Source organism: Paraburkholderia sp. CNPSo 3076, from assembly GCF_026343935.1.
GTDB classification, from domain to species: Bacteria; Pseudomonadota; Gammaproteobacteria; order Burkholderiales; family Burkholderiaceae; genus Paraburkholderia; species Paraburkholderia nodosa.
This window is the reverse complement of record NZ_JAPMAL010000020.1, coordinates 57672-115342: the sequence shown is the minus strand read 5'-3', so window position 1 is coordinate 115342 and position 57671 is coordinate 57672. Positions and strand designations below refer to the sequence as shown.

Genomic DNA, 57671 nt, shown 5'->3' with positions numbered 1-57671 from the left:
GGTGCGAACGGCACGGCGCGGCCTTCCGCGGCGTCGACCTCGGCCTGCGCTTCGTGCTGCACGGTGGGAATCGTGCTGGGTTCGCCCACCACTTCCATGCGCATGGCCGGGGCCTCGACGAAGGTGTCGAGCGGCAGCACGGAGAGGATCGCGCGCACGGCGCGGGGCGCATCCGCGCCGTCGATGCGCAGGAGCTTGCCGAGCACCGTGGCGCGCGCAACGGAGTCGGCGGGAAAGTTGGCGTCGCAAACGACGAGTTCGTCGCCGTGACCCATCGCGCGCAGCGCTTGCAGGACATCGGCGTTCAGAAGCGGGTCGAGATTCTTCAGCATGTTTTGTCTCCTTAGTACTTGGCGCTTTCTTGTGCGAAACGCTCAGTCGCCGTACGGTATCCAGATGTTCTTCACCTGCACGGCATGGCGCAGGAACGGCAATCCTGCGCTCGTCCGGTCAAACCAGTCAACCTCGCGGCCATGATCGACGAAGGTCCGCTTCAGATTGCCAACCGACTCGCGCTCAACGAGGGACGAATCGGCCGCCGTGCCGAAGCACCAGAGCGCATCCACGTCGTCGTGCTTCGCGAGAGCCGGCAGCAGTGCGGCGCGCTCGCCGGTCAGGATGTTGAGCGCGCCCGCAGGCACATCCGAGGTTTCCACGACCTGATAGAAGTCCGTTGCCGCCAGCGGGCAAACCTCGCTCGCCAGCGCCACCACGCGATTGCCCATCGCAAGCGCCGGTGCGATCAGCGAAACGAAGCCGAGCAGCGGCGCTTCGTCGGGGCAAGCGATGCCGACCACGCCCAGCGCCTCATGCATGGCGAGCGCGACACCACGCAACGGCGGTGTATGCACCGCGCCATCGAACTTGTCGGCCCACGCCGCATAGCTGAAAAGCCGGTCGATCGCCATCTCCACTTCACGCCTGGCCGCGCGCGCGTCGTGCCCCGCGCGACGCGTGAGCTGCTGCGCGAATTCTTCGGCGCGCGCGCTCAGGTTTTCCGCGAGGTAGTACAGCACCTGGGCGCGAGCGTGCGTGCTCATCTGCGTCCACTTGCCCGCGCCGCGCGCGGCGGCAACGGCATCGCGCACGTCCTTGCGGCTGCCCGCGCCCACTTCGCCCACCCATTCGCCGTTCGGCGCGTAGATCGCGTGCGAATAGCCGCTATCGGGCCGCACCTGTTTGCCGCCGATAAAAAGCTTCGCAGTGCGATCGAGACCGGTGCCCGCGTGCGCAAAGTCTGGTGCGGGCGGGCGCGCCTCGCGTTGCGCGCGCATCGGCAGCTTGCTCCATGCGGCCGGCTTCAGATATTCGAACACGCCTTCGCGGCCGCCCTCACGCCCGAAGCCCGATTCACGGTAGCCGCCAAAGCCCACGCTCGCGTCGAAGAGGTTCGTCGCGTTGATCCACACCACGCCGCATTGCAGGCGCGGCGCGATATCGAGTGCGCGCCCGATGGTCTCGCTCCATACGCTCGCGGCGAGGCCATAGCGCGAATTGTTGGCGAGCGCCACGGCCTCTTCCGGGGTGCGAAAGCTCATGGCCACGAGCACTGGCCCGAAGACTTCTTCCTGCGCGAGCGTCGAGGCGGGCCCGATGCCCGTGACGAGCGTCGGCGGATAGAAGCAGCCACCCGCTGGCAGCTCGACTTCGCGCGGCTGCCACACGTTGCAGCCTTCGCGCCGCCCGGCTTCCACGAGCAACTCGATGCGTTCGAGCTGCACGGGATCGACGATCGCGCCAATGTCGATGCCCTTGTCGAGCGAGGTCCCGACGCGCAGTGTCGCCATGCGGCGCTTGAGCTTCTCGAGAAAGCGCGCTTCGACGCCCTCCTGCACCAGCAGCCGGGAACCGGCGCAGCATACCTGGCCCTGGTTGAACCAGATGGCGTCCACCACGCCTTCCACGGCGCCGTCGAGGTCGGCGTCGTCGAAAACGATGAACGGCGACTTGCCGCCCAGTTCGAGCGTGAGCGACTTGCCCGTGCCGGCCGTGGCAGTGCGGATGAGGCGGCCCACTTCGGTCGAGCCGGTGAAGGCGATCTTGTCGACGCCGGGATGCTCGACGAGCGCCGCGCCCGTGCTGCCGTCGCCCGTCACGACGTTGAGCACGCCCTTGGGCAGGCCGGCGCGATGCGCCAGTTCGGCGAACAGCAGCGCGGTGAGCGGCGTGTATTCGGCGGGCTTGAGCACCACACAATTGCCGAGTGCGATGGCGGGCGCCACTTTCCACGCGAGCATCAGCAGCGGGAAATTCCACGGCACGATCTGACCGATCACGCCAAGCGGCGACCAGCCTTCCAGCTCGCTCTCCTGAAGCTGCGCCCAGCCTGCATGATGGAGGAAATGGCGCGCCACGAGCGGCACGTCGATATCGCGCGCCTCGCGAATCGGCTTGCCGTTGTCGAGCGCTTCGAGCACGGCGAAGAGGCGGCTGTGGCGCTGCACCATGCGCGAAAGCGCGTAGAGATGCCGCGCGCGCGCCGCGCCGCCCATGGCGTACCACTCGGGCTGCGCCGCGCGCGCCGCCGCGACGGCCGCCGCCACATCCGCCGCAGCGCCTTGCGCCACGGCGGCGAGCGCCTCGCCCGTGGCGGGCGCACGCACTTCGAAACGCGCACCATCGGCACTTTCGCGCCACGCGCCGTCAATGAAATGCCCAAACGTGGCCTCGTGCTGCGCGAGCCACGCGCGCACGGGCTGATCGTCCTCGGGGGCGGGACCGTAATCCATCGTTCGGAAATACTCGGCTACGCTCATCGGTATGGTCTGCTCAGGCTACGGGGTGGCGGTGGAAGGCGGAATAGCGGCCGCTCACGTGGTGTTCGAGCTGGCGCTCGATGTCGGCGAGCAGGCTCGAAGCGCCGAAGCGGAACAGCTCGGGCTCGAGCCAGGGCCGCCCCAGCTCTTCCTTCATGAGGATCTGGTACGCGAGCGCGGTTTTGGCGTTCGATACGCCGCCCGCCGGCTTGAAGCCCACCAGCGCGCCAGTGCGCTCGCGGTATTCCCGGATCATGCGCACCATCACGAGCGAAACGTCGAGCGTGGCGTTGGTCCCTTCCTTGCCCGTGGACGTCTTGATGAAGTCCGCGCCCGCCATCATGCAGACCATCGACGCTCTGGCGATATTCGACAGCACGCGAATGTCGCCCGTGGCGAGAATCGCCTTCAGATGCGCCTCGCCGCAGGCCGCGCGAAACTCGCGCACTTCGTCGTAGAGCGCGCGCCAGTTGCCGGTGAGCACGTGCTCGCGCGTGACGACGATGTCGATTTCTTCGGCGCCATCCTTAACGGAGGCCTCGATTTCCTTGAGCTTGAGCGCGTGCGGATTCAAGCCAGCCGGAAAACCGGTAGAGACGGCCGCGACGGGAATGCCGCTGCCCGCCAGCGCGTCCACGGCGGCCGCGACAAAGCGGTGGTACACGCACACCGCGCCCGTCGTGATGGCCTCGGGCGCGAAGCCGAGCGCCGCGAGCAGGTCGGCGCGCACGGGGTGGCGCGCCTTCGTGCACAGGCGCCGCACGCGGCCTTCGGTGTCGTCGCCGTTGAGCGTGGTGAGATCGATGCAGGTGATGGCCTTCAGGAGCCACGCGGCCTGCGCGTCCTTCTTGACCGCGCGGCGCGTGCCGAGCGTGGCTGTGCGCCGCTCGACGGCGGACTGGTTGACGCGCAAGGCGTCGAGCCACGCCGCGTCGAACGCCACGCCGGCGTTGCGCGCAACATGCGCAGCATGCTGGGCGGGCGCGCCGCGCAGCACGACGAGCGAGTTCGTTGAGGCTTCTGACATAGGCTGGGGGGCGAATTTGTGCAATGCACATCAAACCGTGGTGGTTTATTCGCACTCATCCTATACCGATGAAATGATCGTGACAATACTCGTTACAATCCTATCTATCGGGCGTGGGATGTGGGAACGCCGGCCCGCGCGTTCAGCTTTCGCCCGAGACCTTCGTTTGCGCGCACCCGCGCCACATCCAGACAGCGGTTTAGAACGGCAACCGATACCGTACGAAATCGTCGGCTTTCGCGAATTCGTCGTAGCGCTTGCGCGCGGAGTTGTCCGCGCGCGTGTGGCAGTAAAGGACCGCCGCGGACATTCAGGACGCTGCCGCTTCTCTCAAGCTGACAAGCGACGCGCGCTGCTGGCCTTGCGCGTCGAAGTTCTCTTTCGAGAGCCACTGCTCGAACGCGGCTTTCACGAGCGGCCAGTCCCGGTCGATGATCGCGAACCACGCGGTGTCGCGGTTGCGGCCCTTGTACACAATCGCCTGGCGGAAAATGCCCTCGAACTGGAAGCCCAGACGCAGCGCCGTCTTGCGCGAAGGCGCGTTGAGGCTGTCGCATTTCCATTCGTAGCGCCGGTAGCCGAGGTCGTCGAACACGTAGCGCATCAGCAGGTACTGCGCCTCGGTGGAAAGCGGCGTTTGCTTCAGCCGCGGCGAAAACGTCACGCTGCCCACTTCGATCACGCCGTGCACCGGCTCGATGCGCATGAGCGCGAACGTGCCCACGGCCTTCCCGCTCGCGCGGTCGATCACGGCGTAATGGAACGGGTCGCTCGATGCCGCGGCTTTCGCGAGGTACTCGCGAAACGCGGCAAAGTCGGTGAACGGCTCGGCGAACAGGTAGGTCCAGTCGCGACCGTCGGCCGCCGTGGCGTAGGCTTCGAAGAGATCGGCAGCGTGGCGGTCGGGGTCGATCGGCTCGATGCGGCAGAACTGGCCCTCGATCGTCACGCGCGCAGGCCGCTCGCGCGGCTGCCAGCCGGTGACCGGGTCGCCAATGGGCTGCTGGAATTCGTTCAGTCTTGCTGACATGCGTGACAAGCTCCTCTTGCGCGGGACGTAGCCAATATCCGCGTTAAGTTACCGCATGTCGTGGTTCTGTGGAAAGGTCCACGAACGGCGGGGCGCGTGGAACCACGCAGCGCGCCGCATCGCATCGTGCACGCCGATTGTTCAGTTTTCCTCTGCTTTTCGATTCCCGCGCCTGGGCCCTGCTGTTCACCGACGCCCGCCCGCAAGCCGCACCGCATCGGGATGCCGCCGCAACCGCAGCATCGCGACACAGCCGAGCGCCGGCCCCACGGCCAGCATGCCGAAGCCGCCCCGCCAACCCACCCACGCCACCGCGTACGGCACGAGATGAATGCTCACGAGCGTGAGCAGAAAACCCGCGCAGGTCTGCGCGGTCAGCAGCGTGCCGACCGAATCCGGGTCGGCCAGTTCGGCCACGCTCGCTGAAAACTGCGCGGAATCGGCGATCACCGAGACGCCCCACACGAGCGCGACAGCACCCATCACGACGAGCGGCGCGTGAGCCAGCCAGCCCATCAGCGCGGCACACGTTGCGCTCGTCGCCATCGCGCCGACCGTGACGGCCGTGCGCCCCATGCGGTCCGCCAGCACGCCGCCGAGCCACGCGCCCGCCGCCCCGATCGCGATCACGCTGAAAGTCATCCATTCCGCGCGCGTGCGGGCGTTGGCCATGCCGCGCGCGACGAACGTCTGCTGCAGGAACAGCGCGAGCCACGCCCACATGGCGTAAAGCTCCCACATGTGGCCCAGATAGCCGAGATTGGCGAGCCGCAAGGCGGGCCGCCGCCACGCCTGCGTGACCTTTGCAAAGTCGATGCGCGTGGCGCGCCGGATATTCGGCCCGATGCCCGCAAAGCCGATCAGCAACGCGGCGCACGCCGCGCATGTCGCGGCAACGCCATAGATCGTGCGCCAGCCGAGCCCGCCCGTGGCCGCCAGCAGATGCGGGCTCGCCGAGCCGAGCGTGAGCGCGCCCACGAGCAGGCCGACGAGCAGACCGAGATCGCCCTGCGCCCAGGTGGCCGCGAGCCGCATGCCGACCGGATACACGCCCGCCATGCACATGCCGGTGATGAACCGCAGCGCGACAACTGCGCCGCCGACCGGCGGCAGGTACGCGAGCGATGCAGTGGCCACAGCCGCCACGAGCGCGGAACCCGCGAGCAGCCAGCGCAGATCGTAGCGGTCGGGCAGCGAAAGCAACGCGGACGTGATAGTGCCGGCCACAAAGCCGCACTGCACGGCGCTCGTGAGCAAGGCTTCGTCGAAGGCGGCAATGGCGTGCGCCTGCTTGATGAGGGTCACCACGGTGCTCGACGAAAACCAGACGCCCATCGCCGCCACCTGCGCGAGGAGCAGCAACGCGAGCGAGGCGGCCTTGCCGCGTTGCGCCGTGCCGAGCCCTGGCGGCCCCGTTTCGTCCGACGAACGGGAACCGGCAGCGCCTCGAGAAGGCGTACGCGCCACGCTCAGGCCGCCGCCGCTGCCGCGTGCGCCTGCGCGAGCACGCGATGAAACGCGCGGCCGAACCAGATCAGCCCGTCGCGCCCGCCCACCATGCGCGCCGCCTTGATCTCACAGAAGAACACCGTGTGCGTGCCGACTTCGGTCGTGCGCGCGATATGGCAATCGAACGAACTCACCGCGCCGCGCAGCGCGGGCGCGCCCGTTTCGAGCCGATACCACTCGGCAAGCGCGAAACGTTCAGCCATATCGATGTCTTTCGTGGCGAAGCGCGTGGCCACCTCGCGCTGGTCGGCCGCCAGCACGTTCACGCAGAGCCTCCCGTTCGCGCGCAGGATCGCGTTGTTGCGGCTCGTGCGATTGATGCAGACGAGCAGCGTGGGCGGCTCGTCCGTCACGCCGCACACGGCGGACGCCGTGCAGCCGGCGCGCCCGGCGTCGCCATCGGTGGTGACGATGTTCACGGCGGCGCCAAGACCGGACATGGCGTCGCGAAAGAGGGATTTGTCTACCATATTCTTGCCCGCTTGCCGCGGTCTCCTCGTAGCGGGAATTCAGTGCCTGATTTTCATGCCTCGCTCACGCCTCGTTCACGCGCGCGCCGCGATACTGCGCTGCCGCGTGCGAGGCCGGCAGGCGCGCGGCGCCGAAGAGCTTTTCGCGCAGGGTGCCCTCACGATACGCGCTTTTATACGCGCCACGTGTTTGCAGCTCGGGCACCAGCAGTTCGACCACGTCGTCGAAGCATTCCGGCACCACCGTGCGCGAGAGATTGAAGCCATCCACACCCGCCGTTTCGCTCCACTCGATCAACGTTTGCGCGATGCGCTCAGCCGACCCCACCCACGGCGCCTGGCGGCTGCCAAGCACCATTTGCTCGAGCAGCTTGCGGCGCGTCCATTGCGGCCCGGCGCTGCGCGCCATGGCTTCGACGTTGGACACGATCGCCTGGCTCTTGCCCGTCTCGATGGGCTCGTCGAGGTCGTAACGCGCGAAGTCGATGCCAAGCGACGCCGCCGCGTGCGCGAGCGCCGCTTCCGAACTCACGTAGCGCCGGTACTCGTCGAACTTCTCGCGCGCTTCGTTGTCCGTGCGTCCGACGATCAGCGTTGCGCCCAGAAACACCTTCACGTCGTCGGCCGCGCGCCCGAGCCGCACGGCCTGCGCCCGAATGTCCCCGACGATCTCCTTCACGCCTTCCATCTTCTGACCATTGATGAACACGCACTCGGCGTGCGTCGCGGCAAAACGCCTGCCGCGCGCGGACGAGCCCGCCTGGTACAGCACCGGCGTGCGCTGCGGCGACGGCGCGCACAGATGCATCGCATCGACCTTGTATTGCGGCCCATGATGATGAATCCTCCGCACGCGCGCGGGGTCGGCGTAGATGCCGCCGGCGCGGTCGTTGATAACCGCGTCGTCGTCCCAGCTCCCTTCCCAGAGCTTGTACACGAGCGCCATGTATTCGTCGGCCAGATCGTAGCGGTCGTCGTGAGCGTTCTGGCCGTCCATGCCGATGGCGCGGGCCGCGCTGTCGAGATAGCCCGTCACGATGTTCCAGCCGATGCGCCCGCCCGTGAGATGGTCGAGCGTGGACATGCGCCGCGCGAACAGAAACGGCTGCTCATAGGTGAGATTGGCCGTCACGCCGAAGCCCAGATGCTGCGTCACCGCGGCCATGGCGGGAATGACGAGCGCGGGGTCGTTCACGGGCACCTGCACTGCGCCGCGCAGCGCGGCGTCGGCATTGCCGCCGTAGACGTCATACACGCCGACGACATCCGCGAAAAAAATGCCGTCGAAGAGGCCCCGTTCGAGCTTCTTCGCGTAGTCGGTCCAGTACTGGAGTTCCGTATAGCGGCTCGACTGGTCGCGCGGATGCGTCCACAAGCCTTGCTGAATGTGGCCCACGCAGTTCATGTCGAAAGCGTTGAGACGGATTTCACGTGGCATGTCGGCTCCTTTTCGGCGCGCTCGATGCCATCTACTATAGTAGACGAACGGATACTAATGAAACCTGGGATTGATCCGGTATTGCCGCGAAGGGCTCAGGCGAACGTCTCTTGCGGGGTTCACTGAATGTGATGCCACCCATCACGGATCGTCATTTGTCCCGGACGACCGGCTGGCGTATGTTTGCCGAAACGAAGCACCGCAGTTGGCGCGTGCCGGGTTCCGATCCGTGCAGCGCGGGCAGCGTGGTCCCGTTATTTCCTGGCGATGCGATATTGGCAGATGAGCCGGCCTTCGCGTAAGCAGTGCTCGCTGACCGGGCGGCCAGTCGCCTCCGAAAAATACGCTGCGAGCGCTCGAGTGGCCCGAACACACCGAAGCCGACTCCGCTCGACGCCTATCTGGGAAGCCATGCGGTGGCAAAGGCATTCCTCACCGCCCACAAGCCGTTCCCGCGCAGCTATGGGTCACTGCCCTACTTCGGGGTTCTACCTGCAGTCGGAAATCCGCCAGCGCGTATCGCGTGCGCCCGCGCGGTTCCGTCTCGTTCTGCAGATCGCTCAATCCGGCGACAAGCTCGACGATCCGTCTGTAGCGTGGTCGAGCGCGCATCGCACCGTGGAACTGGGCACGATCTCGATCACGAAAGCGGCGGCGGACAATGAGGCGGCCCAACGTAGTCTGCTGTTCCTTCCCAACGCTTTGCCGCCCGGCATTGAAGTGGAAGATCCGATGATCAATGCGCGTTCCGCCGCCTACCCGGTTTCGTCCGCACGCCTCCAGCAATAATTGCGAATGTCGAAGCGTACTACTCAACTACGATTCATTTCGCGATCCTGAATAGATAGGTTCGTCAAGATGAATATCACACTGGTTCCCGGCAATACGCTCATCACCGCGACACCGGAAGAAGGGCGGCAACTCGCCATCAAGATGGCGCGGCTAGTCATCAAGACAACCCAGCCGGATGAGGCTATCCGGGAAAAACTGCGTGACGTGTATGCGAACGACGCGAGCATGCTGCTTCAGGTCGGGCACATCGTGGCGGCTGAGTTCGCCACGATTGCCGCAGCCAATCACTACTGGCGCGAATAACCAGTTTCAACTCGAATCCCGGCACTCCAGGTCTGACCGCCTGGCGGAGTGCCACCCTGACGCTGTCCCACTCAAGGAGAAGTTCACATGCCAATGCTCAAATTCGACATCATCGAGGGCCGCACCGACGAACAGGTGCGTGCGCTCCTCGACGCCGCCCATGAGGCCATGGTGCAGGCCTTCGATGTACCCGCGACCGATCGCTACCAGAGCGTCTCGCAGCATCGTCCTGGCGAGCTGGTGGTGGACGACACTGGACTCGGGTACACGCGATCGAAAGACGTCATCTTGCTGACGGCGGTAAGCCGCAAGCGCACCGAGCCGCAAAAGGTCGAGTTCTATCGCCTGCTCGTCGAAAACCTGCAAACCCAATGCGGCATTTCGCCGGACGACGTCATCGTGTCGATCGTCGAGAATGACGATGCGGACTGGTCCTTTGGCCGCGGGCGCGCGCAGTTCATCACCCGGGAACTGACATAACGTCGTGAAGTCGGTGCGACCCTGGGTCGTAGCGGGTCGTTCGTCGTAAGCACTGGCCACCGCCGGAAGGCGGGGCCGCGTAAAACTGCGGCAACAGTCGCGCTGCATGACACGGGCTAGCGTGGATAGCCGTGTCATCCGCCCTGCGCTGCCCGCTGGCGAAGCCAGGTCTCGCAGCAGCGAGAAGCCGTTCAAAATCTCCGCGCCAAAGCGATACGCCGCAAGCAGGCCCGTATAATCGACTCACCCCTGCCCAGCCCGCCAATCTTCCAGGCATGAATCGACCGCTCACCGACCCCACCTCCGCCATTTCCACGCGCGTGCGCATCGAGCGCGAATCGCGCGGCTGGTCGCTCGCGGACATGGCCGAGCGCTCGGGCGTTTCCAGGGCGATGATCAGCAAGATCGAACGCGGCGAAGCGAGCCCCACCGCTACCGTGCTCGGCCGGCTCTCGGGCGCCTTTGGCCTGCAGCTCTCCATGCTGCTCGCGCTCGCCGAGCAAACCGGCGAGCGTTTGAGCCGCGCCGCCGATCAGCAGATCTGGCAAGACCCCGAAACCGGCTACACGCGCCGGGCCGTCTCGCCGCGCAACGGCGGCATGCTCGACCTGGTGGAGATCGCGTTGCCGGGCGGGATTCGCGTTGCGTATCCGGCGTCGGCGTTCACGTTCCAGCATCAGCAGATCTGGGTGCGCAGCGGCACACTGGTATTCGAGGAAGGCGAGCAGGTTCACACGCTCGAAGCCGGCGACTGCCTGCAGCTCGGGCCGCCCGCCGACTGCGCGTTCTTCAATCCGGGCAAGGACCCGTGCGTGTACATCGTGGCGCTCGTGCGCCGCTGAATGCGAGTACGCGCCGCCCCGTCGACGCTCCTTCATCGTCGAACCGGCTATGGCACAGGCGGTTTGCGCACATGGCGCGCGCTCGCCCAATGCGAGTAGCCGAATGTGAGCATTTGCTTATATTCTGAAGTCCTCAGGCGGCAATGGCACAGGGCCTTCGCCACACCATGAGAGACCGACGATGCATGACGTGATTCAAGCCATGAAGCTGAGGTTGGGCGCTCAGCCCTCCACCCGCGCCTTCACGATCTTCCCTCGTTGCAGCACGTATTCGATCCGCTCGCCCTCACCGGCCACCACGCCGATGTCGGCAAGCGGATTGCCATCGAGCACGACCACGTCGGCAAGCGCACCCGCCGCGATCACGCCCAACTCGCCCTTCATGTTCACAATCTCTGCGGCCACGGTCGTTGCCGAGCGCAGCGCCTCCAGATTGCCGAGCACTTCCGCGCGAATGCGGAACTCGCCGGTCTGGAACGCGTGCATCTCCCCGAGCAGGTCGGACCCGAACCCCATCTGCACCCCGGCTTTCGCATAGATCTCCAGCGATTCCCGCCCCTTCTGCTGCACGGAAGCCACCTTCGCCACCGAATCCGGCGGCAGCCCGAACTGCGCACCGTGCGTGGCCAGCGCATCGTAGGTCACGAGCGTCGGCACGACGAAAGCGCCGAACTCGCGCATCACCTGAGCCGCGGCATCGTCCACCAGATTGCCGTGCTCGATCGTGCGCACGCCACAGCGCACCGCGCGCGCGATCGCGCGGCCCGTATAGGCGTGCGCCATCACATAGGTGTTCGCCGCTTCGGCCTCCGCCACAATCGCGCGAATTTCATCTTCGGAATACTGCGTATTGTTGATGGGGTCCGTAGGCGAGGCCACACCGCCCGACGCCATGATCTTGATCTGCGTAGCGCCCTTCTGGATCTCCTCGCGCACAGCGAGGCGCACTGCATCCACACCATCCACCACACGCGCGATCGCCCCCGTACGGAAGCAGCACGAGCACGGTTCGAGCAAGTCGCCGCGTGGACGAAAATCGCCATGACCACCCGTTTGCGAGAGCGCCTTGCCCGAGGGGAAAATGCGCGGCCCGCGCACGAGGCCCGTTTCCACGGCCTGCATCAGGCTCCAGTCGGCGCCGCCCGCGTCGCGCACGCTGGTGAAGCCGCGCGAGAGCATGGCGTCGAGAATCGGCAGGGAGCGGATGGCCGCGAGGATATTGGGCTGCGTGGCGTTGGCGCCGAGGTTCGCATTCGAGGCCAGCACGTGCACGTGGCAGTCGATAAAGCCCGGCATGACGGTCTTACCGCGCACGTTGACCACGTTCGCGTTCGGCAGGTCGATGGGGCGATCGGTCACCTCCACGATGCGCTCGTCTTCAATCACGACGTGATGATGTTCGAGCAGCACGCCGCGTTCGAGGTCGAGTACGTTGCCGCCTTTGAGAACCGTGATGGTCATTGTCTGGATTCCTTATAGAGTCGTTCAGTTCGCGCGCCGCGTGTCCTTCACGAAGAAGGTGCCGACCAGGCTGATCGCGGCCGCGACGATCACATAGAGCGCGGGCGCCATGTTGCTGCCGGTACGCGCGATGAGCCACGTTATCAGGAACGGCGCGAAGCCGCCGAAGATCGTGACCGCGAAGTTGTAGGCCACCGAAAGGCCGGTCGAGAGCACCCTGGTCGGGAACAGCTCCGAGAAGGCGGCGAGAATCGGTCCCGTGTAGGCGGCGATCAGCACGCCGAACACGGCCTGAAACACGATGAGCGAGGCGAAGCCCGGAGCACGGTTGATCCACGCGAACATGGGCCAGGCCAGCACGAGAATCAGGAACGCGGCGCCGCTCAGGAACACGCGCCGGCCCCACGCATCCGCCAGCTTGCCCACGATCGGCGAGCCGCACATGATCATCAGGCCGCCCACCATGCCCGCGGAAAAGCCCGTCGATTGCGGCAGATGCAGCGTGCGCACCGAATAGGTCGGCATGTAGAACAGCAGCACGTAAGTGCAGACCGTCCAGAGAATGACCATCGAGAAGCTCGCGAAGGTCTCGCGCGGGTAGCGCTCGAACACTTCCTTGAGGGGCGAATTGTCTTTGGCTTGCGCTTCCACGGCGCTGAATGCCGGCGTTTCGTCGATATGGCTGCGGATGTAGTAGCCCACGGGGCCCACGAGAATGCCGATCAGAAACGGCAGCCGCCAGCCCCAGCTATGCAGCGCTTGCGCATCGAGCGACGCAGTGACGAACGTGCCCGTGGCTGCGCCCAGCAGCACCGCGAAGCCGATGCTCGACTGGATCCAGCTCGAATAGTAGGCGCGCTTGCCCGGCGGCGCGTACTCGGTGAGGAACGCGGTGGCCCCGCCCATCTCGCCGCCCGCCGAGAAGCCCTGCAGCAGGCGCGCGAGCACGATCAGCAACGGCGCGGCAAGGCCCGCTTGCTCGTAGGTGGGCGCGAGCCCGATGAGCGCGGTGCCGAAGGCCATCAGCAGGATGGTGAGCGAGAGCGCTGCCTTGCGGCCCACCTTGTCGGCGTAAATGCCGAGCACGATGCCGCCCACGGGCCGCATGAAAAAGCCCACGCCGAAGGTCGCCACCGTGAGCAGCAAGGAGGTCAGTTCGTTGCCGGTCGGAAAGAACAGCTTCGCGATGATCACGGCGAAGAAGCTGTACACCGTGAAGTCGAACCATTCGAGGCCGTTGCCCAATACCGTCGCAATGATCGCGCGGCGGCGCTGCTGCGCGGTCGTCGCGACAGCTTCATGCGCGACGCGAGGTGAAAGCGTTCCTTGCATGGTCTCTTCCTTGTCAGATTAATCGTCGCTGCGCGCCAACGACTACGCGCCCGGAGATGCCTTACATGCTCCTCATGCTAATGACAGCCCGATTAATTTCTGAAACGAAAGATTCGCATGCATGGATGCGCTGAGCGCATGCGAGGCGCCCAAGCGCCGCTTAGTCCGTCACGCCGCCGTCTGCCTCTCCGCCTGCTCGAAAAGCCAGCGCGTGAACAACCGCGCCGCCTGGTTCTGCGCGCGGTCGTTGGGCGAGATCACGTAGTAGCCGCCGCCATGGCTCGCCGAGCTTTCGCCCACGCGCACGAGCAATCCGTCTTCGATGCATGCGTCGATCATGTAGCGCCAGCCGAGCGCCACGCCCTGGCCGAGTATGGCGAGCTGCACGAGCTGCGGATAGTGGTTGATTGTGATGCCCCGCGGGGTCTTCGGCATCGTCACGCCGTTCAGGTCGAACCATTCGGGCCACGACATCCACTGGCGCTGGCCGTCTTCGAGGAGCAGCAGCGTTTCGCGCGCCAGATCGGCAGGCGCGAGCGCGCGACCCGCGAGATAGCCGGGCGAGCACACGGGAAACACCTCTTCGTTGAAGAGGCGGCGCGCGGTGAAATGCGCGGGCGCCTGCTGGCGCACGTAATACACGCCGACGTCGAACTCCGCGGGCGACATCGTGGCGAGCCCGTCACGCACGATCAGGCGCAGGTTGATGTTGGGATACGCCTCGCGGAACTCCGGCAGGCGCGGCGTGAGCCAGAGCACCGCCACGCCCGACGAGCACGCAATGGTCAGTTCGAGTTCGCCGTAGTGCTTCATTACGTCGAAGGTGGCTTCGGCACATTGTGTGAGAAGCCGTTGCACCTGCCCCGCATATTGTTCGCCCGCTATCGTGAGGCGCAGCGAGCGGTGCTCGCGCACGAACAGCGAGCGGCCGAGAAACTCTTCGAGTTGCTGGATCTGGCGGCTGATCGCGCTTTGCGTGAGGTGCAGTTCGGCGGCCGCGCGCGTGAAGCTGCCGTGACGCATGGCGGCTTCGAACGCGACGAGACAGGGCAGCGGAGGCAGAGGCGTGATGCGCATGGAATGACTCGGGCGGGTCGGGGCAGGGAGATGTTGCCATACATCCCACGGCGGCAGCCTTGAACAAAAACTGCGCGTGCACCAGGTTGCGCGTGCCTGCTGCGAAAAAAACTTACTATTGCGTTGAATCTCTGCGCAACCAAGGGGGCGAAGATGAGTTCTGCCGGGAGTGCGGCAAGCGGTGCGGGCGCAGTGCAGTGGCACGCCATGCCCGCCGCCGAGATCGAGCGCCAGCTCAACGTGAATCCATCGCAAGGGCTCGATGTGGCGGACGCCGCGCAGCGCCTCGGCACCCATGGGCCGAACGTACTGCCCCAGGGCAAGAAAAGCGGCCCCTTCGTGCGGTTCCTTGCCCAGTTCAACAACGTGCTCATCTACGTGCTGCTCGCGGCGGGCTTCATCAAGCTGATGCTGAGCCTGTGGCTCGACGCCTCGATCATCTTCGCGGTGGTCATCCTCAACTCGCTGCTGGGCTTCCTGCAGGAAGGGCGCGCCGAGAAAGCGCTCGACTCGATTCGCAACATGCTCTCCGCGGAAGCGCGCGTGCTGCGCGCCGGCGAGGTACGCCTCGTCCCCGCCGACGAGGTCGTGCCCGGCGACATCGTGCTGCTGGAGTCGGGCGACAAGATCCCCGCGGACATCCGTCTCGTGGAGGCGCGGAACCTGCGCACGGAAGAGGCGGCGCTCACGGGCGAATCCGTGCCTGCGGAGAAGAACACCGGTGCGGTGCCGGCGCAAGCCACCGTGGGCGACCGCGAGAATATGGCCTTTTCCGGCACGATGGTCCTCTCGGGCCGCGCAACCGGCATCGTCGTGGCGACAGGCAGCCAGACAGAGCTTGGCCGCATCAACCAGATGCTGGCCGAGGTCAGCGCGCTGGAAACGCCGCTGCTACGCCAGATCAAGAAGTTTGGATACGTCATCACGATCGCCATCGGCATCATCAGCGTGCTGCTGTTCGCATGGGGCCACTGGCTCGGCCACATGACCTTCATCCAGTTGTTCCAGGCCGTGGTGGGCATCGCGGTCTCGGTGATCCCGGAAGGCCTGCCGGCGCTCATCACCATCACGCTCGCCATTGGCGTGCAGCGCATGGCGAAGCGCAACGCCATCATCCGCCGCCTGCCCGCGGTCGAGACGCTGGGTTCCGTCTCGCGCATCTGCTCGGACAAGACCGGCACGCTCACGCTCATGGAGATGATGGTGACCTCGGTCGTGACGGCGGATGCGCCCTATGAAGTGACCGGCGACGGCTACGCCCCCGTAGGCGACGTCCGCGCGGGCGGCAAGGCGCTCGGCGCCGCCCCGCCGGAAGTGCTCACGCTCATGGGCCGCGTATCCATCCTCTGCAACGACGCCGGCCTCTTCGAAGAAGACGGCAAATGGAAGGTAGAAGGCGACCCGACCGAGGGCGCGCTCTACCCGTTCGCCGGCAAGCTCGGCATGGACCGCGGCGCGGAAGCCGCCGCCGCGCCGCGCATCGACGGCATTCCCTTCGAGTCCGAACACAAGTTCATGGCCACGCTGAACCGATCGGCGCAAGGCGAGATGCTGCTCGTGAAGGGCGCGCCGGAAGTGATCATCGAAAATTGCGACCGCCAGCAAACGGCGAGCGGCCCCGCGCCGCTCGACCGCGAGCGCTTTGCGCGCGAAGGCGAGCGGCTCGCCTCGCAGGGCGAACGCGTGCTGGCGCTGGCCTGGTTGCCCGACCCCGGCCTCGAAGTGGGCAACCTCGGCCCGCAGGACCTGCCGAAGACACTCGTGCTGCTCGGTCTAGTGGGCCTCATGGACCCGCCGCGCAAGGAAGCGATCGATGCGGTGCGCGAATGCCACGGCGGCGGCATCCGCGTGACGATGATCACGGGCGACCACAAGGTCACGGCCGCCGCGATCGCGGGCATGCTCGGCATCGGCGACGGCAGGACGGCCGTGGCCGGCACCGAGATCGAGGCGATGAACGACGCCGCCCTGCAGGAATGCGTGCGCGACGTGGACGTGTTCGCGCGCGCGAGCCCCGAGCACAAGCTGCGGCTCGTGAAGGCGATCCAGGCCAACCGGCAGGTGGTCGCCATGACGGGCGACGGCGTGAACGATGCGCCGGCGCTCAAGAAGGCCGACATCGGCGTGGCGATGGGCATCAAGGGCACGGAAGTCACGAAGGAAGCCGCGGGCATGATCCTCGCGGACGACAATTTCGCCTCGATCTCGGCGGCGGTGAAGGAGGGGCGCACGGTCTACAACAACATCGAAAAGGCCATGCTCTTCATGCTGCCCACCAATATCGCCCAGGGCGCCGTGATTGCCATCGCGATCCTGTTCGGCTTCGTGCTGCCGATCACCGCGCCGCAGGTGCTGTGGGTGAACATGGTGACGTCCGTCGCTCTCGGCCTCGTCATTTCGTTCGAGCCTCACGAGGACGACGTGATGCAGCGCCCGCCGCGCTCGATCGACCGTCCTATCGTCACACCATTCGGCGTGTGGCGCATTCTCTTTGTCGGCGCCACGCTCGTGCTCTATACGCTCGCGGCATTCTTCTGGATGAAGTCGCAGGGTGTGCCCAACTCGATGGCGCGCACGGCCGCGGTCAACGCCATCACGCTGGGACAGGTCTTCTATCTGCTCAACAGCCGCTCGCTGATCAATTCGGCGCTATCGGTGCGCGCGCACATGGGCAACCCGTATCTCTGGTACGGGATCGGCGCTGTCGTCGTGCTGCAGATCCTGTTCACCTATACGCTGCCCTTTCACGCCGTATTCGATACCGAGTCCCTGCCGCTCTCGGCCTGGCTCTGGCTCGTGGCGGGCGCGATCCTCTTCTTCCTCGTGGTGGAGCTGGAAAAGCTCGTCATTCGCTCGATACCCGCGCTGAAAAAATCCGTGAGCCCGCAACAGCGCGGCGCAGCCACGAGGCAGTACCATGACGCGTAGAATCGTTTCGTCCCGTCTAGAGAGCGAGGGCCCAATGCCATGCTGCCTGGTGCGAACCTGAACCTGGTCGAGGTGACCGGATTGCTGGTGGGCGGGCTCGCCCTGTTCCTGTTCGGGCTGGATCTGATGACGGGGGCGCTCAAAACGATTGCCGGCGCGCGCCTGCAATCGCTGCTGGGTTCGCTCACCGCCAACCGGTTTCGCGGCGTGCTGGCGGGCGCGGGCATCACTGCGCTGCTGAATTCGTCGACCATCACCACGGTGCTGCTGGTGGGCTTCGTTTCCGCGCGGCTCATGACGCTGATGCAGTCCATCCCGATGATCATGGGCGCCAATATCGGCTCGACGCTCACCGCGCAGATCATCGCGTTCAATATCTCCGCGCTCACGCCGTTCATGCTCGGCGGCGGCTTCCTGCTCTATGGCTTCGCGAAGCGCGAAACGCTGCGCGAGCTGGGCGGCGCGCTGCTCGGCCTCGGCCTGCTGTTTCTCGGCATCGAGATGATGGGCAACGCGACCCGTCCGCTGCGCGATTACCAGCCGTTCATCGACGCGATGCAGAACATGCGCAATCCGCTCATCGGCATCGTGATCGGCGCGGTGTTCACGGCGATCGTGCAAAGCTCGGCGGCCACGCTCGCGATCGTGATCGCGCTAGGCAGCCAGGGGCTGATTCCGCTCGAATCGGGCATTGCGCTGATACTCGGCGCCAATGTGGGCACCTGTGGCACGGCGCTGCTCGCGTCGATCGGCAAATCGGCGGAGGCGGCGCAAGTCGGTATCGTTCACCTGATCTTCAACGTGCTCGGGGTGCTGTTCTTCGCCTTTGTGATTCCCCAGTTCGCCGATTTCGTGCGCACGATCTCGCCTTCCGCGCCCGAGCTGACCGGCGCTGCGCGCCTCGCGGCGGAAACGCCGCGCCAGGCCGCCAATGCACACACGGTGTTCAGCGTGTTCAGTACCCTCGTGCTGATCTGGTTCACCGGGCCGATTGCGAAGCTCGCCGAACGCCTGGCCCCGGCGCGGCGCGAAGGGTGGCAGGACCCCGGCGTGCCGCGCTACCTCGATGAAACGCTGGTCGAAATGCCGGCGCTCGCGATCGCCCGCGTGCAACTGGAACTGGCTTCGCTCGGCAAGCTCGTGCAGATTCTCGTCGAGCATAGCGCCAGGCTCCTTGTCGAAAGCTCCACGCAGGCGCTTTCCTCGGTGACGATCGAGGACAAGGCGGCGGACTCGCTCAGCACCGCCATACTCACCTATATCGGCAAGCTCTCCGACGCCGTGCAAAGCGACGACGAAGGGCGGCAACTGGTGGATCTCGCGCGGATTGCGACCTGCCTCGACGCCATCCGCGAAGTGGCCACCACGAGCATGCTCGCGCTGAGCCAGAGGCGCGCCGCGCAAAGCGCGGACGTGACCGTGTTGGCGAGCAACCCCGAGCTGGTGCAATTCGCCAGGTCCGTCCTCGAGCGTTTCACGCTTGCCGTGCAGATGATCGCGCACCCGGAGGCCGACGTCGTGACGAGCATCGTCAACGCCAAGCCGGAAATCGAAGGCCAGTCCGACTCGGCGCGCCAGCACATCATGTCCGCGCTGCAGTTGCGCAGCGAGGGCGCGGCGTTCCTTTTCCGCTTCGGCAACGACGTGATAGAGCAGTTGAACGAGGTGGCGCGGCTCTCCCGCGCGATCGCCAAGGCCACGCGGTGGCTGCACGACGTGAAAATGCTGGAACCGAAAAGCGCGGAGGCTGTGGCTGAGACCGCGGCTGAAACCCAGGCGTGAAGACGCGGTGCGTGGCCTTCAACGCGTAGCGCCCGAGGTCAGCGCGTGAGGAGCGCTCGTGGGCACCGCTTCGAGAAAGCCGCGCCCCATCTCCGCCTCGAAACGCGAAGCGCTCCCCTCCCAGACGATGCGCGCATGTTCCAGCACATAAACGCGATCCGCGTGCGGCAGGGCGAAGCGAACGTTCTGCTCGCCCAGCAGCACGGTAATGGGCGTGGACTGCTGCAGCGCATCCAGCGCCTTCGAAAGCTGTTCGAGGATCACGGGTGCGAGCCCGAGCGTCGGCTCGTCGAGTATCAGCAGCCTGGGCTGGGGCATGAGCGCCCGCGCAATGGCCAGCATTTGCTGCTCGCCGCCCGAGAGCGTGCGCGCGGTTTGGCGCTGGCGCGACTTGAGGATGGGAAAGAGGTCGAAGAGCCACGTGAGCTGCTTCTTGCGCACCTCGTCCGATAGATGATAGCCGCCGAGTTCGAGATTCTCGCGCACCGTCATGTCGCCGAACAGTTCGCGCGTTTCCGGGCATTGCACGAGGCCCGCGCGCGACACGGCCGCCCCGCTCATGCCCTTCAGGTCGCGCCCGTCGAAGCGGATCGTCCCCTTGTACGGCAGCAGGCCGGAAAGAGCGTTGAACAGCGTGGTCTTGCCCGCGCCGTTGAGGCCGACCACCGAAACGAACTCGCCCTCGCGAACGTGGAGGCTCACGCCGTCGAGCGCGCATGCCTTGCCGTACAGCACGCGCAGGTCGGAGACCTCGAGGATGTCGCGCTTCGCCTCGCCCGCAAAGCTCGAGCGCTGACGCAGCTCCAGCTTGCCGCCCAGATACACGCGGCGGACCGTTTCGTTTTGCATCACTTCTTCAGCCGTGCCTTCGGCAACGTGCTCGCCAAGGTACATGGCGAGCACCCGGTCGGCGAGCGCTGAAAGGCTCTTGACGTTGTGATCGACCAGCAGCACCGCGCGGCCCTCCGCGCGAAAACCGCGAATCAGCTCGGAGAATGCCTCCGATTCGGCAACCGTGAGTCCTGCGAAGGGTTCATCGATGAGCACGACCTGCGGGTCGCGCGCAATCGCCTTCGCCATTTCCATGCGGCGCAGGTCCGCGAACGGCAGCGTAGCCGGATGCCGGCGCATGACGCCGGCCAGACCCACGCGCGCGGCAATTTCCTGCGCGCGCTGATGCACATGCGGCTCTGCCGCGAGCTTGACGAGCGAGTCCGGCAGCAGCGCGAGCTTGATGTGCTCCAGCACCGTTTGCCGATGCAGCGGGCGCGAATGCTGGAACACGATGCCCACGCCCGCGCGCGCAATGCGGTGCGGCGCCCAGCCGGCCATCTCCACGCCGTTCACCTTGACCGAGCCCGCGTTGGGCCGCTCGATGCCCATGATCAGCTTCATCACGGTCGACTTGCCGGACCCGTTGGGTCCGATCAGGCCCAGGATCTCGCCGGGCCGGATGTCGAAGCCAATGTCCTTCACCGCGACGAGACCGCCAAAGCGCTTGGTCAGCCCGCGCACCGAGAGCAGCGGCGTTTCGTTCATTGGCGTTCCTTCGTACGCAGCAAGTTGCCGAGCAGGCCGTCCGGAAAGAACAGCAGCGCCGCGAGCGCCACGGCCGCGACGACGAACGTATTGAGCTGGCCGAGCGGGCGCAGGAACTCGCCGGCCACGATCAGGAAGATCGATCCGAGCACGGCGCCGAGTATCGTGCGGCGTCCGCCGAGCACGGCCGCGATGATGATTTGCACCCCTACGCTCAAGTCCACCACCGTGCTCACAGAAGCCGTGCCTTGATAGAACACGAGCATCGCGCCCGCCACGCCCGAAAACACGGCGCTGATGCAAAAGGCCACGAGCTTGTGCCGCGTGACGTTGAAGCCCAATGCCTGCGCACCGGTGGCGTCCTGGCCGCTGGCCTGCAAGATGAGGCCGATTGCCGAGCGCGAGAGGCCGAACAGCAGGATCGCGCACACCACCAGAAACGCCAGCGCGATCCAGTAGTTGTGGTTGGCGTCGACGGACATCACGTCGGGCACCATCATGCCGATCTCGCCGCCCGTCACGCCCGCGAAAATCACGATGGCGTTCTGCAGCAGCAGCACCGCCACGAGCGTGACGAGGCCGAAGTACGGGCCGCGCAGCCGCAGCGCGGGCACCGCGAGCAGCAGGCCGCCCACCAGCGCGACGAGGCCGCCCGCAATCACGCAAACAGGAATCGGCAAACCCCAATGGGCGTCGATGATCGCCGCCGAATAGGCGCCGAGGCCAATCAGGAACGTCGGGCCGAAATTGACCTCGCCGGCGAAGCCGAACAGCAGATCCCACGACATCGCGAACACGCCGAAGTAATACGCGACCGTGAGCACGCCGAGGATATACCCCGACATCCACCAGGGCAGCGTGGCCGCCGCGACGGCGAGCAACACGGCCACCCATACCCCACGCGAACGAAGAAGACCGGACATGTCGATGTGCTCCCTTCGCTCGGTTAGCGACGGCCCAGGAAGCCCTGGGGCCGCACATACACGACGAGCACCAGCAGCAGCAACGCCGGAAGCGGCCGCAGCGTCGGCGCGACGAGATACGCGGTGACGGTCTCCAGATAGCCGACCACATACGCGGCCATCAGCGACCCTGAAACGCTGCCGAGCCCACCCAGCACGACGATGGAGAACGCGCTCGCCGTGAGTTGTCCGGCATTGTTCGTACTCACGCCGAGGAACGACGCCAGCAGCACGCCTGCAATGCCCGCCAGCACGCCGTAGATGGTCCACGCGAGTAGATAGATGCGTGAGAGTTCGAAGCCGAGCAGCGTGAGGCCGCGCGGATTCATCGAGGCCGCGAGCAGCGCCTTGCCCGCGCGCGTGCGATTCACGAACAGCCACAGGAGGCCGATCACTGCCCAGCAAACCACGGCGATCATGATCTCGTTGAACGGCACGCGCACGCTGCCGATCATCGCCACGCCGCTGATGAGCGGGCGCATCGTCACGGGGTTGTCGGTGAACAGCCAGGCCATGCCCTGCTGGATCATGATGCCCCACAGCAAGGTGCCGGTGAGCACGAAGATTTCCTTCTCTTCGGCCGGAATCGCGGCGGAACGCTGGATAGGCCGCACCACCATCAGATAGGTGACATAAGCCGTGACGAGACCGGCGACCACGCCAAGCAGCGTGCCGAGGTAGGTGCCGAGGCCCGCTTCGCCCGCGAGCATCCAGCCCATCAGCGCCGCGACGAGCATCACGCCGCCGTGCGCGAGATTCAATATGCCGGAGACGCCGAAAATCAGCGTGAAGCCGATAGCGCCGAGCGCGTAGAGCGAGCTGATGGCAAAGCCGTCGATGAGGATCTGCAGGAGCAGCATGTCCGGCCTTTCATGTGGGTTGGTCTGTCGCAACATGCGCCGTGCGGCCCATCGTCAAACGAAGGGCCGCACGGCGCGACGCACTACGCGAAGCTAGTTCGCGCTAGCCTGCTGGAGCTTGATGAAGGTCGGGAACTTGACCTTGCCGTTCGCAACGGACTTGGGCCAGATCGCGATCTGCTTGCCGCCCTGCCACTGCAGGTTGATGCCGGTGATGTAGCCCGGGCCGTACTTCAGCGCGTGCGTGAACTGGTCGTCCTTGCCGTAGAACTGCCAGCGCCCGATCGTGCCTACGTAATCCGTCTTCTCGAGCGCGGCGACCATCTGGTCCGGATCGGTCGAGCCCTTGTTGCGCTTGATCGCATCCGCGAGGATGTACACGAGGTCATAGGTGGAGAAGCCGCAATACGCAGGCGATACGCCAAACTTCTTCTGGTACGCATCCGCGAAGGGGACCGTCTTCGGCGTGATCGCCACGCCCGGCGCCGCAGCAGAAGCCGTGATCACGCCCTCCGTCGCGCCGTTCGTGTCCTTCCAGAAGCTCGTGGTCGTGGCCTGTGAGCTTTGTCCCGACATCGGGATCGGCACCTGCTGATCGTGCCATTGCACCGTCGGCTGCACGCCCACGTGGCTGATGCCGGTGGTAATCGTATCGGGGTGCTTCGCCTCGATCTGGTTGAAAATTGGTGTGAAGTCCGAAGTATCCGGATTGAAGCGGATATGATCCAGCACCTTGAGACCGGCCTTGGGCAGGCATTCCAAGAAGCGCTCGTCGAGCGGCTTGGTCCATGCCGCGTCCTCGCTCATCACGACCGTCGACTTCATCTTGAACTGGCCGACGAGAATATCGTGTGAAAAATCACAGATCGACTGCGCGATGAACGCCGACGTCATCCAGCCGTGGAACGTGTACTTGTAGTGGTCGTAGTCGTCGTGAACGTGCTTCGAAATATCGTTGCTCGCAGCGCCCGGCGTAATAAAGGGCATTTTCAGGCGCGCCGACCAGGGTTCCATGGCGAGCGCCACTTCGCTGATATAGCTGCCGATCACGGCGACCACCTTGTCCTGGGTCGCGGCGCGTTGGAACGCGCGCACGCCGTCCGAGGCCGACGAGTGGTCGTCATACGCGATGATCTGGATGGGCCGGCCATCCACGCCGCCGCTCGCGTTGATCTCGTCCGCGGCGAGTTGCGCCGCCTTGCTGATCGAGGCGCCCGCCACCGCGGACTCCTCGCTGATCACGCCGATCTTGATCGGGTCCCCCGCGGCATGCGCGCCGGCCGCGAGGCCCAGCCCTGCTGCCACCATACCCGTCGCCGCTACGCGATGAAGGTTTCGCCACACGCCGTTACTGGACATCATGCATCTCCGATTCGCCAGGATCGCTGAGGAACATCTGCCCGCTACATTGCGGCTTTGAAGAATGTGCCCACAACGGTATCACCAGCCTTTGCGCGCTCAATCGGTACAAACGATGACAGGTAACATACTGATCACGTGCTGATTTCATGGTGCAAAGCGGCAAGAAAATGCGGTTCCCCGCGCGGCTGCGGACACAACGCGCAGCACCTCGCGCACGCTTGTCGGCGCCGTAGTTGAGGTAGCCGCAAGGGTTAGCGCCAAACAGATCGGTCTTTTCTCCGCCGGCCAGATCTTCGGTGGTGAACGATTGCAGCTTCCATGTGCCATGGCTCCCCCCTTCAGCACAACTTGAGCAGCACACTACGCCCCTGGAAACGAGACGCTTACTCGCGCTCCTTGCCCCAGCGCCAGCGAGGCGGCTCGCCCTTGAGCCAGCAGACCGCCGAAAGCGCGAGCGTGGCGAGTATCACGAGCCCCGCAAATGCGAACGGATGCCCATGCGGTTCAAAGAAAACGGCGACCAGACAGATCGACAGGACATACACGGCCAGCACCAGCCAACCCTGCCAGGTGAGCGGAAGTCCCCACCCCCAGCCATAACGTTTGGCTCGAAACCAGTATTTGCCAGTGCCTGTCATTTCGCCAATCTCCCACGCCTGACGTGATGCGCAAACTCAGGCCGATGCCGTATGGCACACGGCCTCGACCCGGTTGCCGGCCGGATCGATGAGAAAGGCGGCGTAATAGTCGGCGTGATAGTGCGGCCGCAAGCCCGGATCGCCATCCGGGCGGCCGCCCGCCGCGACACCCGCTGCATGGAACGCATCGACCTGCGAGCGTGTAGCGGCCTTGAAGCACCAGTGCCGCTTGTTCGGCTCGATGGCGCTGGCATCCAGATAGATGGAAAGATACGACGACTGCGTTTCGGCTGCGTCGCAACGCTCGCCGTAGCCGAGCGCGTTGGGGCGGTCGTAGACCTTGAGCGCACCCAACGCATTCATGATCGCATCGTAGAAGGGGCGCGCTGCGTCGAGATCGGGCACGCCGATCGAAACGTGATCGAGAAGCTGCATGGTGCTGGAAGTCCGCAGTCGTGAATGCACGACTATAACCGGCGAACACACCATGCAGCGTGCGCGTTACTCCGCGCGACCGGTGCGGAACACCGAAACCGCGGCGTTGAGCCGGTGCGCTTCGTTTTCGAGCGACGAAGCCGCGGCCGTTGCCTGCTCGACGAGTGCCGCATTCTGCTGGGTCACGAGGTCCATCTGTCCAACGGCGACGTTGACCTGATCGATGCCCGTGCTCTGCTCCGCAGCCGCCGATGCGATCTCGTTCATGATCGCACTGACGCGCGCGATCGCTTCGACGATTTCGCTCATCGTCGAGCCCGAGCGCTCGACGAGGCCCGCGCCGGTCTCCACGCGCGAGGTCGACGACTCGATCAGTTCCTTGATCTCCTTGGCTGCCGCGGCGCTGCGCTGCGCGAGCGAGCGCACTTCGCTCGCCACCACCGCGAAGCCGCGCCCTTCCTCGCCCGCACGCGCCGCTTCCACCGCCGCGTTGAGCGCGAGAATGTTGGTCTGGAACGCAATGGCCTCGATCACGCCGACGATCTCGCCCACGCGCCGCGAGTCGCCCACGATGTCCTGCATCGTGCCGACCACTTCGCGCGAGAGCGCGCCGCCCTGCGCCGCGAGGCCGGAAGCACCCTGGGCGAGCGTGCTGGCCTGGCGTGCGTTTTCGGCGGTCTGCTTGACGGTGGAGGTCAGCTCTTCGATGCTCGCCGCCGTTTCCTCGAGCGAGGCAGCCTGCTCCTCGGTGCGCTGCGAAAGATCCGTATTGCCCGCGGCAATTTCGCTCACGCCCTTGTCGATCGACAGCGCGCCTTCGCGCACGCTGCTGACCGTCTTGATGAGTGCATCCTGCATTTGCCGCAGCGCGGCCTGCAGGCGGCCCATTTCGTTGTTGCTCGTCGTCTGCACCGTGCCGCTCAGGTCGCCGGCGGCGATGCGCTGGAACTGCGCGATGGCCGCGTCCACGGGATGCACGATCGCGCGCATGAGCGCCGCGCGGCCAATCCACGCGAACAGCAGTGAGAGCACCATGCCCACGCCCACCGCGATGCTCACCGCATTGAAGCGGTCCTGCGCTTCCTGGTAGCGCTGCGCGCCGAGGTCGATCTGGCGCTTCTCGAGCACGAGCATCGCCTTCTCGTAGTTGCTGTAGAGCGTCGGCAGCTTGTGGCCCTGCAGTTCCTGGAACGCAGTCTTGTCGCCGGCCTTGAGTGCCGCCAGCGCCGGATCGACGCCATCGCGCAGAAAGCTGTTGCGCTTGGCCTGCATGTCGGCGATGAGATCCTGCGCTTCGCCTTCTCCGCTCGCAATCGACAGATAGTGGTCCAGACGCTCGTTCGAGTTCTTCAGGTACTGGTCGAAGCGCTTGAGCACCGCGTCCGCTGCATCATGGTCGCCGAGATCGGAAAGCGATGCGTTGGTGGCGAGCGCGAGGCGCAGACGCAGCAACTGCCCGGCGCTGCCTTCGAGGTCGGCCACGGCCGGCGTATCGACGGTGTACATGGTGCGCAGCGACTCGTTGCCTGCTCGCATCGACAGGAGTCCTGTGGCGGCGCCGACAATCAGGACGATGCCGAAGAAGGCGATCATCAGGGTCAGGCTCGCGCGTATCGACAGCTTGTGAAGCATTCCTGGTCTCTCTTACGTGGGGTGCGCGGCTCTGGAGGCCGCGCGTGTCCCAGTCGTCTTTCATCGAATGTTCCGGTGCGCTTGCCCAGTGCAGCCCAGGCGTTCAGGCTGATTAAGCGCCCAGTACATAACAACGGCAGGAGAGGTTGCGAACTTTATGGTTCGCAGCAAAGAAGTACGACCGTTAGCCACACTTCGTCATGCAGACCAATATGTGGCATGTGTGCGAGTCAATCCGCATCACGCGCTGGCTTGCGCTGCACCCGCCTCGCCCTCGTCCATCGGCACGAGATAGCGCAGCACGTCGCGCCAGCTCACGATGCCCACGGGGCGAAATTCGGCATCCACGATGGGGATGCACGAAATCTTGTTGGAGAGAAAGAGGGCCACGGCGTCGGAGAGGCTCGACTCGGGCCGCAGCGTGAGCGGCTTGCGGCTCATGATCTGGTGCACGCGCTTGTTGAGCGTGCCGAGGTCGCGCGCGGATTCGACCACGCTGTCGATGAACGGGCTGATTGCGCGCAGCAGGTCGCGATCGGAGACGACGCCCTGCAGCTTGCCCTCTTCGACCACGAGCAGATGGTGAAAGCTCGCTTCCGCGAAGATCTCGCGCACGGTCGCGAGCGTGTCGTCGAAACCGATGGTGACGACACGGCTCGTCATGAATTTCTCTACTTGCATACCTTCCAGACCTGAATGGGTTCGACGTCCCGAGCCGGCCGATGCGCAGCAGATTCCGGCGGCGGCTCGGGGCTTCAGCCCGTTATATCGACCGCGGGCGCGTAATTCTTCAGTCTGGAAAGCGGCGTGGAGCACGCGCACACGGCGCGCCCCACCTGTTTCATGCTTTTGTCATGCTTCGAGCGCGAGTGTCGCAAAGGTGGCGAGCCAGTGCTCGCCCATATAGTCCCCAGCCACGTGGTCGAGCGCGTTGGCCAGATGCAATTGCGCGGCCTCGTTGAGGACGGCCGCGCGGGCGTCGCCCTCGGGCAATGCGCGTGCAAGTGAGCGCTGACACCACGCGCGGCTCAGGTTGAGCCCGTCGAGGTGGGCGATCTTGCCGTCGCTGCGGTCGGTGACGGTGGCCGGCGTAAAGAGCGTGACCGGCTCTTGCACCGCGAGGTTGGGCAAAAAGCGCGTGAACCACGGCTCGAAATCCTGCGCGCGCAGGACGCGGCTCATCAGCAAGGCCACGCTCAACGCGGGCGAGAGGAATTCGTCGCCGCCCGGCTCCCACGCCTGGCAGCCCGCGTCGTTCGCGTGCCAGCGCGTGGCGGTGTCTTCGATCAGCGTCGCCAGCGCCGGACGCGACGTGGCTTTCGCGAAGTCGTACGCGAGCGTGAGCGCGAACGCTGTATTGAAGTGAGTGCCCACACGCAACGGATAGGTCGCCTTCGGCAGGAATTCCTCGAAGCGCTCGACGAACCAGTCGGTGAGCGGCGCCAGCGCCGCCTGCCAGCGCGCGGCCTGCGGCAGCTTCATCGACGCAACCAGCGCCTCGACCTGCGCCGCGAGCGCGAGCAGCCACGCCCAGCCATAAGGGCGCTCGAAACCGCGGTTGTGCGCGAGCGTGAGGTAGGCCATCTCACCGGCCATCTTCTCCGGCGTGAAGTGCTCGTCGACCACGGCGACGATCTGCGGCCCCTCGGCCAGGCCGGGAAAGCGCTCCAGCAGATGCAGCACGAGCCAGTAGCCGTGCACGCACGAATGCCAGTCGTAGCTGCCATAAAAGACCGGGTGCAGCGCGCGCGGGCCCTGCACGTCCTGCGGGCCGTCGAGGGAGTGAGTCAGCTTGTTCGGGTACTCGCGCGTGAGGTGGGCAAGCGCGAGCGAGGCGAACTTCGAGGCATGGGCAGCGGTGAGGTATGTGGTCATTGTGAGCTCATCAGAACCGGAAAACGAAGGCGTACATCAGCAGCGTGTTGACGACGAGCAGCAGCACGGCGGTCGGCCATTGCGCCTTGATCACGCCGTTCTTGTCGCTCAATTCGAGCAACGCCGCGGGGACGATGTCGAAGTTCGCGGCCATCGGCGTCATCAGCGTGCCGCAGAAGCCCGAGAGCATGCCGATCGCGCCAGGAATCGCCGGGTTGCCGTGGAACTGATGCACGATCAACGGCAGGCCGATGCCGGCGGTCATCACCGGAAAGGCGGCGAACGCGTTGCCCATGATCATCGTAAAGAGGGCCATGCCGAAAGTGTAGGCGGCCACGACCGCGAACGCCGAATTTTGGGGAATCCGGTTCGTGACGAGCTCGGACACCACGTGGCCTACGCCCGCCGCGGCGAACAGCGCGCCGAGCGCCGCGAGCATCTGCGGCAGGATGGCGGCCCAGCCCACGGCGTCCATGGTGTGCCGCGCGCCCTTGAGCGCTTGCACGGGCGAATCGCGCAACATGACGAGCGCCGCGCCGAACGCAACGAGCGTGGCGATCACTGGCGAGATGAGCGTGACGTTCTTCGCTTCGACGAAGCGCGCGTACTTGAGCGTGAGCGTGCCGACGAGCCTCACCACCGGGATCAGGAGCGCCGGCATGAAGAGCCGGCTGCCGAAGCGCCGCGCCCCTCGCTCGCGGTGCGCCTCGGCTTTGGCGTTGTCGTTGCCCGCGGGGCTGCGGCCCAGCTTGCCCGAGCCCGCGATCAAGGCGAGCGCAATGGCGAGGCACCCCATCACGAAATGCGGCAGCACGCCGCCGAACAGGAACGTCACAGCGTAGACGCCCCAGAACACGAAATTGATGAGGCGGCGCGGGCTCGCGCGGTCGAGCAGGTTGAAGAGGGCGAACGACGCGAACATCAGGCCCGCGACGACATAGAGCGATTCGAGCTTGATCACGATGCGGCTCCCTGACGGCTTGCGGCGCGCTGCGCGTTGGCCGCGCCCACGCGGTGGGAATCGCCCACACCGAGAGCGGTCACGACGAGCAGCGCGTTCAGGCGCAATGCGAAGCCGATCACCACGATCGGCACCCCTATCAAAACCAGCATCTCTCCTCCGCCTTATGTCTTTCCGCCGGGCTCGTGGACACGGCCGCGCGGGCGCGCGCTTCCCCCTTGCGCCCGATTCAGCCCGGGAATCTATCACGACGATTTATCGATAAATAGTCGATAAAGTCTTTTTGAGGGAAGTCCCTGGGCGATGCGCATCGCATGAAGGCGAATCGATGCCGCCGCGCCGTGGCGCGGCGCGGGTCGGGGGTTGGCGGGCTTGACAGTTAGTTGCGTCTGCTGCGACGGATTTGCAGACCTGCGCGCGCCTCAGCGCGACTGCGCGGCAGGAATCAGGTGTCGAGATCGAATGCGCGTTGATCGTTTGCCGCTTGCGGCGCGTCGTGGAACGACAGTTCGACGCCAATGCGCTCGCCGCTGCGCACGCGGCTGATGGCGTGCCGGAGATTCACCTGGTAGTAAGCGCTGCTGCCCTTGAATGGCCGCGGGGCCGCCGCGATGATCGCCGCATCGCCCAAGCCGAGCGGAACGACCGTCGGGCGCGACTGCATGCGCGGACGTTGTTCCGTCAGTACCAGTTCGCCGCCCGTGAAGTCTTTCCCCGGCGCCGAGAGCAAGGCGACCACCTGCAGCGGAAATACGTGCTCACCTTCACTGCGTTGATGGAGCGCCAGATAGTCGTCGGTGCCTAGCTGGTTCAGATGCGACTGCGCCTGCGTTTGCCCCGCTCGCCGGTTGCGCTCCAGAAATGCATCCAGATCCGCCGGGAATCGATAAGGCATGCCAAGCATCTCGTTCCATCGATTGGCGATGGGCGCCAACTGACGATAGAGGTCCGCACGCCATCGCGCCCATGGCTGCGACAGAGCAGCGCCGAAATACAGCAAATCGCCACGGCCGAGATCGAGCGAATCCAGCGAAACGCTGCGCAATGCGTTCGAGGCAAGGGCCTCGCGCGCGAACATGCGGGCTTCCTCCGTGCCGGCTAGCCGAGGCAGTACCACATAGCCTTCGCTGTCCAGTTGCGCGGCGATTGCGCTCCAATCCAGCTTATCGAATGTGTCGGCAGATAGAGTCATGGGCGAGGACATAGACATATCAAAAACCCGGGAGCGTTGCCGTCTGCGGAACCTCGCACGCGGCCGCAATCGCCTTCTCGTGTTCGAGCAGCCAGCGCTTGCGATGCAAGCCCCAGGCGTAGCCCTTCAACTCGCCATTGCTGGCAATCACGCGATGGCACGGCACGACGATCGCGATGGGATTCGCGCCGTTCGCCGCGCCGATGTCGATCGCCGCGCGCGGGTCTTCGAATCCCAACGCTTTCGCAAGCTTGCCGTAACTAGTGGTGCTGCCAGCCGGAATGCGGCGCAATGCGGCCCAAATCTTTTCTTCCAGGTCCGAACCCGCCATGACGACCGGAAGAGGATCGAGCGCGTTCAATTCGCCCGAGAAATAGCGCGTCATGGCGTCGGCAATCGAAGCCGGCGCGGCGGCGTCGATCAATTCGGCACTGCCGTGGCGTCCGCGCAAACCACGATGCAGGCGCGAGCGGTGATCGGAAAATTCGAGCGCGTGCAGCCGCTGCTGCGCATCGCTCACCAGCATGAGGTCGCCGAGCGGCGACTCGATATGGCTGAGAAACAGTTGCATGATGCGTTCCTTCGCGTCGTGCGCGCGCTAACATGAATCGTGAAAAATCAGGCCGACGGTATGACGCTTGCCGCTGCGCACGACGCTCACGCCGTGCCGCATGGCGACCCGGCGCGTGCCGCCGCGCCGGTTCGCAGCCGGCCGCTGGTTGACGGTGAACAGCACCGCGTCGCCCTGCTCCAGCGGAATCACTTCGGCACACTGACCGTTCGACGCGCTCTGCGTCATCACGAACTCGCCGCCCTCGAAGTCGACGCCGGGCCGTGAGAGCAGCATCGCCACCTGCAGCGGAAACACATGCCCGCCGTAAAGGTCCTGGTGCAGGCAGTTATAGTCGCCCGGACCGTATGCGAGGATGAGCGGTGTCGGGCGCGTTTGCCCCGCGCGGTGACATTGATCGAGAAAGGCGTCGAGATCGGCCGGGTACTGCGTGTCGATCCCCAGTTGCCCGTTCCAGCGGTTGGCGATAGGCGCGAGGTACGGATAGAGCGCATGCCTTAACCGCTGAAGCAGCGACGGCAGCGGATACGCGAAGTACTTGTATTCCCCGCGCCCGAAATTGTGACGCGCCATGACGATGCGCGAGCGAAAGCCATCGTCCCTCGCGTACAGGGCGGCAAGCTGCGCGCATTGTTCGGGCCTGAGCACGCGGGGCAGCACGGCATAGCCGCGCGTGTCGAGCGATCGCTCGATCTCGACCCAGTCATATGTTCCGGATCCCGGCTTCTCTGCCCGCATAGCTCCGGTTTTCATCGCGTGTGTCCCTCCTTTCGCAAGCGGCATTTTCGCCGATCTCGTCTACAGACCAACGATACGCCTACGAGTCGCGCGTTCCGATCCGAATGTTGCGCTCTAATTCGGCGCGCGCCACGGGGTGAATGCCACACGAATGTCACGGCAAGAAACGGGTATCTACGCGGGTTGCCGGTCGATATCGTTCATTTCAGGCGGAGCAATCCTGCTTCGCCATGAATCGAGATCAGCAAGGAGTCGAACATGTCGATGGAAGAGGACAACAAGGCGATCGTTGGCCGCTGGTTCACGCGTTTCTGGGGCGAAACCTGCGACCTCAGCGTCGTCGACGAGCTAGCCGCGCCGGACATGCTGCTCAAGTATTCGCTGCACGAGCCGCGCCGCGGCCGCGAGGACATCAAGGCGTTCATGACCGGCTTTCGCGCGGCATTCCCCGATCTGAACTTCTGGGGCGCCGCCGGCCTCATCGCCGAAGGCGAGTTCGTGGTGGGTCAGTGGGAAGGCGGCGGGACCCATTCGGGCCCGGCGTTCGGGGACTTTCTCGCGGGATCGTTGCCGGCGGCGAGCGGCCGCAAGATGCATTTCACCGGCACGACGGTGTTGCGCCTCAAAGACGGCAGGATCGTCGAGGAGATCGGGCTCGACGACGGCGTAACCGCGCTCACGCAGCTCGGGCTCATCAAGCGGGCCTGACCGCGCCACCAACGCAACGTCTCACATAGGGAGTCGAATCATGTCACCGCTTGCTCCGCTCCTCCCCCTTCACGCGCTCGCCGCTCAGCGCGGCGACGGGCTGCGGCCTGAACTTCTCGCACTGTTCTTGCGCCATGTCCAATCCGATGCCGGACTCAGCGCGAGCATCGATCCCTCATGCGTGGAAGACAGTCAGGCGCCGCCGCAATGCGCCACGACGTTGGACTGCGCGTCGAGCCACACGGGAATGGCATCGAGCTTCGCGCCGGCGCACGGGCCTTCGATGCACTGCCCGTCTTCGAAGCGAAACAACGCGCTGTGATGCGCGCACATGATCACCTGTGCGCGATACGTCGGCACACGGCCGGGCTCGTAGTCGAGCGGCACCGAGAAGTGCGGGCAGCGGTTCGCGTACGCCCATACTTCACCGGCCCGCCGCACGACGACGACCGGCCGCCCCGCCAGCGCGGCGTCGATCACGCGCGCGCCGCCGTCGGGCACGTCGTCAAGGCAACACAGGCTCACGGTCAGCATGGCTCACACTCTTTGCTCAGGATTGCCAAGATTCCAGTCCCACGGACGGATCTCGACGTGTTCGAACAAGCCTGCCAGCGTATAGGGATCGTCGCGGACGAAGCGCATCACGTCGTCGTATCCTTCCGCCTCGATCACGAGCAGCGTGCCGTTGAGCGCGTCGCAATGCGGCGCGAGCGTCGAACCGCCCAGCCGCACGAACACCCCGCGCTGCGAGGCCGCGCGCAGATACGTGCGATGCACCGCACGTACGCGCTCGCGGACGTCGCGCATGCCGGGCTTGTCGGTGGCGAATACGGCGTAGTAACGCGTGTGCGGTCTCATGCGCGCTCCAGCGCGAAGTCGTAGCGCGCCTCGCAAAAGCCGCCCTCGAAGCCGAACTGCTGCGCGGCCGCCCCGTCCGCCGCGTGCTCGCGATAATCGACGAGCAGCGAGGGCTTCACGCCGAACACCGCGTCCGAATCCAGATACGGGTCGTTCTGATTGAACAGATGCGTCACGAGCGTGCTGTGGCCCGGCGCCGTGATCATGAAGTGCAGATGGGCGGGCCGCCACGGATGCCGCCCCGTGGCGTTGAGCATGCGGCCCACCGGGCCGTCGGTCGGAATGGGATAGCACACGGGCACGATGGTGCGGATCGCGTAGCGGCCTTCGGCGTCGCTGCGATAACGGCCGCGCAGGTTGCCGTGCGGCTGTTCGGTGTCCTGCCCCGAGTACATGCCGTTGTCCGCCGTCTGCCACACGTCGAGCAGCGCGTTCGCCACGGGCTGGCCGTCGGTCGTCAGCACGCGGCCATGCACGAGCGCCGGCGTACCCGGCGTGAACGCCATGTTCTCGCCATAGGCGCGTTCCGGCATGCCGTCGATGTAGAACGGGCCGAACACGGTCGTATCGGTCGCGCCGGAAGCGTAGCGGTGATTGATCGCGTCGACGAGCATCGAGACGCCCAGCGTATCGGAAAGCAGGATGAATTCCTGGCGCACGACGTCGTCGCACATCTGCCCCGTCTCGGTCAGGAAGCGAATCGCGGCGAACCACTCCGCCTCCGTCGGCTCGACTTCGCGCACGTAGGCGTGCAAGTGCCGCACAAGGCTTTGCATCAGCTTGCGCAGGCGCGCGTCGGGTGTGTTCGCGAAGCGGCTCACGACCTGTTCCGTCAAGGCGCGTTCGGCTTCGGTGCCATGTATCGACATGGTTGTCTCCTTTCCATTGTTGTGTGCGCCACGCACGCGGCGTGGCGCAACCCGACTAGCGCGGCGCCGCGCCTTCCCACGCCCGTTGCAGCAGCGCACGGATAGCCGCGCGCTCCAACGGTCGCGGATTGGGGTAGGCATTCGTGCACGCGAGATCGGCCGCTTCGTCGAGGCCCGCTTCGGGCATGCCGATTGCCTCGAGCGACAGCGCCATGCCAAGCGACTCATTCAACGCAAAGAGCCGTGGCCCGGCTTCGTCCGCATGCGCGCCGCCGAGCGCACGCGCCACGCGCTCGAGCGCTTCTGGCGCGGCCGCGTGGTTGTAGTGCGCCGTATGCGGCAGCATGACCGCATGCGTTTGCGCGTGCGGCAGGTTGAAGGTGCCGCCGAGCGTGTGGCAGAGCTTGTGATGCAGCGCCATGCCGACAGCGGCGAGGCAACTGCCCGCGAGCCACGCGCCGTAGAGCGCGCGGCTTCGCATCGCCGCGTCGTCCGGGCGACGCACGACTACCGGCAGCGCTTCGCCCAACGCGCGAATCGATTCTTCGGCCATCAGGCTGATCACCGGGTTCGCGTCCTCGGCATAGAGTGCCTCCACCGCGTGCGCCATGGCGTTTACGCCCGAAGCCGCCGAAATGCCGGCGGGTAGCGAGACGGTGAGCGACGGGTCGTAGATCACGGTGCGCGGCAGTACACGCAGGTCGCGCCCGGTCTTTTTCAGGCGCCCTTCGGTGAGCCCATAGATGGGCGTCATCTCTGAGCCCGCATAGGTGGTGGGCACGGCGACGATCGGCAGCGCCGATTCGAGCGCGATGGCCTTGCCAAGGCCGATGGTCGAGCCGCCACCCACGGCCACGCAGCACTGCGCGTCCAGTGCCGCCGCCTTCTCGCGCGCGGCACGCGCGACCTCCACCGGCACGTGCATGACCGCTTCGGCATGGATGCCCGCGGCGCGCTCGCCGAGCAGGCGCGCGACTTCTTCAGCGAGCGGCCGCTGCTCGGGCGTCGAGAGGATCAACGCGCGGCGCGCGCCGAGCCGGTCCACTTCTTCGGGCAGCCGCGCGAGGTTGCCCCAGCCGAACACCACGCGCGACGGCAAGCCCTGATAAACGAAGCGATCCATACGTACCTCAACGTTTGAAGTGCGGCGGCACCTGGGCGTCCACGTTGACCCACACCGAGCGGGCCTCCGTGTAGTCGTGCATCGCCTCGAAGCCCATTTCGCGGCCGTAGCCCGATTGACCGACGCCGCCAAACGGGCTGCCCGGATTCACGCGCTTGTAGCAGTTCACCCAGCACATGCCCGCACGAATCTTGCCCGCGATGCTGTGTGCGCGCGAGAGGTCGCGCGTCCACAGGCCGCTGCCGAGACCGTAGTCGGTGCCGTTGGCAATGGCGAGTGCCTCTTCGTCGGACTTGAAGCGCAGCACGGTCGCGAACGGGCCGAACACCTCTTCCTGCGCGATACGATCGTCCGGCGTCTTCGCCTCGATCACGGTGGGGCGCACGTAGTAGCCGTTGGCGAGCGCGGGATCCTGCGGCACGCTGCCGCCCGTGAGGACGCGCCCGCCCTGCTCGCGCGCCACGTCCACGAAGGCCTTCACGCGCTCCAGATGCTGCAGCGAGGTGAGCGGCCCCATTTCTGTTTCGGGGTCCAAAGGATTGCCGACACGAATCGAAGCGGCGAGCGCGACGAAGCGCTCAAGAAATTCGTCGGCAATGCGCTCGTGCAGCACCAGACGCGAGCCCGCAATGCAGGCCTGCCCCTGGTTGTGGAAGATCGCCCAGGCCGCACCATTGATGGCGGCGCCGAGATTGGCGTCGTCGAACACGATATTGGCGCCCTTGCCGCCTAGTTCGAGCTGCACGCGCTTCAGGTTGCCCTGCGAGGCCTCCACGATGCGCCGCCCCGTAGCCGTCGACCCGGTGAAGGCGATCTTGCCCACGCCCTCGTGCTCCGCGAGCCGCTGCCCGGCCGTATGCCCGTAGCCCGGCACGATGTTGACGACACCGGCGGGAAAACCCACTTCCGCCATCAGTTCGACAATGCGCAGCGTGGAAAGCGGCGTGATTTCGGAGGGCTTCAGCACGACCGTGTTGCCGGCTGCGAGCGCCGGGCCCATCTTCCAGCTCGTGAACATGAGCGGGAAATTCCACGGCACGATCTGGCCCACCACGCCAATGGGCGCGCGCTGCACATAGTTGAGAAAGCCCGTCTCGACCGGAATGACCGAGCCTTGCAGCTTGTCGGCCATGCCGCCGAAGTAGCGGAAGCACGCCGCCGTGCGCGGCACGTCCAGTGTGCGCGAGTCGCGGATCGGGTGCCCCGTGTCGAGCGATTCGAGTTGCGCGAGTTCTTCGCCGTTCGCTTCGATGGCGTCGGCGAGACGCAGCAGCAGGCGGCCGCGCTCCGCGGCCGGCGTCGCCGCCCACTGCGGGAAGGCGCGCGTGGCGGCGGCCACGGCCAGATCGATGTCGGCGGCGGTGGCTGCGGCGATCTTCGTGATCAGCGAGCCGTCGTGCGGATTGAGCACGTCGATGGTGCCGCCCTCGACAGCGTCAACGAAGCGGCCGTCGATGAACAATTGCGTTTGCATGAGTAAATCCTCGATTGATGCTTAGGCGTACTGTGTAGCTGCCAAACTTGATCAGAAGTCGACCGGATACGGCTTGAGTTCGCCGCTCTCGTAGCGCTTGGGCAAACCGGCGGTCGCGTTCTCCCACACGAGCAGCATCGAACGCTTGGTCGAATAGCCCTGGTGACGAATATCGGCGGGCATCGCGCAGATGTCGCCCGCGCGCATGGTGATGCGGGCGCGCGGCGCGCCGGTGTTCTTGTCGCCGATGTCCCAGACGATCTCGTCGGAGAGCTGCAGGAACCACTCCACGCGGTCGTTGCCGTGGAAGACCGGCAGGATGTACTCCTCCGTGGTCGGGCAGAACAGGCTCTGGCCGCACACCGAAGTGACCGAAGGATTCCACGTCACGTCCGAGCGCGAGAGGTACTTGAAGAGATTGAACGCGTGCAGCTCGCCCTCGAAACCGGGCTCGGCGTGCACTTCGGGGCTGTCCTGAGGCACGTCGGCGAAAGCGCGGTTCACGGGCAGGTCGTCGCGCAGCGGCGAGTCGCCTTCGAGGCCCGGCATGCGGCGCGTGGCGATGCGCGTGCGCTCGATCGCGGCGTCGTTGTCCCCATGCTTGCGGCCGAATGCGGTGCCGGTTTCCTCGGGCGCGGCGAACGGGTCGAAGCCTTCGTTGGTCCAGTCGTGCAGGATCGCCTTGAAGGTCGCCATGATGGTGGGCGTTTCGAAGGTCTCGATATAGTCCACGCCGGCGTCTTTCATGATGCCGTTGAACGAGCCCGCATACACGTCCACCTTGCCGTAGTGATTGCGCGTGCCGAACACGTGGTCGAAATTCACCCAGCCATAGAAGAAGCCCCAGGCCACGTCGCGCATCATGGCGCGCAGGAACGCGTCGGCGGGGATGGCGTGGGTGCGCGTCTGCCCCTTCGCGGGCCACAGCACCTTCACAAAGTATTCGTCGCGCGTGAATTCGAAGGCGCCGAGCGTGTAGCGGCGATAGCCGGTCACGGCGTCGGGCTCGCTCGCGCGTACGGTGTCGGCCGCAAAGCCTGCGGAATGGTCGAGGGTTTCGAGGGTGGCCATTTGGTGTCTCCAGTAGTCGGGTGATCGGTTAGCGCGTGGTTTCAGTGCAGGCAGATATCGGCCCACTTCTGCACGGACAGTTCACCGGCCATGGTCTGCACTAGCGCCACGCCAGCCTGCTGCGCGCTGAAGCGATACGCGCAGCCCGCAGGCAGCAGCGCTTGATGCCCGCGGCGCAGCACCACGTGGCCCATCTTGCGGCCCGCAGGCTGCTCGCCCGCGTCGACCGTGCCCGTACCGCCCTTGGGCGGCGTATCGAGCTTGATGAAGTCGATACGCACTTCGCCATCCATCAGGATCACGAACTCATCGTGCGCGCAGGCGAACCAGCGCGACTGTCCTTCCGTGCGCAGCACCTCGATCACGTAGTCGAGGTTCTTGCCGACCACAACTTTTTCGTAGGGCGCCGAGCTTGCGGCGACTTCGAAGACGTTCGAGAAAACATAGTGGCGGGCGTCGCCGCTCGTAATTTCGATCTCGCCCTTGCGGTACTGCTCGAGCGAGCCGAAGACGGTGTGGAATGACGAATCGGTCATGGCTGTCTCCTGTTTTGGAAGGTGTCGTTGGAATCAACTTTAGGAGCGCTGCGCGGCGGCAACAACCGGCAACCAGGCGACTACGGCATTCGCGTTTCGCGAAGAATCGCGGCAGGCGGTCGTCGCAAGCCCTAGCGCACCCAGCCGCGCTCGATCAGCGGCACGTCCCACGCGGGCTCGGGGCCCAGATACTCGGCCAGAAACTCCACCAGCGCCTTCACTTTCAGGGCCTGGCGCTGCGTGGAGGGATACACGGCGGCAAAGCTCAACGCCGAAAGGTGGTAGTCGGTGAGGATCGGGACGAGCGAGCCGTTGAGGAGCGCCTCGCTCGCCACGAGCGTAGGCAGGCACACCACGCCGCCGCCCGTGAGCGCGTAGTCGCGCAGCAAATGCACCGAGTTCGAGCGGATCATGCCGGGCAACTCCATCTCCACGACTTCGTCGCCGCGTGTCATCGTCCAGCGGTTGCGCGAGGGATAGCCCGAATAGAGCGCCGTGGTGTGCTGCAGCAATTCGCGCGGATGCTGCGGCGCGCCATGCTCTTCTACATAAGCGGGCGTGGCGCAAAAGAGCCGCCGCACCGAAAAGAGCCGCCGCTCGATCAGCGAATCGGAAATCGGCGGGAAGATCTGGAAAGCGACGTCGAAGCCTTCTTCGATCGGATCGACCACGCGGTCGTTGACGATCACATCGAGCTGGATGCCGGGATAGCGGCGGTTGAACTCGGCGAGCGGCGCGCCGAAATGGCCCAGCGCGAAGCCCGGCAAGATCTGGATGCGCAGCCTGCCAGTGGGCGTGGCGCGCAGCTCGCGCATCTGGTCGGTCAGCTCGTTCACACGCCCCACCACCTCCGCGCATTCACGATAAAACGCCTCGCCGACTTCGGAGAGGCGCACGTGCCGCGTGCTGCGATGAAAGAGCGGGGCGTTGACGAACTTCTCCAGTTGCTGGATGCGGTTCGTCACGACCGAACTGGTCACGCCGAGTTGCCGGGCCGCCTCCGCGAAACTGCTCGTTTCCGCCACGCGCACAAAGGCTTCGATGCTCAGGAATCGGTCCATGCTCCTCTCGTCTTCTCGGGTTCGGGCCCTTCAAGTATAGGGCCCGCCTCCAGTCGCTCGCGCCGCTCCTGCACGGGCGGCGCGGGCGCAGAAGACGACACGGACGGCGCGCGCACGCTACTCGGCCTGGCCCGCTGCGGGTAAGGGCGCGGCGGGGACAGCTGGGGCCGCGGCCTCGCTGCGCCGCAGCTTCGCGGGGGCGGTTTCCTTGAGGAAGAGGCTCACCAGCACGCCGAGGAAAACGGCGCCGATCGGCAGCCACAAAATGTTCTGGATACCGAAATGCGCTGCAACGAATCCGGCGAGCGCGGGCGCCACGCCGCCGCCGAAGATTTCGCCCGCGCCCACCACGAGGCCGATCGAGGTCGAGACCATGCCAGCCGGCGCGGCTTCGGTGGCCACCGGCCCAGAGAGCAGCGAAACGAGGCCGAGCGTGAAGAACGACGCCGCGAACAGCACTACGAAGAGCGCGAGCGGTTGCGCGCCGAGACCGCGAAACACGATCAGCATGACAGCGGTGCCCACGAAGCCGATGACGCTCGCCAGACGCCGGCCCAGCAGATCCGAAAGCCCCGGCAAGCCGAACTGTCCGACGAAACCGCCAAAGCCAATTGCCGAGGCCACCACGCCCATGCGCTGCATGTCGAGCGAAAGGTACTGCGTGAGATAGAGCGGCAGCATGGCGCCGAGCACGAACACGCCCGTCATGGCGCAGAACAGCGCGACCATCGCCACGGGAATGTTGTGGCTGCGGATCACGTCGCGCCAGTGGCCGCGTTCGGCCTTTGCCGCGGACGCACCCGCGTGGCGCGCAGGCGCGCCTTGCGGCTCCCGGATCACGCGGTACATCAGCAGGCCAAGAATCAGGCCCGGCACCGAGACGAGTGCGAACACCCCGCGCCAACTCATTACGCCCAGCAACTGCGTGGCGATGATCGGCGAAAGCGCGAGCCCGAACAGCGCGAAGCCGCTTTGCTGAAGCCCGAGATTGAAGCCGCGGCGCTTCGGGTGCGAGGCATCGGCTGTGGCGGCGAAGCTGGTCGGGCAGAACGAGCCTTCTGCCACGCCCATCAGCGCGCGCACGGCCAGCAGGCTCGCAAAGCCGCCTGCGAGGCCCGAGAAGCCCGAGAGCAGCGAGAACGCGATGATCGCCGGAATCAGCACCTTGCGCCGCCCCACCTTGTCGGACATGCCGCCCATGACCGCCGCGAACACGCCCCACGAAAGGCCGAGGATGCCGATGCAATTGCCGACATCCTGCGCATTGAGGTTGAGGTCTTTCATGATGGACGGGAACAGCGGCGCGATCAGCCAGCGGTCGAGGCCCACGAGGCCGAAGCCCAGCGCCAGCAGCGTCACGGCCTTCCATTCGTAGGCCGTGTCCCATGTGTTCGGTTTCATCTCTGTCTCCTTGGGCCGGCCGGATGCCGCGCCACACGCTCATGTTCGAAAACGGTGTTCGACGCGACGTGCACCGCTGCACGCTCGCAGGACGCCGTCGACATCGACGAGGCAAAGATAGCCGCAAGCGCGGCGTAATCAGTACCGGATAACGCCCGAATACGTCATTCGCGGATCGCGAATAATCGGGTGCGCAAGGCCGGCGGGCACAGCAGTTGGGACGCTGCGCGTGCGCCGCGCTGCACGTACTGGCGCGACGCGCCCACCCCAGGACAATTACGGGTAGACGCTCGCTTGCGCGCCGGGCGGTAGGCATTCAACGCATGAGTTGCACGAGTCCGAGCGCCACGCCTGGCACGAGAATCACCACCAGAAGCGCGGCGATCACGCTTTGCGCAAGTGTTCGGTATGCATGTCGCTCAAACGGCTCAGCAGGATGCCGTAGCCGGTCAAATGCCCGAGATAGACGCTCGTGAACACGCCCGTTGCGGGCAGCGCTTCGACGAGCGCATGCAGTTCCTCTCGCGTCAGCGGCGCCACGAGCAGACCTGGGCGTTCCACCCGCAGGTCGGCCTGTGAAGCCAGTTGCCGGTGCACGTCCACGAGGCGCGCGAAGCCGCGCCGGTATGCCTCTTTCCATTGCGCATCGAGCGCCTCGTATTGCGCGTTGAACGTGTCGAGCGTTTCGAGGAAGCCGACGATCGAGTCGAACAGTTCGTGGTAGCACGAAAACAGCGGCAGGCGATCGCGATTGCGCTTCAGATGCGCCGACACCCACGACTGCGCCAGGTCCGACTTGAGGAGATCGTGCGCCTGCTTCAGATTGCTGCTCGACACCCGCAGCGCAGCCGTCGCCGATTTCAGCTTCGCGCGGTCCAGCGTTTTCGTTGCGACCTCGGTGAGCAACGCTTCGGCCTGGGCGTTGCCGTCGTTCACGAGCGTGTTCGCCCAGAAGCCGTGATCGGGCGGAAAGGCAATCTGCTGGATGATGAAGCCGAGCAGCATGCCGAGCACCACGCCGATCAGCCGCTGCTCCAGCAACGGTATGTGCTCGCCCGTATAGAGCACTAGCGTCATGGGCACGGTGATGCTCGTCATCTGGAACACCGAAGGCCGGATGCGCACGATCGTGAAGATCACGAGCGGCAGCAGGATTACACCCAGCCACAGATGCGGCGCGGTTAGCCAGATCAGGAGCGTGCCGATCGGCATCGCCACGAGGTTCGACATCACGCGCTTGTAGAAGTACCCGCGCGCCGCCGAGATGGAACTGCCGAGCGCGAGCGTGAGCATGGCCGAGCCGGAGAGCGCGACCGCCGCCTCGGGAAACCCGCAGGCGTACGGAACGCCGAAGCCGATCCACATGCCGAGCGTGAGTTTCGTGTATTTCGCGAGTTCGGAGAGGGAGAAGCGTGCGAGCGCACGGCGAAACGGCGTGAGCGGTTTGTGGGCGTAGGAGATGGAGGCCATGGATGCCAGCGGTCGTTTCAGGCGGAGCGCCAATGCTAACGCGAATGACCTGACTGTTCCGGCACTCAGTCCATCCTCGACGCCTTCCCCATTATTTTGCGGCCCGGATTTTCTTTCCGATTGATCAGATCGAACATCGGCATTTTGTGCGGATGCCCGCCGTTGGGGGCTCTGCGGGCCGCGCTGTGCAAAACGCATTCCTTGCGAATTATTTTCAATTTCTTTCGCGTTTTGTTCATTTACCGTCATGTCCAACGGATGAAGTTCGTATTACGAACCCGCCTTTGCGGACGTCTCCGTATCCCTCAAGCACTGGGGTCTGCCCATGACGACAACAACGAAGGTCTCCATTTGCCTGCCGACGTACAACCGGCCTGAACTGCTGGTTCGCTGCATCGAATCGTGTCTCATGCAAACGCATGCAAACATCGAGATCGTGATCGGCGACGATTCGAGCGACGATCGCACGCAGCAACTGATCGCCTCGCGTTACGGCGACGACCCGCGCATCGCCTACCGGCGCAACGTGCCCGCGCTCGGCCAGGCGCCCAACGTGGCCAGCCTCTTCGAGCGGGCGAGCGGAGACAAGATCCTCCTGATCCACGACGACGACTACCTGCTCGTGCACTGCATCGAGAAGCTGCTCGCGCAGTGGCAGCGCTATCCGGATCTGGAAGTGGCGTTCGGCGATCAATACGAAACCGATCACGAGGGGCGCATCATGCACGCGGCTAGCGAACGCATGAACATCGCCTATCAGCGCACGGCCAGCGCCGCGGGGCTGCAACACCCGCCGGGCCGCGTGGGTATCGTGCAGATGTTCCCCAACAATGGCTGGCTCGCCGATGCGGCGCTCGTCAAGCGCATTGGCTACGACGACCACTACGGCACCTGCTGCGATTACGTGTTCGGCACGCGCCTGTGCCTGGCGGCAAAACGCGTGTGCTACGTGAACGAATACGTCTCGTGCTATCGCATCACCGACGTTTCGGTATCCCAGGCGACGCGCACGAGCATCAACGCCTCGTCGATCTCGGCGTGGCGCTTTCTCAAGAGCCTCGCGCTGCCACCCGAACTCGAACCGGCTCGCAAGCTTGCCATGCGCCGGCTCGTGCCGATCGTGGTCTCGCTGCTCGCGCGCAATCGCGAGGCGCGCGCCGGGCTGCAGCTCGCGCTCGGCAATCTCTACGCGTACCGGTTCGGCTTCAGCCCGCGGCTCTACTACCACCTGCTGATGATCTGGAAAGCCACGCGGCGGCCTGGCACGGAGTCCGTCGCCCTATTGGGCATGAAGGACGAGCAAGTCGTGGATACGTCCCGAACGCGCATGCCGTAGCGAACGCATCACGCCGTGAACAGCGGCCGCAGGTCGGCCACGTTCGCTATGGTCGCGATCCTTCACCCAGCTCCATAGCCCCGATACCTGTTGCGCCGCGTACGAGATCGCATAGCGCGTCTGGCGTTCGTCGAGCCGCGTGAGCGCCGCGGCCGCGCCAAGCGCGCCGAACGTCGAGGCCGTGCCTTCGGCGCTGCGATGCGCGCACGAGGTCCGGGCCGAGCGCCATGAGGAGCCGGCCCGCCGTGTCGCAACCGAGCGCGACGGCACGTACGAGCGCCGCGCCGGATGCGCCCTGCGCTTCGCCTAGCGCGAGTGCGGCGGGCACCGTCGAGCAGCCGGGGTGCGCCTTCGTGACGGGCTCGAAGTCGTCGGTTTCGTCGGAGTGCGCGCGCATGGCGTTGGCGAGCGCGGCGTTCACCGTGCTCGTGCGCAGATCCGAGCCGACGACCGAGGCCTGCGGCGCGCCGCCGAGCGTGCGCACGTATTGCGTCGCCAGCATGCCGGGACGCATGCGCGAGCCTGAGACCATCGCGCCAAAGGTATCGAGAATGTGGTTCTTGCATTCGACCAGCACGGCATCGGGCAACGGCTGGTCGCGCGCAGCGACGATGTAGCGCGCCAGCTGCGCGGTCATGCCGGTGTCGTCCGGCGACGGCGAGGGTGAGGCCTCAGCGGCAAACGCATGCTTTGCGCCGACGACGGGCAGCATGCTGCACGCCGCGACGCACTGAAGCATGCGGCGGCGCGAAGGCGAAGGCGTTATTGGCATCGTTATCCGTTCGGCATCCGTATTTAAATCGTTTTATCCGGCGCGGCTCATGCGGTAATCGCTCCCGCGTCGAAACGGTAGGCCATCAGCGCGGCCAGCCCGCGCCGTCCGTCTATCGACGCCGCTGCGCTCGTGAAGCCGTGCTTCGCGAGCAGGGCCGCTTCGATGGCGTCGGCGGCCGCCTTGCCGGTTTCCAGCGCACCCATGGCTTCGCCCACGTTGCGCGCAAGCCCTGCGGCCTGCGTGGCGGCGATGCCGAGCGCGTGGCGCGTGCGCAGCGCGTCGAGCCCGAGCAGGCGCGCAGCCGCGAGCGTCGCCCCCACGATGCCGAGCGACGCGGCCACGTTCCAGCGCGCACGAAACGCTTCGTCGTCCACGGCGGCGCCCAGACGCGCCGAAGCGCGCGTGCCAACCGCGACGGCGGCGGCGATGTCGTCGTCGGCGGCTTCGAGAGACTCACCTAATGCAAGCGCTGCCGCCACGGCCGGCGCGGCGGTCGAACCGGCATCCTGCGTGGCGAGCACGGCGCCGAGCTGCCATGCGCGCGAGCGCGCATCGGTGGCCTGCGCAAGCATGGCGCTCAGCGGGCTGGCGTCGCGCGGCTGCGCGGCGCAGCGGCGCGCGTTCGCCATGGCGCTGCGCGCGGCTTCGAGTTCGCGCGCGCCAGGGTTCGCCGCGGCAAGCGCCACGAACGCATCGGCAACGGCGGAATGAGCGGCGGGGTTATGCATGAACCAGATCCTTGTTCGGCGTGCAAAGGGCGAAGAACGCATCGAGACTGGCGGCGCGCTCCACGTTCGCGACGGCAGCGGCAACACGATCCGCCGCGCCCGCGCCAAGTCGCGGGTCGATCAGCAGACGCACCTTGTCGAGCAGTTCGTCGTCGGTCAAGGGTCGCGCGAGACTGCCGCGCGCATGTTCGATGTGATGTGCGACCACGCTGCCGTCGTGAAGCCGTGCTTCGATGTACGCCTCGTCGCGGTTCACGGCGGCGTCGGGCGCGAGCGTCGTCTTCGCGCGCAGCGCCGTCACGTCGTCGCGCGTCACGCGGCTGTCGTCGTATTGCGCGAGGCCCACCTGGCCGTCGCACAGCGCGGCGGCCACACCATGGATCGCGCTGAAGCGCGCCTGCAGGCCGTCACGAGGCTGCGGGTTGCCCATCAATTCCGGCACGAGCGGATGGCAGCGCAGCACGATCGCGTCGATCGAACCGGCATCCGCAATGCGCTCCACAATCGCGAGGCCGGCATCGATGGCCGGATGTGCGACGATCCCGCACGGATACGGCTTGTAGGTGTTGAACAACAACTCCCAGCGCTCGCCGAAATCGCCGTTCATGCGCTCGAAGACCACCTTCGTCGAGAGCGATCTCGCGTAACCGCCCGGTGCTTCGAAAATGTCCTCGGCGGCGCGCTGCCCGTGCTGGGCGAGCCGTGCCGCGTCGATGCCGTTGGCAGCCGCCTTGCCGGGATGAAAAGGCTTGGTCATGGTGCCAAAGGCCTCGCGCTGCCCGACGAACATCGAGGCGGCAATCGATGCGGCTTCCTTGAGTTGGACTTCGTCGAGACCGAGCAGCAGCGCCGCCGTCACCGCACAACCAATCGCGCCGCACGTGCCCGTGATATGCCAGCCCCGGTCGTAATGCTCAGGCGAGATCGCCACGCCCACGCGCAATTGCGCCTCACAGCCCAGCGCGAACGCCGTGAGCGCCTGTGCGCCGGTGGGCCGCGTTTGCGGCGCGAGCGCGGTGAGCACCGCGAGCGTGGCCGCTGCGGGATGGATCACGGTGGCAAGATGCGTATCGTCGAAATCGTCGAGGTGGCCGGCGAAGCCGTTCGCCAGCGCGGCGAAATGCACGTCGATGCGCTCCGTGCGGCCCAGCACGCCCGCCTCATGTGCGGCGCCGAGATCACGCGCGGTAGCGAGTATCGCCTCCACGCCCGGATGCATGCAGGCGCCAATCGTTGTGCCCGCAACGTTGATGAACGAGCGCTTCGCTTCCTTCAGGACATCGGCGGGCAAGGGACGCTGTGCCAGCGCATACAAGCCCTGCGCGAATGCGGCGGCGATGGAACCACTCATTGCGACAACTCCTCTAGAGGTACACCGTTGGTTTTCGGCCCCCACACGCCAACCGCCACGACGATCACGACCATGGCCGACGAGATCAGCAGGAACACCGCGGGCACGCCGTAGTGCTTGAGCAGCGCCGCCACCCAGAAGCCGACGAAGATCGAACTCACCCGGCTCCAGCTGAAGACGAACCCCACGGCGCGCGCGCGAATGCGCGTGGGATACAGCTCGGCCTGATAGGTGTGGAAGATGCCGATGAGCCAGTTATTCGCAATCGTCACCGCGCTGCCGAACAGCAGGATCGGCACGGGGTCGCGCACCTGGCCGAACATCACGCCCGCCACGGCCACAACGATGGCGCAGCCCACCAGTTGCCACTTGCGCTGAAAGCGTTCCGCGCACGCCATGGCGCCAATGGCGCCGAGCGGGGTCGTGATGGCGATCACCATGGTGTAGAGCAGCAATGCGTGATCGTGATGCTCTTCGAGTACAGGAGCACCGGCACCCATGCCCCGAAGCCGTACACGCCGAAGGTCTGGCAGAAGTTGAACAGCGACAGCATCACCGTGCGCTTGAAGTAGCGGCCCTGCCACATCTCGATCCACGCGCCGCGCGCCTCCAGCTGGCTCGCAGCCGGGCCTTCGGGCGGCTCGGCGAGCGGCTTGCCGGTTTCGGCGACCACCTTGCGCTCGATCTCGTCGACGATCTGGCGCGCCTCGCTCACGCGCCCCTTGCTCTCGAGCCAGCGCGGCGATTCCGGCAAGCCGTGCCGAATGAACCAGATAAACACCGCGCCGGCCGCGCCGATGATCATCACCCAGCGCCAGCCTTCCATGCCGAGGAACGTGCGCGGCACGAGCGCATAGGAGATGACCGCGACCACAGGGACCGAAGTGAGAATGACGAGGATGCTGAACGCCGGGTAGCGCCCGCGCGCATCGCGCGGCGGCGAATGCTGGAAAGCGGCGATGAAGCTCGCCACGGAGTACGTCAGCATGGCGAACGTGAACACGATGAGCCGCCCGAAGCGGTCGGTGACGCCGCCCAGCGCCACCGTGCCGACGAACATGCCCGCGAAGAACGAGCCGAGAAAGCTGGCGAAGCCGTTCACATCGAAGAGGCCAGCGGTGGTGGCGCAGTACAGCCCGCTGTGGATGAGGCCCAGCGAAATATAGGCCGCCATGAACATTTCGTAGAACTCGAACCATCCGCCCACCGCGATGCGGGCGACGAGCCCGCGGAAGTACCGCGTGGGCGGCAGCCGGTCGAGCCGCGCCGAGACGCTCGCCTCGACGTGCGTTGAGCCGGCAATCTCAGTTCCCATGTACATGGCGTCTCCTTGCCTGACGGGTAGCCGATTGAATTGTTATTTAGTGTCGACAGTTAGATTCGGTATATGGCGATTCTTCGTTTGGCACAGTGACATTCTCGCCTTAGTGTATACACTTAAATAGCCGGCCTGCGACTTCGAAGGCGAAGCCGGTACTGGATTTGTTACAATCTGCGGCGCTGCGCCCGGTCGCGGCGCCTCGGGGGGAAAGCGCATGGATGAAGATGTCGGCGTAATGGCCGCCCCGGAAACGGGCGAGCAGTCGAGCGTGGCCGAGATCGTCGACTGGGTGGCGCGCGGCATCATCGAAGGCCGGCTGCGTCCCGGCGACGACCTGAATTCGGTCGATCTCGCCAAACGCTTCGGCGTGAGCCGCACGCCCGTGCGCGAGGCGCTTTTCGCGCTCACGCGCGAAGGACTCGTCGACTGGTCGCCGCGCCGCCGCCCGCGCGTGGCCGCCATGCAGTTAAAGGAAGTGCGCGAGATCTACGCGCTGCGCGCCCTGCTCTACGGTCAGGTGTCGCTCGCGATCGTCGAGCACGCGACGGACGAGGACATCGCCGCGCTGTGGCGCGCGCATGGCAAGCTGGCCGAAGTCGCGGCCAAAGGTGACGTGGACGGCTACTTCTGGGCCAACGTCGCGTTTCGCGACGAGGAACTGCGCGTGAGCCGCAACGGCATCTTCAAGGAGGTGCTGGACTCCATGCGCATGCGCACGAACCGCCTGCGCCACCTGAGCACCTCGCTGCCGGGCCGCTTGCAGCGTTCCTGCACCGACCACCAGCGGCTGTGCGAGGCCTACGCCGAACGCGACGGGGTGCTAGCCGCGGCGCTGAACCGTTCGATCGTGATGGGCGCCCTGCATGCGATCGAAGCGGCCTGGGACAGCCTGCGCTGAGCGCGGGCCCTCGCTTGGCCCCCTTTTATTAGCGCGGGTGCCGCGTCGAACGGGGCCTGTGGCCCTCCCCACCAGGCTTGCCGAAAGGCCGGGGATACAACATACTTGACGATTCGACCGAATTCCTTCCGCATTCTCGTTCTACCGGGTTCTTTCTCATCATGAGCACAATTCTTGAAAGCCTTCCGACCGGCCAAAAGGTCGGTATCGCCTTCTCCGGCGGCCTCGACACCAGCGCCGCGCTGCACTGGATGAAGCTCAAGGGCGCCGTGCCTTACGCCTATACGGCGAACCTGGGCCAGCCCGACGAAGACGACTACGATTCGATCCCGCGCCGCGCGACCGAATACGGCGCCGCCGGTGCACGCCTGATCGACTGCCGCGCGCAGCTCGTGGCGGAAGGCATCGCCGCCCTGCAGTGCGGCGCGTTCCACATCTCGACGGCCGGCGTGACGTACTTCAATACGACCCCGATTGGCCGCGCTGTAACGGGCACGATGCTCGTGGCGGCGATGAAGGAAGACGGCGTCAACATCTGGGGCGACGGTTCGACCTACAAGGGCAACGACATCGAGCGCTTCTACCGCTATGGCCTGCTCGTCAACCCGGACCTGAAGATCTACAAGCCGTGGCTCGACCAGCAGTTCATCGACGAACTGGGCGGCCGCTCGGAAATGTCGGAGTTCATGCGCCAGTCGGGTTTCGAATACAAGATGTCGGCCGAGAAGGCCTATTCGACCGACTCGAATCTGCTCGGCGCAACCCACGAAGCGAAGGACCTCGAAAGCCTGGAAAGCGGCATCAAGATCGTGAATCCGATCATGGGCGTGGCGTTCTGGCGCGACGACGTCAAGATCGACCGCGAAGAAGTGACGATCCGCTTCGAGGAAGGCCAGCCGGTCGCGCTGAACGGCCAGACGTTCCCGAACGCCGTGGAACTGCTGCTCGAAGCAAACCGGATCGGCGGCCGTCACGGTCTGGGCATGAGCGACCAGATCGAAAACCGCATCATCGAGGCGAAGAGCCGCGGCATTTACGAAGCCCCGGGTCTGGCGCTGCTCTACATCGCCTATGAGCGCCTCGTGACGGGCATCCACAACGAAGACACCATCGAGCAGTACCGCGAGAACGGCCGCCGTCTGGGCCGCCTGCTGTACCAGGGCCGCTGGTTCGACCCGCAAGCCATCATGCTGCGTGAAACGGCCCAGCACTGGGTGGCGCGCGCCATCACCGGCGAAGTGAAGATCGAACTGCGCCGCGGCAACGACTACTCGATCCTCAGCACGAAGTCGGACAACCTCACGTATCAGCCGGAGCGTCTGTCGATGGAGAAGGTCGCCTCGACGTTCTCGCCGCGCGACCGTATCGGCCAGCTGACGATGCGCAACCTCGACATCACCGACACGCGCGAGAAGCTGCGTGTGTACTCGAAGGTCGGCCTGCTCGCGCCGGGCGCCGCTTATACGCTGCCGCAGCTGAACGACGAGAAGAAGTAAGGCCTCGTCGCTTTGTGAAGAAAGGGAAGGCACTGCGCCTTCCCTTTTTTTATGTCTGCATGGGTTTGCGGCTGGCGTTCGAGTTACCCACAGATTTTGTTGGCAAGGCTGGGGACAACTCGCGTCCAACCGCACCAACCCACTGTCGCATAAGGGTTTTCGGGCGACGCATGGGGGAAAGGTGACATCGGGCAGCTCCCGCATCGGCATCGTCACGCGCCCGGTGGTCGCCACCTCCCCGGCCTTGAACGGCTTGAGCAACAGACCGCGATGGCCGTTGTCAGTACGCACGGCGCGGTACAGGCCGTCTTCGGAAAAGGTCTGCCCTGGCTTGACCGGTTGCCAGGACGTCTCTGCCTTGTGCATCGCTTCCCACTGCTCGCGCTCCTGGGGTGTCGAGGGGTAGTCGCGGTCGAACGTGATGCGGGTGGGGTTCTTGTAGTCCGAATGGAAATCGACATAGAGCAGACTGGACCGGATTCCGATGGCTTCCATCCGCATGAATGCGCCCGCATATAAATCGTAGGTGCCGGCAGAGAATTTATCGACCTGGTTCGTCTTGACCTTCAAAACCACGACACTATGCGGAGCGAGATTGACGTCGCCATCGTGAAACAGTGCGGTGTCAACCAAAGTCTGCCCAGCTAGACCAAGGCCGAACTTTGCTGACATGACGCTCTGAAAAAATCACAGGGGATGACTCACGAGATGCTTCGGCGCTCATGTGCTCGAGCGCCGAAGCGCCTTGGTTAGATCAATGAGCCACGGTGGCGAGAGTTACCCACAGATTTTGTTGGCAAGCTTGTGGAGAACGCCAGGAACGAGTGCCCTAACCCATTGATCGACTGGATATTTTCTGCCGCGTAAGCGCGGGAGGCAGTGACGGGCTGCAGGGAGGGCCGCAATACGCCCACCAGCATATCAGCCGTCAAGCGTATTGAAGACACTCACTGCGCGGCAAGCTGCTTCATCTTCCCGTAGACGAATTGCCCGAAGTACCACGACAGATCGGAGTGGTTGAGGATATTCATGTCGGAGAGCGCCCCCGCCTCGAGCTTCAGGCGGCGCAGCATGAGCTTGCCGGCCTGCGAGGCGATGTAGAGCCGCACCAGCTCCTTGCGGGTCTTCTCGTCGGCCGATTCGAAGTGCTCGCGGCCTTGCTTGACCTCCTCGTTGCGCTGCGAGCGCGCCTCTTCGTCGCGCGCCGCGATGCTCTGCTTCACCGCCGTGGTCGCCACCGTCCTGGCGGTCTCCTGAGCGGTCGCGGCCACGGCCAGCTCGCTCTGGATCGCCACCATCTTGCGCTCGGCCTCCGAGACCTGCCAGTCGTGGCTCAGCGCCTTCATCAGATAGCCCGCAGGGCTCTTGGTCACCTTGCCCTGGTTGAGCCGGAAACGCGTGTATTCGATGGCCTGCTGGATGCGCTCGTCGGTCCAGCTCATGCGATGCTCGGCGATCACGTCGAACTGCTTGTTGCTCAGGCCGAACTCCTCCTTGAGCGTGAGCAGCAGGTCATGCGCGTCCGGCTGCCGGGAGAGCAGCGCGGCGACCGTGTCCTTGCGCTTCATCCGGAAACGGATCTTGTTGATTTTGCGCGAGGTTTCCGAGTCGGCCCGGGTTTCGTAGCTGAGGTCGATGTCCGATAGCTCGTTGATCTGGCGCACTGCCGGATCGAGATACTTGGGCCGGAAATGCTTGAACTCCGACGCGCTCGTACCGAGTTTGCCAGGCCAGCGCCGCATGACGTCGAGCTCGATCCAGTCGGTCAAACCGGCCGCCACGAAGGGCAACACGTAGTCGTAGATCGCGCGCGCGTAGGTTTGCGAGAACGACGCCGTGATGCACAGGTTCAGCCAGTGATGCTTGTCGGGCCCGGTGATGTGGCGCAGCATGAGCGGCGGGATGCGGAACTGGATGCGCCCCTTGCCGATCTTGACGCTGCCCATCAGCTGCTCGGAAATCCACTGGTCGTCTTCGCTCGGCGCGCGGTCGGGCGGCGTGTCGGTCACCTCGATCAGCACGCGCTGCGCTTCCTTGATGACGCTCTGCAAATGGCGCACGTTGCGGCTCTCATAGCGCATGAGCCACTTGAAGTAGTTCAGGTCGACGTCGTAGATGTCGCGCGGCGCGGGTTCCTGGGCGGCAATGAAATAGGCGGCGTCGATGAAACGGCGCGAAGACAGCCCAAGCCCATTGATGGCGACGAACACGTTGTTGCGCTGAAAACCGATCTCCCGCGTGCTCTCATTGATCGGCTGGCCGGACATCTCCTCAAAGAGACCCAGCGACATCTGCAGTGTTGTAGTCCTTCGCCCGCTCTCCTCCGACATACGCCCGCTCTCCCCGTCGACATTGGCGGGCACTCTATCACTACGCAAACACAAGTCAACACAATAAACGTTACCTCAAACAGCCACGGAATTCGGCTCGCGCACAAAAAACGTACCTGATCGCACAAATATCTCTACAACAACGGCACATAAAACGGCACCTGGCTGCACATAAACCGGTGCAGTGCGCACATAGAACGGTCCTTTTGCACGGCAAGTGTTTGAAATGAAAGAAAACGCATGCGTACGTTAGTTGGTTGGTGAGTTTTTATCTTTAAGTAAACAAACAAACCGCTCGCAAAAAAAGATGCTCAACGCGAAATTTGACGTGTTGCGTCTCGTGATGCAGTCAGGGAATTCAAGGGGGAGTAGCTTCGAAGACCCGCGTGTAAAGGCTCCCAGCATTGGGACACCTGAACTCAATCTGGCCTTCGCCCGCCGAAACCCGCGGAAAGGTAACGATTTCTGTGCAGTTCCGGTGGTCTATGGAAGTGGTTTCTGTGCAGAACGTCGATTGACGATCCAGGATTGAACCGAATGCGATGACGGAGATCGGTGGGGCGCTACTCAGGGGTGGACTTTCCGGCGCGAGGAACGCAAGGCAACGGATTTTGTGCACGGGCGAGCGACGCCGTGATAGCAACGTTTTTTGTGCAGATCCCGGAAGCCGACGCTGGAGGTAACGATTATTGTGCGGTCGCGGTGCGATAGCCTGGTTGTTTGCCGTCTGCGTGAGGTAACGAAATTTGTGCAACTTTGGCGTGGGAGGCACGTCCCGGTCGAATAGGACCGCCTGGAGATAGTGAAATGGCGGCTGTACTGGGCGCGCTAAGGAAATCGGGTAACGGTTTTTGTGCAATCCGGTGGCAGGGCGCGCGCGGCAAGCCTTTCTCAGCGAGTACGGTAACGGTTTTTGTGCAATTGTGGCCGGCCAGGCTGGGTAGCAGAAATCTGGAAGCACAAAAATCGTTACCCGGCCGCGAGATTCGAGCGTACTGGGAGATCAGCCGCTCGAACTGCACAAAAACCGTGACTGCGCGATGCGCATGCGAGCGATAAAGCCAGCACGGAAAGTTCCGCAGCCGGATTTGCACAAAAACCTCGACCGGCGCAGTTGATGCGAAGTGCTCTGGCCCCGGCAATTTGCACAAAAAACAGGCATGTCGGAGAGAAAGGGCCTACAGAGGCCTAGGTGACGTTGCCAGTTTCGTTGGTCCTTTGCCCTTGGGAATGTCCCACGAGGGCAACACAAGGCGTTTTGAAGGGTCATTTTTTTTTCATATCGCCCTCAATTAGTGTGTTTTCATACGCTTTTGCTGTATTCTACGCTTTATCCAAATTCTGATAAAAAGCGTATTAATGGCGAAAACTATCGAATTGCCGTCGATCGATCGACGTGTGGATCTTTCCGCGATCACCGAATTTGCCGAAGAGGCTGGTCGTCTATCTGAAGAGCTTCGGGAGATGATGCTGGCGCCGCGGCCGCGAAAGATGGCGCCCACATTCACGTCCGCTCAGGTCGCAGAGATGTGCGGCATTGATCGCATCAAACTGAACAACCTGCTTGCCACCCGCGAGGGTCTCCCGCAAGGCGTGGCACAGGGGTCCGGGCGCAGCCGGGTCTTCACCTTGCCCGAAGCGCGAACCTGGGTCCAGCAGGTTTCCGATATTTATCAGACACCGCTCCATACCGGCGTGCGCGATGCCGACGGCAAGGTGATCCTCGTTGCCAACTTCAAGGGCGGCTCGACGAAAACGACCACGACCATGTGTCTCGCCCAAGGCCTGACCTTGCGTGGCCGCAAGGTGCTGCTGATCGACCTGGATCCGCAAGCGTCGCTGACGGAACTCTGCGGTCTGTATGCCGAAAAGGAAGTGACTGAGGATAGCACGGTCCTGCCGTTCATCTACGACCCGCATATGGAAGGCGGTCTGCTGAATTTTGTGCAGGAAACTTACTGGGACGGGCTTGACGTCATTCCAGCGCACCCCACGCTGTTTTCCGCGGAGTTCCATATTCCCGGTACCGTGATCAAGAACCCGGGGTTCAAGTTCTGGGATCTGCTGCGCCAGGGGGTGGAGGTGCTGCGCAAGCAATACGACTACATCATTCTGGATACGGCGCCGTCGCTGTCCTATCTCACGATCAACGCGCTCATGGCCGCCGACGCAATGGTCATGCCGCTCGTGCCCGAAAGCCTGGACTTCATCAGCTCGGTCTCGTTCTGGAGCCTGTTTTCGGACCTCGCGCACACGATCATGGAACGCGGCGACGAGAAGACGTACGACTTCGTTTCCGTCCTGCTTTCTAAGGTCGACTACGGCAAGACCTCGTCGGCACCGGTCGTGCGCTCATGGGTGCAGCGGACTTACAAGGACTGGGTGAACGCGCTCGAGGTGCCGGCCAGTTCCGCGATGAGCAACGGCGCACTCGCCATGGCTACCGTGTTCGACATCAGCAAGGGAGACCTCGCTGACAAGACGGTGGCGCGCGTGCGTCAGCCGCTGACTGATTACGTGCAGTGGATCGACGATCTCTACGTAGAACAATGGAGGGCCGGCAAGTGAGTTCATTCCGCGACAAGATGGCGGCGAAGACCCGTGAACTCGGGTCTTCGTCGGAGCGGCCAGCGGCCGAACGGCCGGCAGCCGTCGCTCCGGCCGAGCCGCCGCGACGCAGCAGCGCGTTCAAGACCGGGCCCGGCATGCTCGGCGCGTTGGCGGTGGCGCAGCAGCGCATCCAGGAACTGGAGAACACGAGTGACAAGCTCATGCTTCCGGTGAACGCGATTCAGCCGAACCCGTGGCAGCCGCGCAAGATTTTCAGCGACGAGGGCCTTGCCTCGTTAGCCGAATCGATCCGTGAAGTCGGTCTTATCGAGCCGATCGTCGTGCGCCGCGCGGAGAACGGCTATCAGCTGATCGCCGGCGAACGACGTCTTCGTGCGCACGCCCTGATTCAGGCGCAGGACATTCGTGCCTCCGTGATCGAGTGCTCCGATCAGGACATGGCAGTGCTCGCGCTCGTGGAAAACGTTGGCCGCGAAGACCTCACCGATTACGAGATTGGGCAATCGCTGCGTCGCGCCGAACGGGAGTTTCCGACGCGCAAGCGCATGGCCGAGGCGTTGGGAATGTCGCGCAAAGGCCTGTACCGGTTCTTGGCCTTTGAAAATCTGCCGGATTTCATCCGACGCGATCTTGATTTGAATCCGCGTCTGCTCGGCGGGTCGGCCGCTGACGAGGTTGTTTCGGCAATCAAGAAGTTCGGCTCGGCGGGTCATTCGGCAGCGCGCGAGTTGTGGCCGGCCGTGGTCGGCCGGACGTTGGATCAAGGCAAGCTGGCCGCAGCGATCGGAGCGCAAGCCAGTCGGGGGGAGTCGACCGAAAGCGTATCCGAGCGCAGCATCGAGAAGATTTTTTCGGGCAAAAGCCACGCCGGCAGCATTACCAAAGACACCAACAGCTTTACGGTGAAGCTCAAGACGGGCGTGTTGTCGGATGCCCAGGAAACGCAAATCCGGGAGCTGATTAGTCAGCTGTTCAATGTGAAACCCGGCTGATTCTTGAGGTTGTTGATGGAGATGGGAGCCCGCTTCGGCGGGCTTTTTCTTTTTGCGGGTTAGATTGTGTGTCGAGTTGACACACAGCCGCTCGGCGGACGAGAGGGACGTGCGGGGGATGAGCGTGTGTCGAGTCGACACATGGGCAAGGTGAGTCGTGGCGGGAAGGTGTGGGCTATGAGAATGCTGTGCGTGGCGCGCGGATTCCAGTTCTGGCCAGGGCGTCGAGGGTTGGTTGTAGGGACCGGTGTATCAAGGCGTTGTGCTCGTCGACGTGGCTCGTGTATCGAGTCGACACACAGGGGTGAGAGGGTGTTTGGCTTGCGTCGTGCCGAGTTGAGTGGACATCGGAAATGACTGTGGCCAACTGCGGATCGGTCGTGTGTCGACTCGACACACGACCGATCATGCTCGTCGAACGACGAAGGCTATGGCCGCATCGACTACCCCGTCGGCGGTGCCTACCGGCTGCCGTCGGCGGGAGGTGTGCTCGAAAACCGCGAGCGGCGATCCTCGAATTCATTTGCTTGGGGTTGAGCGCTGTGTCGAGTCGACACACGCGGACCGTGGCTGCAAACCGCGAGAGCCATGGGACGCGCGATAACGAGCATGGGGTGAGGTGATCTCCCCAGTACGTTCATCGTGCTGTGCGTAAGAGCGAGAGGGCGATCCATCGCCTGTTCGGTCGCCTGCCGACTTGTCACCCGGATCAGTGTGTCGAGTCGACACACTGTCGCTGCTTCCTCGCCGTCGCCGCCTGAGGGGATTGCGATCCAAGACTCGCCTCATCGGCGGCAGAACGAAACAAGGCATAAGCTCATCTCCCCGGCTGCACACATCGTGCGGTGCGCGGGACCATGGTCCATCGCTCAGGTGCTGTTTAGTTGGCCGAGGCGGTGTGTCGAATCGACACACGGTCGTTGGCTCCCCGCAGTCGTGGCCTCAGGCGACTGCGATCTGGGGCATGCCAGATCGGTGGCGTGCGCGGTTCGCGAGGAAGCGAATACGTCCAAAGCGCTTGGCGCCCCAAACGTGTGAAAAGGCGACCCGCTCGCGCAGACGTCTCTGGCGCCGGCCGCCTCGGTTGCAATCAGCGTAGCCAGCGCGTGCTCGTATCGATCGCGCCGGTGTGTCGACTCGACACACCGCCGGCATATCCCAACTCCCTGCGGCGTCAAATAAGGGCTACCTGCTCGCCAGTGGAAGACGAGGACGCCTCCGCAGCGCCGGCCGAGATCAAGCCGCTTTGAAGAATTGGAGAAGCGCCATATTCGGCATCGCCTCCTAAAGAACAAGTGCTGCTGGCAAAA

Annotated in this window: 50 protein-coding genes and 2 pseudogenes (1 of these 52 only partly in view); 12 read left to right on the top strand and 40 right to left on the bottom strand. The window is 64.8% G+C overall.

Annotation, left to right across the window (positions count from 1 at the left end):
* The 7 genes and pseudogenes from M3A49_RS23840 to M3A49_RS23810 form a co-directional block, all read right to left on the bottom strand.
* Positions 1 to 332, bottom strand: the 5' portion of a protein-coding gene (locus tag M3A49_RS23840) for an RbsD/FucU family protein (protein WP_266231286.1). It extends 148 nt beyond the left edge of the window; 332 of the gene's 480 nt are visible here — the first part of the coding sequence; it begins with the start codon at positions 330 to 332; its stop codon lies beyond the left edge, outside the window.
* A 42-nt stretch (positions 333 to 374) separates the two neighbouring features.
* Positions 375 to 2756, bottom strand: a complete 2382-nt coding sequence (locus tag M3A49_RS23835) for an aldehyde dehydrogenase family protein (protein WP_266231285.1) — start codon at positions 2754 to 2756, stop codon at positions 375 to 377.
* Positions 2757 to 2769: 13 nt separating this feature from the next.
* Complete coding sequence (deoC, locus tag M3A49_RS23830; protein WP_028204479.1) at positions 2770 to 3783, bottom strand: deoxyribose-phosphate aldolase; 1014 nt, start codon at positions 3781 to 3783, stop codon at positions 2770 to 2772.
* Positions 3784 to 4096: 313 nt separating this feature from the next.
* Positions 4097 to 4813, bottom strand: a pseudogene (locus tag M3A49_RS23825) (GNAT family N-acetyltransferase); the annotation flags it as partial.
* A gap of 186 nt (positions 4814 to 4999) precedes the next feature.
* On the bottom strand, positions 5000 to 6280 hold the full coding sequence (locus M3A49_RS23820) for an MFS transporter (protein WP_266231283.1): 1281 nt from the start codon (positions 6278 to 6280) through the stop codon (positions 5000 to 5002).
* 2 nt (positions 6281 to 6282) lie between these two features.
* Entirely contained in the window at positions 6283 to 6792 is a 510-nt protein-coding gene (locus M3A49_RS23815) for a flavin reductase (RefSeq protein WP_028204483.1), read from the bottom strand.
* Positions 6793 to 6856: 64 nt separating this feature from the next.
* Positions 6857 to 8230, bottom strand: a complete 1374-nt coding sequence (locus M3A49_RS23810) for an LLM class flavin-dependent oxidoreductase (protein WP_266231282.1) — start codon at positions 8228 to 8230, stop codon at positions 6857 to 6859.
* A gap of 462 nt (positions 8231 to 8692) precedes the next feature.
* On the opposite strand from M3A49_RS23810, the gene M3A49_RS23805 reads away from it, so the two are divergent.
* From M3A49_RS23805 to M3A49_RS23790, 4 genes are all read left to right on the top strand, one after another.
* Complete coding sequence (locus M3A49_RS23805) at positions 8693 to 9019, top strand: hypothetical protein (RefSeq protein ID WP_266231281.1); 327 nt, start codon at positions 8693 to 8695, stop codon at positions 9017 to 9019.
* Positions 9020 to 9088: 69 nt separating this feature from the next.
* The gene (locus tag M3A49_RS23800; protein WP_254353033.1) at positions 9089 to 9325 is read left to right on the top strand and encodes a hexameric tyrosine-coordinated heme protein; all 237 of its coding nucleotides are present in this window, start codon (positions 9089 to 9091) and stop codon (positions 9323 to 9325) included.
* Between the two features lie 87 nt (positions 9326 to 9412).
* Positions 9413 to 9805: a tautomerase family protein gene (locus tag M3A49_RS23795; protein WP_266231280.1), complete on the top strand. Its 393-nt coding sequence runs from the start codon at positions 9413 to 9415 to the stop codon at positions 9803 to 9805.
* A gap of 275 nt (positions 9806 to 10080) precedes the next feature.
* The gene (locus M3A49_RS23790) at positions 10081 to 10647 is read left to right on the top strand and encodes a helix-turn-helix domain-containing protein (protein WP_028204486.1); all 567 of its coding nucleotides are present in this window, start codon (positions 10081 to 10083) and stop codon (positions 10645 to 10647) included.
* 222 nt (positions 10648 to 10869) lie between these two features.
* Here M3A49_RS23790 and M3A49_RS23785 read toward each other — a convergent pair whose 3' ends face one another.
* The 3 genes from M3A49_RS23785 to M3A49_RS23775 all read right to left on the bottom strand — a co-directional run bounded on the left by M3A49_RS23785 (position 10870) and on the right by M3A49_RS23775 (position 14517).
* Positions 10870 to 12108 (bottom strand): metal-dependent hydrolase family protein, encoded by a 1239-nt coding sequence (locus M3A49_RS23785; protein WP_266231279.1) that lies wholly within the window; start codon positions 12106 to 12108, stop codon positions 10870 to 10872.
* 24 nt (positions 12109 to 12132) lie between these two features.
* Positions 12133 to 13440, bottom strand: a complete 1308-nt coding sequence (locus tag M3A49_RS23780; RefSeq protein ID WP_266231278.1) for an MFS transporter — start codon at positions 13438 to 13440, stop codon at positions 12133 to 12135.
* A gap of 168 nt (positions 13441 to 13608) precedes the next feature.
* The gene (locus M3A49_RS23775; protein WP_266231277.1) at positions 13609 to 14517 is read right to left on the bottom strand and encodes a LysR substrate-binding domain-containing protein; all 909 of its coding nucleotides are present in this window, start codon (positions 14515 to 14517) and stop codon (positions 13609 to 13611) included.
* A 153-nt stretch (positions 14518 to 14670) separates the two neighbouring features.
* Between M3A49_RS23775 and M3A49_RS23770 the strand changes: the two genes are divergently transcribed.
* Positions 14671 to 17445: an HAD-IC family P-type ATPase gene (locus M3A49_RS23770; RefSeq protein WP_266231276.1), complete on the top strand. Its 2775-nt coding sequence runs from the start codon at positions 14671 to 14673 to the stop codon at positions 17443 to 17445.
* Positions 17446 to 17484: 39 nt separating this feature from the next.
* Positions 17485 to 19227 (top strand): Na/Pi cotransporter family protein, encoded by a 1743-nt coding sequence (locus M3A49_RS23765; protein WP_266231275.1) that lies wholly within the window; start codon positions 17485 to 17487, stop codon positions 19225 to 19227.
* An 18-nt stretch (positions 19228 to 19245) separates the two neighbouring features.
* Here M3A49_RS23765 and M3A49_RS23760 read toward each other — a convergent pair whose 3' ends face one another.
* The 14 genes and pseudogenes from M3A49_RS23760 to M3A49_RS23695 form a co-directional block, all read right to left on the bottom strand.
* A complete protein-coding gene (locus M3A49_RS23760) occupies positions 19246 to 20766 on the bottom strand; it encodes an ATP-binding cassette domain-containing protein (protein ID WP_266231274.1) in 1521 nt (506 codons plus the stop codon).
* Positions 20763 to 21689 carry a branched-chain amino acid ABC transporter permease gene (locus M3A49_RS23755; protein ID WP_254353039.1) on the bottom strand — a complete coding sequence of 309 codons (927 nt, stop codon included), beginning with the start codon at positions 21687 to 21689 and terminating at the stop codon, positions 20763 to 20765. Before M3A49_RS23755 ends, M3A49_RS23760 begins: the two co-directional genes overlap by 4 nt.
* 23 nt (positions 21690 to 21712) lie before the next feature.
* Positions 21713 to 22588, bottom strand: a complete 876-nt coding sequence (locus tag M3A49_RS23750; protein ID WP_028204494.1) for a branched-chain amino acid ABC transporter permease — start codon at positions 22586 to 22588, stop codon at positions 21713 to 21715.
* Between the two features lie 93 nt (positions 22589 to 22681).
* Complete coding sequence (locus M3A49_RS23745) at positions 22682 to 23947, bottom strand: ABC transporter substrate-binding protein (RefSeq protein WP_266231328.1); 1266 nt, start codon at positions 23945 to 23947, stop codon at positions 22682 to 22684.
* A gap of 386 nt (positions 23948 to 24333) precedes the next feature.
* The gene (locus M3A49_RS23740; RefSeq protein ID WP_266231273.1) at positions 24334 to 24588 is read right to left on the bottom strand and encodes a hypothetical protein; all 255 of its coding nucleotides are present in this window, start codon (positions 24586 to 24588) and stop codon (positions 24334 to 24336) included.
* Between the two features lie 36 nt (positions 24589 to 24624).
* Positions 24625 to 25023 (bottom strand): VOC family protein, encoded by a 399-nt coding sequence (locus M3A49_RS23735; protein WP_254353042.1) that lies wholly within the window; start codon positions 25021 to 25023, stop codon positions 24625 to 24627.
* A gap of 66 nt (positions 25024 to 25089) precedes the next feature.
* The gene (locus M3A49_RS23730) at positions 25090 to 26655 is read right to left on the bottom strand and encodes a methyl-accepting chemotaxis protein (protein ID WP_266231272.1); all 1566 of its coding nucleotides are present in this window, start codon (positions 26653 to 26655) and stop codon (positions 25090 to 25092) included.
* A 240-nt stretch (positions 26656 to 26895) separates the two neighbouring features.
* Positions 26896 to 27336 carry a CBS domain-containing protein gene (locus tag M3A49_RS23725; RefSeq protein ID WP_254353044.1) on the bottom strand — a complete coding sequence of 147 codons (441 nt, stop codon included), beginning with the start codon at positions 27334 to 27336 and terminating at the stop codon, positions 26896 to 26898.
* 171 nt (positions 27337 to 27507) lie between these two features.
* On the bottom strand, positions 27508 to 28530 hold the full coding sequence (locus M3A49_RS23720) for a DUF2891 domain-containing protein (protein ID WP_266231271.1): 1023 nt from the start codon (positions 28528 to 28530) through the stop codon (positions 27508 to 27510).
* 10 nt (positions 28531 to 28540) lie between these two features.
* Positions 28541 to 29491: a DUF979 domain-containing protein gene (locus M3A49_RS23715; RefSeq protein WP_266231270.1), complete on the bottom strand. Its 951-nt coding sequence runs from the start codon at positions 29489 to 29491 to the stop codon at positions 28541 to 28543.
* Positions 29492 to 29556: 65 nt separating this feature from the next.
* A pseudogene (locus M3A49_RS23710) lies at positions 29557 to 29643 on the bottom strand (DUF969 domain-containing protein); the annotation flags it as partial.
* A 293-nt stretch (positions 29644 to 29936) separates the two neighbouring features.
* Positions 29937 to 30683 carry a 2OG-Fe(II) oxygenase gene (locus tag M3A49_RS23705; RefSeq protein WP_266231327.1) on the bottom strand — a complete coding sequence of 249 codons (747 nt, stop codon included), beginning with the start codon at positions 30681 to 30683 and terminating at the stop codon, positions 29937 to 29939.
* 19 nt (positions 30684 to 30702) lie between these two features.
* Entirely contained in the window at positions 30703 to 31254 is a 552-nt protein-coding gene (locus M3A49_RS23700; protein ID WP_266231269.1) for a methylated-DNA--[protein]-cysteine S-methyltransferase, read from the bottom strand.
* Between the two features lie 27 nt (positions 31255 to 31281).
* The gene (locus M3A49_RS23695) at positions 31282 to 32007 is read right to left on the bottom strand and encodes a 2OG-Fe(II) oxygenase (protein ID WP_266231268.1); all 726 of its coding nucleotides are present in this window, start codon (positions 32005 to 32007) and stop codon (positions 31282 to 31284) included.
* Between the two features lie 243 nt (positions 32008 to 32250).
* Between M3A49_RS23695 and M3A49_RS23690 the strand changes: the two genes are divergently transcribed.
* On the top strand, positions 32251 to 32700 hold the full coding sequence (locus tag M3A49_RS23690) for an ester cyclase (protein WP_254353049.1): 450 nt from the start codon (positions 32251 to 32253) through the stop codon (positions 32698 to 32700).
* Between the two features lie 192 nt (positions 32701 to 32892).
* On the opposite strand, the gene M3A49_RS23685 is transcribed toward M3A49_RS23690, so the two are convergent.
* From M3A49_RS23685 to M3A49_RS23640, 10 genes are all read right to left on the bottom strand, one after another.
* A complete protein-coding gene (locus M3A49_RS23685; protein ID WP_254353050.1) occupies positions 32893 to 33234 on the bottom strand; it encodes a Rieske (2Fe-2S) protein in 342 nt (113 codons plus the stop codon).
* Positions 33235 to 33237: 3 nt separating this feature from the next.
* On the bottom strand, positions 33238 to 33558 hold the full coding sequence (locus tag M3A49_RS23680) for a YciI family protein (RefSeq protein WP_254353051.1): 321 nt from the start codon (positions 33556 to 33558) through the stop codon (positions 33238 to 33240).
* Positions 33555 to 34427 (bottom strand): intradiol ring-cleavage dioxygenase, encoded by an 873-nt coding sequence (locus tag M3A49_RS23675; protein ID WP_266231267.1) that lies wholly within the window; start codon positions 34425 to 34427, stop codon positions 33555 to 33557. The genes M3A49_RS23680 and M3A49_RS23675 overlap by 4 nt, the downstream gene beginning before the upstream one ends.
* 55 nt (positions 34428 to 34482) lie before the next feature.
* Positions 34483 to 35550, bottom strand: a complete 1068-nt coding sequence (locus M3A49_RS23670) for a maleylacetate reductase (protein ID WP_254353053.1) — start codon at positions 35548 to 35550, stop codon at positions 34483 to 34485.
* A 7-nt stretch (positions 35551 to 35557) separates the two neighbouring features.
* Positions 35558 to 37024, bottom strand: a complete 1467-nt coding sequence (locus M3A49_RS23665) for an aldehyde dehydrogenase family protein (RefSeq protein ID WP_266231266.1) — start codon at positions 37022 to 37024, stop codon at positions 35558 to 35560.
* Positions 37025 to 37075: 51 nt separating this feature from the next.
* Complete coding sequence (locus M3A49_RS23660) at positions 37076 to 38095, bottom strand: hydroxyquinol 1,2-dioxygenase (protein WP_028204518.1); 1020 nt, start codon at positions 38093 to 38095, stop codon at positions 37076 to 37078.
* 41 nt (positions 38096 to 38136) lie between these two features.
* Entirely contained in the window at positions 38137 to 38631 is a 495-nt protein-coding gene (locus M3A49_RS23655) for a hydroxyquinol 1,2-dioxygenase (RefSeq protein ID WP_266231265.1), read from the bottom strand.
* A 131-nt stretch (positions 38632 to 38762) separates the two neighbouring features.
* Positions 38763 to 39692 carry a LysR family transcriptional regulator gene (locus tag M3A49_RS23650; RefSeq protein WP_028204520.1) on the bottom strand — a complete coding sequence of 310 codons (930 nt, stop codon included), beginning with the start codon at positions 39690 to 39692 and terminating at the stop codon, positions 38763 to 38765.
* Positions 39693 to 39809: 117 nt separating this feature from the next.
* The gene (locus M3A49_RS23645; RefSeq protein WP_266231264.1) at positions 39810 to 41093 is read right to left on the bottom strand and encodes an MFS transporter; all 1284 of its coding nucleotides are present in this window, start codon (positions 41091 to 41093) and stop codon (positions 39810 to 39812) included.
* A gap of 384 nt (positions 41094 to 41477) precedes the next feature.
* Complete coding sequence (locus M3A49_RS23640; protein ID WP_266231263.1) at positions 41478 to 42563, bottom strand: FUSC family protein; 1086 nt, start codon at positions 42561 to 42563, stop codon at positions 41478 to 41480.
* A 325-nt stretch (positions 42564 to 42888) separates the two neighbouring features.
* Between M3A49_RS23640 and M3A49_RS23635 the strand changes: the two genes are divergently transcribed.
* Complete coding sequence (locus tag M3A49_RS23635) at positions 42889 to 43899, top strand: glycosyltransferase family 2 protein (protein ID WP_254353059.1); 1011 nt, start codon at positions 42889 to 42891, stop codon at positions 43897 to 43899.
* A 46-nt stretch (positions 43900 to 43945) separates the two neighbouring features.
* Here the strand turns inward: M3A49_RS23635 and M3A49_RS23630 are convergent, their stop codons facing one another.
* The 5 genes from M3A49_RS23630 to M3A49_RS23610 all read right to left on the bottom strand — a co-directional run bounded on the left by M3A49_RS23630 (position 43946) and on the right by M3A49_RS23610 (position 48074).
* Entirely contained in the window at positions 43946 to 44611 is a 666-nt protein-coding gene (locus M3A49_RS23630) for an MmgE/PrpD family protein (protein ID WP_266231262.1), read from the bottom strand.
* A gap of 107 nt (positions 44612 to 44718) precedes the next feature.
* Positions 44719 to 45402 (bottom strand): MmgE/PrpD family protein, encoded by a 684-nt coding sequence (locus M3A49_RS23625; protein WP_266231261.1) that lies wholly within the window; start codon positions 45400 to 45402, stop codon positions 44719 to 44721.
* Positions 45395 to 46753: an MmgE/PrpD family protein gene (locus M3A49_RS23620; RefSeq protein WP_266231260.1), complete on the bottom strand. Its 1359-nt coding sequence runs from the start codon at positions 46751 to 46753 to the stop codon at positions 45395 to 45397. Before M3A49_RS23620 ends, M3A49_RS23625 begins: the two co-directional genes overlap by 8 nt.
* Entirely contained in the window at positions 46750 to 47208 is a 459-nt protein-coding gene (locus tag M3A49_RS23615; RefSeq protein ID WP_266231259.1) for an MFS transporter, read from the bottom strand. The genes M3A49_RS23620 and M3A49_RS23615 overlap by 4 nt, the downstream gene beginning before the upstream one ends.
* Positions 47187 to 48074: an MFS transporter gene (locus M3A49_RS23610; RefSeq protein ID WP_266231258.1), complete on the bottom strand. Its 888-nt coding sequence runs from the start codon at positions 48072 to 48074 to the stop codon at positions 47187 to 47189. Before M3A49_RS23610 ends, M3A49_RS23615 begins: the two co-directional genes overlap by 22 nt.
* A 214-nt stretch (positions 48075 to 48288) precedes the next feature.
* Here M3A49_RS23610 and M3A49_RS23605 point away from each other — a divergent pair, with 214 nt between their 5' ends.
* Together M3A49_RS23605 and argG are read left to right on the top strand one after the other, a co-directional pair.
* Positions 48289 to 48972, top strand: coding sequence for a GntR family transcriptional regulator (locus M3A49_RS23605; RefSeq protein ID WP_266231257.1), 684 nt, complete (start codon positions 48289 to 48291; stop codon positions 48970 to 48972).
* A 161-nt stretch (positions 48973 to 49133) separates the two neighbouring features.
* A complete protein-coding gene (gene argG, locus M3A49_RS23600; protein WP_110383903.1) occupies positions 49134 to 50468 on the top strand; it encodes an argininosuccinate synthase in 1335 nt (444 codons plus the stop codon).
* A gap of 947 nt (positions 50469 to 51415) precedes the next feature.
* On the opposite strand, the gene M3A49_RS23595 is transcribed toward argG, so the two are convergent.
* Entirely contained in the window at positions 51416 to 52759 is a 1344-nt protein-coding gene (locus tag M3A49_RS23595) for a replication initiation protein (protein WP_266231256.1), read from the bottom strand.
* 1398 nt (positions 52760 to 54157) lie between these two features.
* On the opposite strand from M3A49_RS23595, the gene M3A49_RS23590 reads away from it, so the two are divergent.
* Positions 54158 to 55366, top strand: a complete 1209-nt coding sequence (locus M3A49_RS23590) for an AAA family ATPase (RefSeq protein WP_028208684.1) — start codon at positions 54158 to 54160, stop codon at positions 55364 to 55366.
* Positions 55363 to 56361, top strand: coding sequence for a ParB/RepB/Spo0J family partition protein (locus M3A49_RS23585; RefSeq protein ID WP_266231255.1), 999 nt, complete (start codon positions 55363 to 55365; stop codon positions 56359 to 56361). Before M3A49_RS23590 ends, M3A49_RS23585 begins: the two co-directional genes overlap by 4 nt.
* Positions 56362 to 57671: the final 1310 nt, after the last annotated feature.

Coding starts and splice junctions, on each gene's coding strand:
- M3A49_RS23835 (WP_266231285.1), bottom strand. CDS start 2,756: ATGAGCGTAGCCGAGTATTTCCGAACGATGGATTACGGTCCCGCCCCC.
- M3A49_RS23725 (WP_254353044.1), bottom strand. CDS start 27,336: ATGCAAGTAGAGAAATTCATGACGAGCCGTGTCGTCACCATCGGTTTC.
- M3A49_RS23810 (WP_266231282.1), bottom strand. CDS start 8,230: ATGCCACGTGAAATCCGTCTCAACGCTTTCGACATGAACTGCGTGGGC.
- M3A49_RS23620 (WP_266231260.1), bottom strand. CDS start 46,753: ATGAGTGGTTCCATCGCCGCCGCATTCGCGCAGGGCTTGTATGCGCTG.
- M3A49_RS23665 (WP_266231266.1), bottom strand. CDS start 37,024: ATGCAAACGCAATTGTTCATCGACGGCCGCTTCGTTGACGCTGTCGAG.
- argG (WP_110383903.1), top strand. CDS start 49,134: ATGAGCACAATTCTTGAAAGCCTTCCGACCGGCCAAAAGGTCGGTATC.
- M3A49_RS23750 (WP_028204494.1), bottom strand. CDS start 22,588: ATGCTGCTCCTGCAGATCCTCATCGACGGCTTTGCCATCAGCTCGCTC.
- M3A49_RS23675 (WP_266231267.1), bottom strand. CDS start 34,427: ATGTCGATACATGGCACCGAAGCCGAACGCGCCTTGACGGAACAGGTC.
- M3A49_RS23685 (WP_254353050.1), bottom strand. CDS start 33,234: ATGCTGACCGTGAGCCTGTGTTGCCTTGACGACGTGCCCGACGGCGGC.
- M3A49_RS23640 (WP_266231263.1), bottom strand. CDS start 42,563: ATGGCCTCCATCTCCTACGCCCACAAACCGCTCACGCCGTTTCGCCGT.
- M3A49_RS23695 (WP_266231268.1), bottom strand. CDS start 32,007: ATGAAAACCGGAGCTATGCGGGCAGAGAAGCCGGGATCCGGAACATAT.
- M3A49_RS23625 (WP_266231261.1), bottom strand. CDS start 45,402: ATGCATAACCCCGCCGCTCATTCCGCCGTTGCCGATGCGTTCGTGGCG.
- M3A49_RS23605 (WP_266231257.1), top strand. CDS start 48,289: ATGGATGAAGATGTCGGCGTAATGGCCGCCCCGGAAACGGGCGAGCAG.
- deoC (WP_028204479.1), bottom strand. CDS start 3,783: ATGTCAGAAGCCTCAACGAACTCGCTCGTCGTGCTGCGCGGCGCGCCC.
- M3A49_RS23770 (WP_266231276.1), top strand. CDS start 14,671: ATGAGTTCTGCCGGGAGTGCGGCAAGCGGTGCGGGCGCAGTGCAGTGG.
- M3A49_RS23655 (WP_266231265.1), bottom strand. CDS start 38,631: ATGACCGATTCGTCATTCCACACCGTCTTCGGCTCGCTCGAGCAGTAC.
- M3A49_RS23755 (WP_254353039.1), bottom strand. CDS start 21,689: ATGTCCGGTCTTCTTCGTTCGCGTGGGGTATGGGTGGCCGTGTTGCTC.
- M3A49_RS23815 (WP_028204483.1), bottom strand. CDS start 6,792: ATGGTAGACAAATCCCTCTTTCGCGACGCCATGTCCGGTCTTGGCGCC.
- M3A49_RS23730 (WP_266231272.1), bottom strand. CDS start 26,655: ATGCTTCACAAGCTGTCGATACGCGCGAGCCTGACCCTGATGATCGCC.
- M3A49_RS23680 (WP_254353051.1), bottom strand. CDS start 33,558: ATGAGACCGCACACGCGTTACTACGCCGTATTCGCCACCGACAAGCCC.
- M3A49_RS23635 (WP_254353059.1), top strand. CDS start 42,889: ATGACGACAACAACGAAGGTCTCCATTTGCCTGCCGACGTACAACCGG.
- M3A49_RS23785 (WP_266231279.1), bottom strand. CDS start 12,108: ATGACCATCACGGTTCTCAAAGGCGGCAACGTACTCGACCTCGAACGC.
- M3A49_RS23735 (WP_254353042.1), bottom strand. CDS start 25,023: ATGCAGCTTCTCGATCACGTTTCGATCGGCGTGCCCGATCTCGACGCA.
- M3A49_RS23630 (WP_266231262.1), bottom strand. CDS start 44,611: ATGCTGCCCGTCGTCGGCGCAAAGCATGCGTTTGCCGCTGAGGCCTCA.
- M3A49_RS23660 (WP_028204518.1), bottom strand. CDS start 38,095: ATGGCCACCCTCGAAACCCTCGACCATTCCGCAGGCTTTGCGGCCGAC.
- M3A49_RS23700 (WP_266231269.1), bottom strand. CDS start 31,254: ATGCAACTGTTTCTCAGCCATATCGAGTCGCCGCTCGGCGACCTCATG.
- M3A49_RS23765 (WP_266231275.1), top strand. CDS start 17,485: ATGCTGCCTGGTGCGAACCTGAACCTGGTCGAGGTGACCGGATTGCTG.
- M3A49_RS23760 (WP_266231274.1), bottom strand. CDS start 20,766: ATGAACGAAACGCCGCTGCTCTCGGTGCGCGGGCTGACCAAGCGCTTT.
- M3A49_RS23780 (WP_266231278.1), bottom strand. CDS start 13,440: ATGCAAGGAACGCTTTCACCTCGCGTCGCGCATGAAGCTGTCGCGACG.
- M3A49_RS23610 (WP_266231258.1), bottom strand. CDS start 48,074: ATGTACATGGGAACTGAGATTGCCGGCTCAACGCACGTCGAGGCGAGC.
- M3A49_RS23690 (WP_254353049.1), top strand. CDS start 32,251: ATGTCGATGGAAGAGGACAACAAGGCGATCGTTGGCCGCTGGTTCACG.
- M3A49_RS23595 (WP_266231256.1), bottom strand. CDS start 52,759: ATGTCGCTGGGTCTCTTTGAGGAGATGTCCGGCCAGCCGATCAATGAG.
- M3A49_RS23775 (WP_266231277.1), bottom strand. CDS start 14,517: ATGCGCATCACGCCTCTGCCTCCGCTGCCCTGTCTCGTCGCGTTCGAA.
- M3A49_RS23650 (WP_028204520.1), bottom strand. CDS start 39,692: ATGGACCGATTCCTGAGCATCGAAGCCTTTGTGCGCGTGGCGGAAACG.
- M3A49_RS23670 (WP_254353053.1), bottom strand. CDS start 35,550: ATGGATCGCTTCGTTTATCAGGGCTTGCCGTCGCGCGTGGTGTTCGGC.
- M3A49_RS23790 (WP_028204486.1), top strand. CDS start 10,081: ATGAATCGACCGCTCACCGACCCCACCTCCGCCATTTCCACGCGCGTG.
- M3A49_RS23800 (WP_254353033.1), top strand. CDS start 9,089: ATGAATATCACACTGGTTCCCGGCAATACGCTCATCACCGCGACACCG.
- M3A49_RS23590 (WP_028208684.1), top strand. CDS start 54,158: ATGGCGAAAACTATCGAATTGCCGTCGATCGATCGACGTGTGGATCTT.
- M3A49_RS23795 (WP_266231280.1), top strand. CDS start 9,413: ATGCCAATGCTCAAATTCGACATCATCGAGGGCCGCACCGACGAACAG.
- M3A49_RS23740 (WP_266231273.1), bottom strand. CDS start 24,588: ATGACAGGCACTGGCAAATACTGGTTTCGAGCCAAACGTTATGGCTGG.
- M3A49_RS23705 (WP_266231327.1), bottom strand. CDS start 30,683: ATGACTCTATCTGCCGACACATTCGATAAGCTGGATTGGAGCGCAATC.
- M3A49_RS23645 (WP_266231264.1), bottom strand. CDS start 41,093: ATGAAACCGAACACATGGGACACGGCCTACGAATGGAAGGCCGTGACG.
- M3A49_RS23720 (WP_266231271.1), bottom strand. CDS start 28,530: ATGACCACATACCTCACCGCTGCCCATGCCTCGAAGTTCGCCTCGCTC.
- M3A49_RS23745 (WP_266231328.1), bottom strand. CDS start 23,947: ATGTCCAGTAACGGCGTGTGGCGAAACCTTCATCGCGTAGCGGCGACG.
- M3A49_RS23805 (WP_266231281.1), top strand. CDS start 8,693: ATGGGTCACTGCCCTACTTCGGGGTTCTACCTGCAGTCGGAAATCCGC.